Here is a 57,671-nt window from a genome sequence, read left to right as displayed (position 1 = left end):
TCAGGGTCGCACCACACCAGACAAACAATGTCATCCCGGGTTATCGTCCCCTCACCTTAATATTATCGTGAGACGCCGTTAAAAAATAACGGGATGGAATAATCGCGACCTTTCAAGGGAAATGACTTCCGGGGAAATCGCCAATGGCTGACAGCTTCCAGATTCTGATCGCAGACGACCACCCGCTTGTGCGTGGTGCCCTCAAACAGGCCCTGTCATCAGAATTGGAAAACGTCACACTGTACGAGGCCGGAAGCCTGTCTGAAGCCATCGAACAGATCGAAGCCCATAGCGGCGATATCGATCTTGTCCTGCTGGACCTGCACATGCCCGGCATGAACGGCTTTACCGGCCTGTTCACCTTACGCGCTTCCTATCCCGACATTCCGGTTTCCATCGTCTCGGCCAGTCAGGAACTGCCGGTTGTCAGACGCTCCATTGAATATGGCGCATCGGCCTTCGTTCCGAAATCCGCCCCTGTTGATCAGATCGGAACGGCCATCCGCACCGTTCTGAATGGCGATATGTGGATGCCCGACTGGGCACGTGACGCGATTGAAAACGGCCCCGCTGATGACGAGGCCACCGGCCTTGCCGAAAAAATCGGCCAGCTGACGCCACAGCAATTGCGCGTGCTCAACATGCTGACCGAAGGCAAACTGAACAAGCAGATCGCCTACGAGCTTGACGTGACAGAGGCCACCGTAAAGGCCCATGTCTCCGCCATCCTGCGCAAACTTTCGGTCCATAGCCGCACACAGGCCGTCATCATGGCCCGTGAACTGCAATTGCAGGAACCGGCCATCGACGCCTGACGGGTCGCTGCGGCAATCTCCTGACCAATTAATTCTATTTCGCGTTGAATCTAGCTATGCTATTGAATAATCATTCATTATTCACCTCGTCGCCCGGTCGACAGACTGCGATAGCAAACAGAGCCACAAAATCATGCGCTTTCCTCTAAAATCACGTATTTCGTGTGCCGGTATCGCAGCCGTCATCCTGTGTGCCGCTGCCTCCCACGCCTCTGCTGAAACAGACTGGTCGGGCTTTTATGGCGGCCTGGCACTTGGTGGCGCATATAGTGCGGCAAAGCCGGACACCGACGTGCTGTATACCGGTTATTTCCAGGACAGTGCCTTGGGCAGTGACAGAAACCAACTCACCCCGATCCTCAATGAAACGATCGACGGTTTTGACGTCACCGGCTCTGCCCTTTTCGGATACGACCATCAGGACCGTAATATGATTTACGGGGTGGAAGGCGATCTGACATTCATGCCGTTTTCTGAATCAGAAAGCCATGGCCGGACCCCGTATGATACATCTCCGGCCAACAGCTTCACGTCCCAAACCACCGTTGAATCGGATTTCACCTTTAGCATCCGCCCCAAAATCGGCTATGCGACCGGGGGATGGCAGGTCTATTTCGCGGCGGGTCCATCGATCAGCCGGTTCAAAACCACACATAAATTCACCGATACTTTTGGTACAGGCACAAATCATACATTTACCGATACGAAAACGGCATTCGGCGTGTCGGGCAGCATCGGGGCCGGGTACCTGATCGGCAATGGCTGGTCGCTTCGCGGGGACTATGTCCTGACCTATTTCCCGTCCATTGTAGACGGCGACAGAGACATTGGCCAAGGCGGTGCTGCCTCAGACCTTTCTTATGATGGCGACTTCCAGTCGCACAATGTCCGCTTTGCATTGATCAAACGCTTCTGATCTTCTGACATATGTCTGGCTCAAAACGGCGTCCAATTCGGGCGCCGTTTTGCTTTACCAGCCACTTACATTCATCCCGGCGGAACATCACCCTGTCACAAGACGTTAAAGGCAGGTCACCCTCCTGCCGCCTGCATCATGCCCGGCAGAATTCCGCCCGGAGCAGATTGCATGACCGATCCGATCAAGGCATCCGACACCCCCGCCATTGAAAGCGGTGCTGCGGATGCCCCTACCGAAATCGATGAAGCCGAACAAAGAATGTTAAGCGCGCGCGCACGCGCCTATCGCCGGGCGCGCACGGTATCGGTGATCGGCACCTTCGTCATTCTGGCCTTTGGCTGTTTTTACATCGCCCAAAGCCTGATTTTACCGGTCATTCTGGCCTTCCTGCTGGCGCTGGTATTCTCGCCGGTGGTGCGCACGCTGGCCCGCTATCGCATCCCGCAAAGCCTGACCGCGCTTGCTATTGTCCTGACCCTGACGACATCCGTGATCGCCGGGATTTATGGTCTGAGTGAACCGGTATCAAAATGGATTGATGACGCCCCCAGGATCGAACGTCAGTTGCGCCTGCGTCTGGCCGATCTGGGCGGACCGCTTGAAAAACTGCGCGATGTGCAAAAGCAGGTCGAAGAAGCCACCAACCAGAATGATCAGGCCGACACGCAAAAGGTCGTCGTGCAGGAACCCACCATGATCAGCCAGGCCGCCCGGGGCGCACCGGAAATTGTTGCCGGTATTGCGCTCATGCTCGTGCTGCTGCTGTTCATTCTCTCGTCGGGGGATATGGTCTATGAAAAAATGGTCCGCGCCCTGCCAACCTTTGGCGACCGGCGAAAGGGTCTGCGCATCGCGCACGATATCGAACGCGAAGTCTCGCGTTATCTCCTGACCATATCGGCAATCAATATCGGGCTTGGCATCATCATCGGAAGCCTCCTTGCCATTGTTGGCATGCCCAATCCGGTTTTATGGGGCATTGTCGCCGCGATCCTCAATTTCGTGCCGCTTCTGGGGGCGGTTGTCGGCATCGGCATTGTCGGTATGGTCGCACTGGTTTCCATGCCGACCACAACCGCGGCCCTGCTGCCACCCGCGATCTATCTCGCCTGCACCGCCCTTGAAGGCCAGTTCCTCACCCCGGCCCTTGTCGGCAACCGGCTGCGCATCAATTCGGTCGCGATCATTCTCGCCATTGCGTTCTGGGGCTGGATATGGGGCTTCATCGGTGTGCTTGTCGCCGTCCCGCTTCTGATCGTCATGAGCGTCTTTGCCAAACATGTCGAAGGATTGGGGGGCTTGCGCGAAATGCTCGGCCCCAACAACAATAACGGCAACTGATTTCGACCCGATGGCAACCCGATTGCGAAACAACGCAAAAACTGCCAGTCTTCTGGCATGTCAGACGCATCAAACGAACCGTTTCTCATCCTGTCTCATGACTGCACCGGGGTCGAGGCCATTATGGCCAGGACACGCCACAGCTTTGCCAGACACAGCCATGAACAGTTCGGCATCGGCTTCATGTTTGAGGGCGCACAAAAATCGCTTTCGGGGCGCGGCATGGTCGAAGCCGGGGCGGGCAACATCATCACGGTCAATCCGCGCGAAGTCCATGACGGCACGCCGATTGGCCAAAGCCCGCGTGGCTGGAACATGCTCTATTTCGACCCGGACCTGATCAGTTACGCCGCCCACGACATGACAGACGGCAAATCAGGCGAATACGAATTCACCAACCCGGTCATGACATCCCCCGATGTCGCAAATTGCTTTGCCGCCCTTTTTAACGCCATCACCCACGGTAACAGCCAGACCGCAGCCCTCCGGCGCGAAGAAATGCTGTTTCTTCTGCTCCATCACGCGATCATTGTGCCCGGAATCAAACCGGGCCAATCCGACCCTGCCCGCAATCAGGGCCCCAACCGTGCCGATCAAAACATCGCGCGCGCCAAGGCCATGATTGACGATGCCCCGGACGAAAATCTCTCGCTTGCCGATCTCGCCAATGCAGCCGGGCTCAGCCGCTTTCAGACCGTGCGCCATTTCACCCGCGCCACCGGGCTTACCCCGCATGCCTATATCATCCAGCGCCGCCTTGACCTCTCCCGCCGCCTGATCGCAACCGGCACCCCGCTGGCCGAGGTCGCCGCAACCGCGGGCTTTGCCGATCAAAGCCACCTGAACCGGCATTTCATCCGCGCCTATGGCCTGTCACCGGGGCGCTATGCCAAAGCAGTACGGGCAAACTGATCCATTTCCGGGCCTGCAATTCCGTTCAAGAATACCGGATCAAAAGGCGCTTAACTGGGCTGATCAGGTCAAACCACAAAACGGAACCGCGCCATCATGATCAGCCCCGACTATCTCCTGACCTCACTTATTGTCGTCCTGCTGCCCGGCACGGGGGTGATCTATACCCTTGCCATCGGGCTTGGGCGCGGCATGCGCGCCAGCATCTGGGCCGCATTCGGCTGCACGCTCGGCATCCTGCCCGCCATGGGGGCAAGCATCCTTGGCCTCGCGGCCCTGCTGCACACCAGCGCCCTTGCCTTTGAAATCCTGCGCTACCTTGGCGTGGCGTGGCTGCTTTACATGGCGTGGGGCATGTGGCGCGGCACGGGTGCGATGAAAGTCACCGCCAAATCCGATCCCGTCAATGCCGCCAAAATCATCCGCGACGGCATCCTGCTCAACGCGCTCAACCCGAAACTGTCCCTGTTCTTCCTGGCCTTCCTGCCGCAATTCGTGACACCAGATGCCAGCGGAACCACCGCCCAGATGATCCTGCTCGGCCTGATCTTCATGGCGATCACCTTCTCAGTGTTCATACTCTACGGCTTCTTCGCCAGCACACTCCGCCGCCACGTCATCGAACGGCCACGGATCATGAATTGGCTTGGGAAAAGCTTTGCGGGGGTGTTTGTGTTGCTGGGGGCCAAATTAGCATTGTCGGCAAAATAGGACGCAGCGGTCAGTTTGAATATTCTATTGTTCCAATTTTTGGAACATGATATCTTGCAACTAGGTTTGGAACTTTCGGACGACAGAATGAGGCACAGGAAAGCAAGAGAATATGCGCATCATCGCCCGGAAAGTGCTCGTTGATTTCTGGAAACAGCACCCGGAAACGGAACAACCACTCAAAGCGTGGTTTGATCGAACGCAAAAGGCAAACTGGCAATCATCTCAAGAGGTCTTGGGTGCATTTGGTACTGCAAAAGTGATCAATGCCGAACGGATCAGGTTCAAAATACACGGCAATGATTATCGCCTGATTGTCGCCTACCGCTTCGACGTTCAGATTGCATGGATCAAGTTTATCGGCACCCATGCGGAATATGACAGGATTGATGCCAAAACCGTCAGCAAGTTTTAGCCGGGCACCGGCAGGAGCAACAGAATGAACGCCACCCTCAAACCGATCAGGACCAAAGCCGATTATGAAGCGGCGATGCAGTTGGTCGAAACCCTTTGGGAGTCCGACCCCGGCAGCCCCGAAGCCGATCAGCTTGAAATCCTCGGCATCCTGATTGATCAATACGAAACGGCACAGTTTCCAATCTCGTCGCCCGATCCGGTCGAAGCGGTTCTGTTCCATATGGAGCAAAATGGCCTGGAACGCAAAGAACTCGGCGAACTGCTCGGCAGTCGGTCCCGCGCATCCGAATTCCTCAATCACAAGTCCAGCCTGTCCCTGACGCAAATTCGCAAACTGCATGAAGTCTGGAAAATCCCGGCGGATATCCTGATCCAGCCCGTCAGGGAAAGTGCCTGATCAACAAAACCAAACGGTTCTTCTGCGAATTCGACCAGCCCTTTGCAACCAAGCGACACCTCCCGCCAACGGCAGCCCCCCCCGTTCGGCCTACCGATGCAACAGGCCAGTGCCACAGGATGGCCGCACCAATCATGGTCGATGAACGCACTTCTGGCGCACTGCGGGCGCACTTCCCGCCCTTGGTCACAAGCCTTCCGGCATTTGCAAATGCAGTTTCCAGCCCCGTCTCTGCGCCAAGCCATGCCGGGCCGAATGGTCCCCGGCGTCGCCTAACCATCCCGACCGGTATCGCCTCGCCCCGGATCACCTTGCGCCGAACAATCCCCTCACCCAAAGGGCACATCTCTCCCGTCATGATTCACACCAACTTTCCGCAAATTCTCCACGGGCTCATCACCCGGACGCAATACCGCCGTAATGACTTTTCCACCTGCCAGTCATGATCCGTTGGTGATGTCGCCGTCGTCCTTTCGGCCCGTCAGATCGCGGCCCTGTCATCGTCGTTACCAGCATCATCCTGCTCCTGTCTTTCCGGCTCGAATACGCAAAAACCCGCGAAAGCGAATCACGCTTTGCGGGTTTTGGGTCCGGGTGCATTTCTCCCGTTGACTTTGTCTTTATGACATAAATAAAAGAACAAATCAAGAACAATTTTCAGGGAATTTGCAAAAAATCCTAATCCCTTGAAAAGATGTTATCTTTCAAAACCATATGCCCCTATTCCGCCGCATCCGAACTTTGCCGGGTCACTGCCCGGGTCATAAGGGCGCGCAATTTGGCCGGGCGCAGCGGCTTGTTCAGCAACGCGAATCGCTGTGCCTTGATCAGTTCCGCCGTCTCGGTACTGCGGTCCGCCGTGATCACCACACCGGGAATATCAAGCCCGCGTTGGTCCCGCAGCCGGATCAGCACATCCAGCCCGGTTTCCCCGGAACTGAGGTGATAATCTGCCAGAATGATGTCGGGGACAAAACCGATGTTATCATTGTTATCATCCTCATCTCCAAGCAGCAGTTTCTCGGCCTCCGCCCCCGAGCGTGCGGTCGCCACCACGCAATTCCAGTTTTCCAGCATGGCGCGCATGCCATCAAGGATATCGGGTTCGTTATCGATGCAAAGGACGCGCAAACCGCCCAGTTCGCCTGCCATCCGGCGGCGCGGTTTGGGCATTGCGGCCTCGTCAACAATGCCAATCGGCACATCGACCGAAAAAACCGTCCCCCGCCCCGGGCGCGAACGCACCGAAACCGTATGATCAAGCGACCGGCCAAGCCGCTCGACAATTGCAAGGCCAAGACCAAGCCCCTTCACATCGGTGGTTTCCGGCCCCTCAAGGCGATGGAATTCGCGGAAGATGATTTTAAGCTTGTCCTCGGGGATGCCCGGCCCGCTATCCCAAACCTCGATCCTGATCTTGTCGCCCCGCATCCGGCAACCGACCACCGCCCCGCCATGGCGGGTATAGCGCAGCGCGTTGGAGATAAAGTTTTGCAGGATACGACGCAAAAGCCTGCTATCGCTTTTGACCCAGACATCACGCGGATGCACTGCAAAACGAAGCCCGGCCTTCTCCGCCACCGGCGTAAATTCGGTTTTTAGCGCATTGAGCACATCCGAAACCCGGAAATCGCGAATAGTGGGTTGCATGGCGCCCGCATCAAGCTTGCATATATCCAAAAGCTCGTTGAGCAGTTCCTCCACCCCCTTAAGCGACAGATCAACCTTGTTGACCAGATCATGGATGTCGTCGCGAAGTTCCTTGCCGCCCAGCGCCACGGTAAACAGGCGCGCGGCATTTAACGGCTGCAACAAATCATGGCTGGCCGCGGCAAAGAACCGGGTCTTGGTATCGTTCGCCGTTTCGGCCTGCTCCTTGGCGACGGAAAGCTCCGAGTTCAGCTCCTCAAGCGCATGCGTGCGCTCCGTCACGCGCGCTTCCAGCCCCTCGTTGGCATCCTTAAGCGCCCGTTCGGCATTCCGGCGTTCGGTAATGTCGTGATAGATACAGAAATAACCCAAAACCTCGCCGGTTTCGTCAAAGTGCGGGATATATGTCCCCTCGGCATAGCGGTCCTCGCGTTCGCTGCGCTGATCCCGTTCGCTGCCATCACTCGCCCCCCAGCCTTCCTTGGGGGCGGGAAAGTCGATCTCGAAGCTCTGGCGATAACCTTCAAGCACCGCGCGGATCATCGGTTCCAGCCGGACATAGCGCTCCTCCCCCACCGCTTCGCGCACGGCCATGCCATGCGCCTCGACCCGGCGGATGCCAAACATCCGCTCATACGGGCGGTTGGTAAAACGCAGCCGCTGATTTTTGTCGGCATAGGCGATCATGACCGGAATATTGTCGGTATAGATGCGGATATTGCGCTCGCTTTCGCGCAATGCTTCCTCGGTCCTGACACGTGCGGTAATGTCGGCAATGGTCGCGACAAACCCGCCATCGGGCATCGGGTTGGTCCGCATTTCAAGCACCATGCCATCCGTTCTCTTGCGCTCGTAAGTATGGGGCAATCGTCGCATCTGCGGGGCGGCATTGCGCCCCAGAAGGATATCGATATCGACCGCACGCGCCCCATTGTCACGACAGATATCGACCAGTTCCGCAAGCGGCATCGTGACCTGAATATCGCTTGCGGTGACGCCCAGAAGATCGATAAAGCGATGGTTCCATGTCGCCAGACGCAAATTCTGGTCAAACACCCCGACCCCTTGCGAAATGTTTTCCAGCGTATTGAGCAAAAGATCCCGGTTGAATTTGATCGCCTCGGACGCTTCATCCAGAAGCTCCATCGCATCGCGCCGCGATACCGCCTTGTCGGGCAGCAAAAGCGCCATCACCACGCGCGATGACGCCGCCCCGACAGCGCCTGAAAGCAGATGTTCGGTAAAATTCGCCGCATCAAAATCGGCAATATCGGATCGTTTGCAATCATCGCCGCGCTGGCTAAGGTAGGTGCGAAACGCCCGCTCTGCCCAATGTTTGCCAAGGAACCGCGCGGCAAGGTCTTCAAGGTCGCCAATCGTCACGCGCCCCGGCCATGTATCGTTTCTGGCCTTGGTATCCTTGCGATAGATATCGACAAAAAGCTGGGCCTGGCGGCGCTGGGTCACGCCTTGCACGCCAATCGCCGATCCGACAAACATCAGAACGAAATTAACCCCAAGCGACCAGACAACCCCGTGCGTCAGATGGTCCTCGATCCCCACACCCAGCAACGCCTGCGGCCGCAGAATCCCGATGCCAAGCGGCCCGTCCGTCAGGATCGACATCGGCAAAAGCCCGCTTTGGATAAAGCTTGGCAGCAACAGGGTATAGCTCCACAGCACAAACCCGGAAATCAGGCCAAGCCGCACGCCCGTCCGGTTGATCGATTTAAGGTAAATCGCCGCCAGAACCGCCGGGCCGAACTGCGCCACCGCGGCAAAGGACAAAAGCCCGATATCAGCCAGCGCGTATTTTTCCGACAAAAACCGGTAAAAGCCATAGGCCAGAAACAGGATGGCAATGATCGCCGCACGCCGGATTTTCAGAAGAACCTGGCTGACATCGCCTGCGAACCGCCCCTGCAATTTCTGCGACCTCAGCAAAAGCGGCATGACCAGATCGTTACACACCATCGTCGATACCGCGACGCACGATACGATCACCATGCCGGTACTGGCCGAAAGCCCCCCGACAAAGGCAAACACCGCCAGCCAGTTTTCCCCGCCCAGCAACGGCAGCGTCAGAACAAACGTATCGGGATTGACCGCCGGGTCCCCCCCAAACAGCAGAATGCCCGCAATCGCAATCGGCACGACGAAAATATTGATCGCAATCAGATAGCCCGGAAACAGCCAGCGTGCGGATTTCAAATTCCGGCTGTCATCATTTTCAACGAATGTCACATGAAACTGGCGCGGCAGACAGAAAATCGCAAACAGCGCCAACAGGGTCGAGATGAAGAAATGCGATGACAGCCACGCATCGGGCTTGAACATCTCGGTAATGTCAGGGTCGGCCGCGGCCCGGATGCGCATGTCGCCAAAGCCGTCAAACAGCCCGTAAACCACAAACAGCCCGACGAACAAAAGCGCGACCAGCTTGACCATGCTTTCGAACGCCACCGCAAGGATCAGCCCGTCATGATGTTCGGACGCGTGGATATAGCGCACCCCGAACAGGATCGCGAAAACCGCCATCAGGATCGTGACGTAAAACGCGGTATCCTTGGAAAAATCGGTCGCACTGTGGCGCACGATCTGCTCGCCGACCTCGCCGATCAGCACATCAAATGACAGCGACACGGCCTTAAGCTGAAGCGCGATATAGGCCAGAACCCCAATCACGGCAATGATCGCCACAAGGGCGGCCAGGCTTTGGCTTTTGCCATAGCGCGAGCCAAGAAAATCAGCAATCGAGGTAATATTCTGTTCGCGGCAAACGGTTGCGATTTTGGTCATGATACCAAAACCGACAATCATCATGATGATCGGGCCGATATAGATCGGCAAAAACGCCCAGCCGCGCGTCGCCGCCGTCCCGACCGAGCCGAAAAACGTCCAGCTCGTGCAATAGACCGCCATCGACAGCGCATAGATGCTGGGCTTCAGCCGCGACGCCCGCCATTTTTCGGCATATTTGTCGCCATAATGCGCAATCGCAAACAGAAGCCCGATATAGGCCATGGCAACAATGAAAATAAGTCCGCCCTGAAGCATCCGGCTTATGGCTCCGCGTATCGATCATGCCGCCAAAACAGTTGGTTGGCGTTTGGACTATACCACGACGCGCTTATGGACTAAAACGGCGCAAATCCAAACCCGACCAAAGACCAAGAACGATCAGGATTGTCATGTCTTCCGATTACGGCTTTTACGCAGGAATCCTGCGCTTTGTGGCAAAGAAAACCGAAAGCGACGACCGCGAGATAAAGGTCATGATGGGCCATCTTTCCGGCATCGCCACCGCCATCGAACAGTCCGGACGCTTTGTCGTCGAACGCGCCAATTGCGAAAGTGCCGCCCGTGCCTTCGCCGGTGTCGCCAAATTCCTGCAGGAACGCATCCTGCCCGAGGCCTTGGCAGCGGGCAATGAAGGTGCGGTAAATCAGCTCAAATGGGCGATTGAAACCTCGCTCGCACTGGGCTCGGAACTGGTCAAACGCATCGCGCTTGAAGAATATGATGGCCAGGAAAAATTCACCTTCGACCTGCCCCTGCCCCCCGGCGCGCCGACCATGCATTGAAAATGCTGCCGGACCGGACATCATTCACATAAAAAAAGCGGCACCCGAAGATGCCGCTTTTTCCTTATCCGGTCATATCACCGGGAAATTCTTATGCCTCTGCCCAGACATTGGCACGCTGCAGAAGGCCGGTTGCCTCGAACTCTTTGCCATACGGTGCGGCCTTTTTCACGAAATCCATGTAGGACGCATAGATACGGCCGTTCAGTTCGTTCTGATCGGCGATTTCCTTGACCGCTGCCTTGACCTCGGTGGCAAGGGCTGCAATCACATCGTCGCTGAAATGACGGATTTCCGCCCCCTTGGCCAAGACGGCCTGATAGGACTGAATGTTGTGGAAGGTGAAATCTGCCAGTGTCTGTTCCAGATTGGCCTGTGCGGCGACGGCAAAGATTTCCTGAAGGTCCTCGGGCAATTCCGCGAATTTGTCCTTGTTGACAAACACTTCAATCCCCGTCCCCGGCTCTGCAAATGCCGGGGTGTAATAATATTTGCCAACCTGGGTCAGACCAAACGCATAATCGTTCCATGGGCCAACCCATTCGGCGGCATCAATTGCACCCGACTGCATGGCCGGCAGGATTTCGGCTGCGGGCAACATCGTCACATTGGCACCCAGACGGCGCATCGCTTCGCCACCGATCCCGGCATAGCGCATCTTGATGCCCTTGATGTCGTCGACGGTATTGATTTCCTTGTTGAACCAGCCACCGGCCTGCAAACCGGTATTCCCGGCCGCGAACGGCTTGACGTTGAACTGGGCATAAAGCTCGTCCCAAAGTTCCTGCCCGCCGCCAAAACGCAGCCAGCCCGACAGTTCCCAGCCCATCAGACCGAACGGAATGGTCGAGAAGAAGTTTACACCCGCATCCTTGCCAGCCCAGTAATAAGGGGTGCCATGCGCCAGTTCGGCCACGCCCTGCTCGACCGCATCCATGCATTCGAATGCCGGAACAAGTTCGCCTGCGCCGTAAACGGTGATTTTAAGACGACCGCCCGACATTTTGGTCACGCGCTCGGCGAATTTTTCACCATTGGCACCAAGGCCCGGCGTGCCCTTCGGCCATGGCATGACCATGCGCCAGTGGATCTGTTCATCGGCTTTGGCAATTGAAGGTGCGGCACTGCTGGCGACAAAGGCACCGGCGGCCATGCTGGCACCCGTCAGGAACTGACGACGTTTCATTGTGGGGCTCCCAAATTCATATTGGCAATTTTTTGCGCAAATCTGCTTCTAAAATAGCATTCGTAACTTTGCAAGGGATTGAAGTTGCGGCTTTTGCTGTCTTTGACACGTCATATTCAAAGTTCCCAACATCCCGTAACGTCGATGACATCGCGCAAAGTTTGCTTGAACTTTGCCAGAAAACAAAAAAACGGGGCCGCCCGAAAGCAGCCCCGAATTTCCAGCATGTCGCTTTCCGGATTTCGCGGGACTTAGTATCCCCACACTTTCGCACGATGCAAAAGTCCGGTTGCCTCGAATTCCTTGCCATAGCGCGCCGCCTTCTTGACCAGAGCAAGATAGCTCTCCGCGATCCTGCCGCTCAGGGCGTTCTTCGCAGCAATTTCCTGGACCGCGGCATTCGACTGTTCGGCCAGCGCCAGAATAACATCATCCGAGAACTGGCGCACTTCAACACCCTTGTCGATCAGCGGCTGGTAGGATTGCAGGTTGTTGAAGGTAAAATCAGCCAGTGTATTTTCGGCAATCGCCTGCGCGGCATAACGAATGATCGCCTGCATATCCTTGCCAAGCGCGTCGAATTTTTCCTTGGAAATAAAGATTTCAAGGCCCGGTCCGGGCTCATGGAATGCCGGGGTATAATAGAATTTGGCAACCTGATAGAGACCAAATGCAAGGTCATTCCAAGGACCGACCCATTCGGCGGCATCAATCGCACCGGACTGCATCGCAGGCAGAATTTCGCCCGGCGGCAACATGGTGATGTTGGCACCAAGGCGACGCATGGCTTCGCCACCAAGACCGGCATAACGGGCTTTCAGGCCCTTAAGGTCCTCAACCGAATTGATTTCCTTGTTGAACCAGCCACCAGCCTGCATGCCCGAGTTACCGGCATAAAACGGCACAACGTTAAATTCGGCATAGGCTTCTTCCCAAAGCTCCTGCCCGCCGCCAAAGCGAAGCCAGGCGGAAAGCTCCCACGCGGTCAAACCAAACGGAATGGTCGAAAAGAAGTTCAGCGCCGGGTTCTTGCCCTGCCAGTAATAAGGGGTACCGTGCGCCATTTCGACCACGCCCTGTTCGACCGCATCCATGCATTCGAACGGCGGAACGATTTCACCAGCGCCAAAAACCGAAATATTCAGGCGGCCATTGGACATTTCCTTGACCATGGCAGCGAACTTTTCGGCATTGGTGCCAAGGCCCGGCGTTCCTTTGGGCCACGGCATGACCATCCGCCAATTCAGGCTTTCCTGCGCGGATACGATGGCCGGTGCGGCAACCGTAGCCGCAACCGCAGCACCGGCACCAATACCGGCCCCTTTAAGGAACTGACGACGTTTCATTGTAACCCCCTAAACTCTTTTACTTTGGTGATTTTTTGCGCAATCACCAGCATGCGTTGGGGGATTTTGGCGAAAAGATCGCGCATATGCCACAATTTTTGCGCATGGCGATGCGGATTTTTTCGCCGACGCTACGGCAGCTTAGCTATTGCCAACATATCGATTGTAATTGGCAACGAATTCATCCGTTTCGCCCTTGCCCCCGGCGGTATTGTAATATTGCTTCCAGTAAGCCGCGAGGCCCGCGATATCGTTGGCATCGGGCAACGGGGCACTGACCCGCATATATCGCACACGGCACATGGCAGCCGCATAGGCATTATTGGTTGCAAGCTGGGTGGCCTTGTCAGGCTGCGGCGCAAGATAGGCATCAATCTTGGCTTTCAGATCCGCGCGGTAATCCAGAAAATTGACATAGCAATCATTCAGAGTTGCCGGTTCCATCTGAAAAATACCGCGGGCCGGGCCGCCGCCAAGTTGTTCCACATAGGTCCCCAACCCGCTTTCCTGGGCGGCGGTCCCCATAAGCAGGTTTTCAGCGGCCTGCGACCACAGACCAAGGTTTTGCAAAACCGGTCGAATGATGGACAGGCGCAATTGGCTGGCATTGATGGGCATGATGTTTCCTTTGTGTGCATCGAAACTGAGTTGATCAGCCTGACGACGCACGAGGACCACATTCGTGATCACAGTCACATCCAACACCTCCTATACGTGTACAACACCCATCTATCCGTTTGATAAAAGGAACAAGTATCTGGCAGAAAACGGTATATCTTGATATCTGTCCAACGGACGGCAGTCATTCCTACCCTTAAGGATAGTTAACATCATAATATCTTTAACCAACCTAAGGTAATGCCCCGCCAAACAACCTTTAATGACAGACATCGACGAGGGACCCGCATGCATCAGGAAATTAAACGCCGTCTTGAATTCATTGATTTTAATGAAAAGAAGGCAGCCAACCTCAAAAAGGCGTGGCCGATAATCGAAAAAAACCTCGCCCCGATACTGGATGAATTTTATCGAAAGGTGATGGCGCGTGACGATTTGGCCAAAATCATTGGCGATCCGTCCGGTATCGAGCGTTTGAAAAATGCCCAGCGCAAACACTGGGCAAAGCTGTTCGACGGTACATTTGACCAAGCATATTACGACGATGTCCGCCGGATCGGTAAAGCGCACGAAATCATCGGCCTAACACCAGAGGCCTATGTTTCGGCCTACAATTTCCTCATGGCCAAGCTTTGCGATATTCTTTTTGCCCATTTCCGCAAGGACTCATCAGTTTCGCAAATTGTAACCGCCGCGACCAATGCCATTCTGATCGATATGGAAATGGCGATAACGGTCTATTACGAAGAAACCCAGAAAACATACAGCAACCGACTGGCGAAAATGTCGGGTGAGTTCGAAGCAACCGTTTCAAAAGTTGTCGACGCACTGGCAAGTTCCGCAGAAGACATGTCGAGCGCCTCGGAAACACTGATCAGCAGCATGAGCCAAACCACCGAACAGGTGGAAAGTGCGAAATCCGCTGCCGAGATTTCGGCGGAAAACGCGTCAACCGTGGCAGGGTCTGCCGAGGAGCTCGATAGCTCGATCCGCGAAATTTCAAGCCAGATTTCACGCGCGTCAAGCGTCTCAAACGAAGTTGAAAGTTCCGTACAATCGACATCGGATGTTATTGCATCGCTGAATGTTTCCGCCGAAGAAATCGGCACAGTCGTTGACCTGATCGACAAGATCGCCAACCAAACCAACCTTCTGGCACTGAACGCAACCATCGAGGCAGCACGTGCAGGTGACGCGGGCAAGGGCTTTGCGGTTGTCGCAAGCGAGGTCAAAAACCTTGCCAATCAAACGGCCAAGGCCACCGGCGACATCACAGCCCAGATCAACAATGTCCAGCAAAACACCTCCGCCGCCGTGACGGCCATCCGCGAGGTTGCTGGTCAGATCAGTTCGATTGTTGATTCCATCACCGCCATTTCAGCCGCCGTTGAACAACAGGCCGCGGCAACCACGGAAATCAGCTCCAACATCACGGCGGTTTCATCGGCCAACAGCAACGTGAACAGCAATCTGGAATCAGTTAGCGGCACCGCGCATCGCACCGGTTCGGTCGCAGAAGAGGTTTATAAGGTTTCAAAGGTCTTAAAAGAGCATTCCCGTCAGCTTAAGACGGATGTGAATGCCTTTGTATCACGCCTGACCGAACCCAATTGATCCTGAGCCCCTAACGCCCCCGTGCTTCAGAGGGCGAAATGCCAAAGACCCGCTTGAACGCGGTTGCAAAGTTGGCAGGACTTGAATAACCGGCCACCCAGGCGGCCTGACCAATCGTCAGGCCGTCTTTTTCCATAGCATCACGCGCTGCAATCAGGCGACTTTCGCGGATGAAATCCTTGACCGTCGTGCCATAGGCATTTTTGAAAATACGTTGCAGGCTGGCAATGCTCATCCCGCACTTTTCCGCCAGGCCAGACAATGTCAGGTCATCAAAAATATGTTCCAGAACATAGTTGCGAATTTCCTGCGCCTTCTGATGCTGGTCAAGCGCATCCGGCTCGACACTTGCCTCCCCGACCTTAGGACCAAGTGCCCCAAGCGCCTCGGCGAAAATTTCCAACCCGCGGCTTTCGGCATAAAGATCACGAAATAGCGGATCATCGGTCGGTGGATAGAGCAACTGGTCCGCCAGTGCTATGGCACGACGTGACGGTTGCCACCTCCGAACAGAGATCCCGGCATGAATAAAATCATCAATTGCGACATGACGGCTATCAGTGTGATTGACCCGACTGGCAACCCAATCGAATTTCGCAGAAATCATCACTTTTCTGACATCGTCACCCTGTTTAAGTTGCCGATGCAACATGACCGGTTGCGATAGGGCCCAAATAAACCCCACAGGTTGATCCCGTGCATCCAGATCAAACGGAACATCATCGAATGCCCCGCAAACGCGCCCTCGCAACACAATCGCAACCGTGACGGCGGCTTTGACGGGAAACTTCACGTCCGCATCTTGCATGCTGACAGTATCGGTCGTGTGGATATTCAAAAATGACTGAAGGTTGTCGTTTGACAGTCGCCCGCTCATCACCGGACGACGTCGAATACCCTCGGCTAAATTGCGCGGTAGCGCTGTTCCGAAATCTTCAAGCTGCTGACCGGTGATGGTTTCCCGCCGCGTCACATTGCGCCGTAAACGTTGCGGCGCATGCTGCCGATCAAACGCCATATGGGTGCCCTTCCAAGCCTGAATATCCCGTCAAAAGCAAAATTTGCGTTTTCGCAAACATCATTGGCGATCTCGCAAACGGTATTCCGATTGCTCGAACCATTGCGATAATAATATTCAAAATCATTCGCATTTGGCAATTTATTTGATAAGGAAATCAGCATGTCGCAGCCATCAAGACCGGTCTTGCTCGAAAAATACCGCCAACCGTTTTATGGCCTGTGCCGCGCAACCCTGCTCGCCGGTGTCGCCCTAACGGTACTTCCAGTAGCAGCCGTCGCACAAGAAACCAAAGCCAAAGACGAAACCGTTCTGGCACCAATCGAAGTCACAGCAAGCCAGGATAGCGGCCCAACTGCGGCGGGGAGTGTCACGGTTACGCAGGACGAACTTGATCGCATCAATCCGCAAACCATCAAGGATGTGTTTGCGAACGAACCATCGGTTCAGGTTGGCGGCCCGACCGCCATCGCGCAAAAGGTTTATGTGCAGGGCATCGAAAACACCAAGCTGAACGTTCAGGTAGACGGCACCCGGCAGGTTGATTCCACCTATCATCATATAGGCACCGCGATCATTGATCCGGGAATGCTGAAATCGGTAAAGGTTGAGTCCGGCATCGCCCCCGCCGATGCCGGACCAAATGCATTGGGCGGTTCAATGGCTTACGAAACCAAGGATGCCCGCGACATTCTCGACCCGAATGATCCGTTCGGCGGCTTTGCCAGAATCCAGTATAACAGCAATACCAAAGGCCTTACCGAATGGCTGACCTTGGCCGGTCAGCATGACGGCTTCGAAGCTCTTGCCTATATCCAGAACAGCAATCAGGGCAATTACAAGGACGGCGATGACAACGAAGTTGCTGGCACGGCAGATGGCAGCGAAAACGGACTTGGCAAAATAGCCTTCACCGGCACCGAAGGTTCACGGATTGAAGCATTTGCCAGCCATTTTGAAGACGAAGGTGTGCGCCCTGCCCGGCCAAACTTTGGAACCCTTACCAGCGGTGCCTCGCCGCAGTGGATTTCATACAAAGATACCTCGCTTGGCATCAGTTATGTCGATGAACAGCCAACCGATCTTCTGGCACCGGAACTGAGCCTTAATTACAGCAAAACCCATCTTGATGTTCCCAAACTGAACGGCAACACACACCTTGAGGCAGAAATTGAAACCCTGAACGGTAAGGCTGCCAATACTTTTGACGTCGGAATGGGCGGGATAACAACTGGCGTCGATTTCTATCATGATCAAGCAACCGGCGGCGGCGACACGGCACGCCCGGCTGGACGTGCCGGGCGATTTACCGAAGAAACAACCAATATCGGCGTCTTTTCACAGGCACGCCTTTCACTAACTGATCGCTGGCGCGTCTCGTTCGGCGGGCGCGGCGATCAACAATGGTTCGAAGGCATTGACGGAACCGATTTCAGCGAATTCGGACTTAGCGGTAACGCCAATACCGAATATGACCTGACCGATGACCTGATGATCTATGGCGGATTAGGTACAAGCTTTGGTGGACTGCCGCTGGGTGAGTCTGCGATTTACAACTACACCGGAATCTGGACCTATGACGGTTTCAAACCGTCCCGGTCGCATAACTACAAGGCGGGCGCACGCTATCAATTGGCGCAATGGGATTTCGATGGAAACCTGTTCTACAACAAGATCAACGGTTCCCATTCACTTGAATATACAACACGAAATACGACCAGCGATCTTGCAACACGTGGTGTCAATCTGTCCGCCACCTGGACATACGGCCTCGGCTTTGTCCGCGCTGCCTATACCCATACCGATGTAGAAAGAAATGGCGAAGTCCCGCTGAGCAACGATGCGTCCTATCAAGGCGTCATCGTCGGTGACATTGCAAACTTTGAAGTCGCCCACCGGTTTGATGACCTTGGCATTCAGGTCGGCTCGACATCTGAACTGGCCCTGTCGGACGACGATCCCGAAAAGAACGGCAATGCCAAGCTCGACACTTACTTTGTTGCCAACCTGTATGGTGAATGGACGCCAGAGGCATTGTCGAATGCGGTAACCCTACGCGTCGATGCGCTGAATATTTTTGATCGTGACTATGTCGCCCGGACCACGCCGGGCTACGACAGCAGTGCAATTGAACCCTATCACGAGCCGGGTCGCACCTTCCTTGTTTCAGCAAAGGTGGCGTTCTGATCAGACCATCTTCCAACAGATCCTCTATCCGCGATGGGTGGCATGCCGTGCCACCCATTTCGGCGTTTCTGACTTTCCTGCAATTCTTGCCTATTTTAACAGGACTTCCGCAATGACATTCAAACGCGTTTTAACGCTGGCCGCAGTCGCTTCAATGATCACCTTTCAGGCTCAGGCCGGCGAAACCATTACCCTGACCGATGTTTCCGGTCGCGAAGTCACGGTCGAAGTACCGGTCAAGCATATGATCCTTGGCGAAGGGCGTTTTTTGCCAAGTCTTGGCATCCTTGATCCTGAAAATCCGGTCCGCTGGGTAGCCGGTATGATGGGGGAATTCAAAAAACTTGATCCGGCAACCTTTGCACAATACCAGGCAAAATTCCCCGAGATTGACGACATCCCGCTGGTCGGCCGCAGTGGCGAGGCAACATTCAGCGTCGAAAAGGCGATTACAGTTGAACCCGATGTCGCAATTTTCGGCATTGATGGCGGTCATGGTCCGGGATCAGACAGCCATGAAGTCCTGAGGCAATTTGGCGCAGCTCACATTCCGGTTGTCATGATCGATTTTCGCAGTGACCCATTTGGAAACACCCCAAAAAGCATTCGTATCCTTGGCAAGTTGATGGGCAAGGAAGATCAGGCAGAGGCTTTCGTCAAATTCTATGAAGACAATCTGGCGAAGGTCAGAACAGGTCTGGAGGGTTTAACGCATAAACCCAAAGTCTTCCTCGAAAGCCGGGTTGGTCTGCATGGCACCTGCTGCGAGGCGATGGGCAACCAAATGATCGGAAGGTTTGTGGAGCTTGCCGGTGGCGAAAATATCCTTGCCGACCGGATTCCGGGCGTCATCAGCCAGATTTCAGTTGAACAGCTGCTCGTCGATCAGCCCGATATTTATGTCGCAACCGCAATTGGCGGGGCAACAATGACGGCCGAACAGAATGTCGGCCGCATCATACTTGGAACCTACGCCGATGCCGAAACATCACGCGCGTCTTTGGCCAAAAGCATGGAACGCACCGGCTTGCCCGAGCTCGACGCCATTAAAAACGGCAAAGTCTATTCCGCGTGGCACCACTTCTATAACACGCCAATGAATGTGACGCTGTTACAGGCCATGGCGAAATGGTTCCATCCCGATCATTTTGCCGATCTTGATCCAGACGCAACCCTTGCCGAATTCTTTGACCGGTTCCAGCCGGTAGCACTGAATGGTGTTTACTGGATCGGCCTTGATCGGCCATGACTGGCCCGAACATCCCCCAAGAAACCATCAGAGATCGATAAATCAATGTTCAAAACCACAGGATCGGTTCAGACCGGGCAGGCCAGTAAATACCTGCAACAACTCTGCAAGCACTTTGCCCACAAGGTAGAAGTCGATTTCACGCCCCATGAGGCCCATGTGAACTTTCCGATGGGCCCATGCATCATTCTGGCCGATGACGTTACCCTGCGCTTTCAGGGACAGTCTGAGAAAGCCGAGGGGATTGAAGCCATGAAGGGTGTTATTGTCTCGCATCTCGATAAATTCGCATGGCGCGAGCAGATCGAATATCTCTGGGAAGACAGTTCAGATTAAACCTGCCCGCCCCGTAAAACAAAGAATCCAGCCTTTCGGAGCTGGCTTCTTTGTTTAGCGCAAGTCGTAGATCACAGGTATCGTCAGGGTCATCTCTGTGCGCGCCATATCTTCGGGGAATGGCGGGAAACGTTTAACCCGCTCGATCATATCCTGCGTCGCACGATCAAGAATAGACGAACCACTCGGGCTGGTCATTTCAAAGAAGGAAACAGTACCGTCACGCTGGATGACCAGCCGGACCATGTTCTGCCCCTCTATACCGCGACGTTTGGCACGATCCGGATATTCGCGATAACGCATCAACATCTGAACCACAGCTGCTTGATAGTCGGTAAAGGCCGCACTGCTCATTGCCGCACCTCCGCCACTTCCCGACGCGGAACTTGCGGCCTGGCTTTGGGTTGCTTCGCCGACCGTGCCTTCTGATTTTACTGAATCGACGGGGCCGCCGGATGGTTGCACGACCGGTTTGGCTTCAGCCTTTTCAACAGGTTTGGGGGCCTTTGCCGGTTCCGGTGTCGCTTTGGGGGGCTCCGGCTTTCTGCGGACCGGCATGACATCGGCCAAAAGCGGACTGATTTCCGGTTCCGGCTCTGGTTCCGGTTCAACTACTTCCTCGACCACCGGCTCAGGAACAGGTTCCGGCTCAACGATCGGTTCGGGATCGGGTTCAGGCACGGTTTCAACAACCGGTTCAGGGTCTGGTTCGGGTTCCGGCTCAACAACCGGCTCAACAACCGGCTCGGGGACCGGTTCTGGTTGGGGTTCGACTTCCTCGACGGGTTTTTCACCCTGCTTACTGTCTTCGGAATCAGCACTTTCTTCGGGTGTTTCGGCCTCGCCCTGGGTCGCCTGACCACTGCCCAGCGAGATGCTGATACTTTGAACGGCCCCTGCCCCGCCCCAACCGGCAGGTTGCGGTTCAGGCATGGCAAGAACGATCCCACCGGCAAGAACAATACCGGTCAACCCGGTCGCAATCAGGAAATCAATGCGTTTCGACATATTCTATCCGTCTTGGTCCTGATCTGCTTGCATCGCGGTCATCAGTTGCACCTTTTCGACTCCCAGTTCCTGCAACCGCTTCAAAAGGGCAACAACGCTGGCACCTTCTGTGGTGCTGTCAGCACGAATTTCGACTGGACGACCGGCATAATCAGCCGGTAGCAACCCCGCAATATCCGCAAGGTCTCCCTGCCGGTCTTCAATCCCGATTTCGGCATTTTTGCCAAACCAAAGGACAATCGTATCTTCTGGCTGGCCTTCGGCCGTGCTGCTTGCGGGCGGATCCACGTCAAATGGCCCCAGCTTTTGCAGACTTCCGGCTATCATGAAGAAAATCAGCAGAAGAAAGACGATGTTGATCAATGGCAACATCGGTTCCTGGGCCGGGCTGTCATCAGTGATCTGGATGCGGCGCTTCATTCGATCAGATCCACATCAGTCACACCGCCACGTCCCAGCGCATCCATCACAACAATAAGATGCTGCAAATCGGCACCATTGACGGGCCGCAGATGAACACTGGCCCCGGCATGGTTACGCAAAATGGTCACGGCAAGATTGGAAACAGCCACGGCTTCACCATTCAGCGACAAACCACCATTGGCATCGACATTGACCGTTACCGGGCGAATATCGCTGCTGGCCCGTGCCTGACCGTCCGTAACAGTCACCGACATTTCAAACCCCTTCCAGTCAAGAAAACTGGAAGCCAGCATGAAAAAGATCAGCAGGATGAAGACAACATCAATCAGCGGCGTCAGGCCGATCATCGGCGAAGCACCACGACTTCGATCACGCAATTGCATAAGGCGTATTCCGACCTTGTTCGGGCTTATTCCGCAGCCTGGCGCAGTTCAGCGACGTTTGACGCGCGAAGCGCACCCTTCCGAGCCAACTCACCACGATTGATCACCATGGTGCAGACATCTTCCATCACGGCCGCAGCACGCGCGATAACGCCCTGCATCCACATATGGAACGCGGTTGCCGGGATCGCGACGACAAGGCCGATTGCCGTCGTCAGAAGTGCTAGCCAGATACCGCCCGAAAGGACAGAAGGATCAATACGGCTTCCGGCACCTTCCATCTTCTGGAAAGCTTCAATCATGCCCATAACGGTTCCAAGCAACCCCAAAAGAGGGCTTAAGACCGCAATTGCCGACATAATCCGCAAACCGCTGTTCAGGCCATCGATTTCCTTGCGTGCATGGGAAGCAATGATATCGGACGCCGCTTCACGGTTTTCCGGGTTGGCAACGGACAAGGTCATGCCAAACAGACCGATGCGAGCAGCCGGATGACGGCGGCGCGACAGAATCTGCGCGACCTGCTTATCGTCACCATTGGAAAGATGACGTTCGACATCCTTGGCAAAACCATCCGCGAAAATTCCGCGCCGGATAAAGCCGACCAGCTTGTAGAAGAATATCAGCATCCCAACCAATGCAAGCGCGGCCAGAACCCAACCGACAACACCGGCACGATCCACAAGATCAAAAACCGGCAAGCCACTGATGGCATCCGGAACGATTGTGCTTTCGGTGATGGCAGCTGCGTCATCCGCCATCGGCAAGCCGGTTTGCGGATCAAGGGTTACCGCCCCACCTTCTGTTGACGTGATCGCACCGTTGGCGGCATCCGTGGTTACACCGTCAAGGCCAAGCGGAGTCTGCGCATCTGGCGATGCGGACATCGGATTTACGGGTTCAGGCATGTAACTCTTCCGATCCAAAATTCGATCAGCACCGGACGTCCTGCTCCGGTGCATTTGAAACTGATTTGCATTACTTACAAGAAATCACATTGCGATGCAATCGCAACAGCGAAAAGACGAGCATTTTTCGTGCATGGCCGCATTGCATCGCACGTAAAACAGCGCCCGTCGCAGGCGCTCAAACCGGATGGAATCGGTTTTTGAAAACAGAAAAGACCACGGAAAAGCAACCCCCCCGGAACATCTGGGTTCCGGGGGGGGTGAAATGGTGAGCCCGACAGGATTCGAACCTGTGGCCAACTGATTAAAAGTCAGTTGCTCTACCAACTGAGCTACGGGCCCTCAACGTTGGTGAGCGGCCTTTTAATGTGCTGATCGCAAAGGGTCAACCCCCCTTTTTCGATCAAACTGCATGACAGCCATTCAAATGGTAAAAAATATCAAAAACCGGCCCGTTTCCAATCCACCCCAAATTGACATTCGCATTGGCTGGAAAGCGGTATGACAGTGATCGCAATAAAAATCATGAAAAAGAAAAAGCCCCCGAAACCGATTGGGTTTCAGGGGCTTATTGGTGAGCCCGACAGGATTCGAACCTGTGGCCAACTGATTAAAAGTCAGTTGCTCTACCAACTGAGCTACGGGCCCTCAACGTTGGTGAAGCGCGTTTTAATGGGACTGGCGGCTGCGGTCAACACCTGTTTTCCATATTTTCCGGGTTTTTGCACTTTCAGCCCCCAAAACGCGAAAGCCGCCCTGATCAAGGACGGCTTTCGGTTGCATTATAGGGGTCAAAGCGCTTATTGCGCGTCAGCCGCGACCTGCATTTTTACAATATGGTCCGGGTCTGCAACCCGACCATTGGCCCAAGGTGCACCCTTTTTCAGGCCATCGACATATTCCATACCCGATACGACCTGCCCCCATATGGTATATTGTCCATCAAGATGCGGCGCATCGGCAAAGACGATGAAGAACTGCGAATCAGCGCTGTTCGGGTTGGACGAACGTGCCATCGAAACCGTACCGCGCACATGATTCTCGTTCGAAAATTCCGCCGGAAGTTTCTGGCCCGAACCACCGGTACCGTCCCCTTTGGGGTCACCGCCCTGCGCCATGAAGCCTTCGATCACACGATGGAAAGTCAGACCATCATAGAAACCTTCACGAGTCAGTTCCTTGATACGCTCGACATGCTTGGGCGCCAGATCCGGACGCAGCTTGATCACAACGCGACCTGCTTCAAGATCCAGATACAGGGTGTTTTCCAGATCCTGCGATGCATCGGCCGACTGGGCCTGAGCACCGCCGCCGATACCACCGTTCGACATGGTCACTATTCCTAATACGAGTACAAAAAGAGATGCGAGACGAATAAGACGCATGGGTGCGCTATTCCTTTTCTTCGGCCAGCTTTTCGTGCAGTCGCTTCAGCACGTTTGCCGGCACAAATTCGGTAACATTACCGCCCAGACGGGCGATTTCCTTCACAAAGCGCGAAGACACGAATTGCTGTTTGTCGGATGCCATCAGAAAGACCGTCTCTACCTTTGGGGCAAGACGGGCATTCATTCCGGCCATCTGGAATTCATATTCAAAGTCAGACACAGCCCTCAGACCACGAATAATGATGCTCGACCCGTTTTCCTGGGCAAACTGCATCAGAAGTGACCCGAACGGCTTTACGATGGTGCGGGCAGCAACTTCGCCGCCCGCAGCCTTAAGAGCCTCTTCGACCAGAGCGCAACGTTCTTCGACCCCAAACATCGGGCCCTTTCCCGCATTGACCGCAACGCCGACAATAAGCTTGTCGACGATGCGGGTCGCGCGACGAATAATGTCCATATGCCCCTGAGTTACCGGGTCAAAAGTGCCCGGATAAATCCCGATACGCGAGGCGTTTGAAGACTGTTCGTTCATTGATCTTCCGTTTTATTCGTCGGTGTCGTCTGAACCGGTTTCCACTGCCTCGCTGCTATCCTCGGCAACGGTCGGTGCATCTTCGCCTGATGCGATTTCGGTGCCTTCTGCACCTTCTTCGCCTTCAAGCTCTTCGTCACCATTGTCACCCAGATTGGACAGACGTTCGACAGCAACAACCTGTTCGTCTTCGGCCGTACGGAACAGGGTAACACCCTGTGTCTTGCGCCCGGCAATGCGGATATCGTGTGTCGGCATACGAATGACCTTGCCACCATTGGTGACCATCATCAGTTCGTCGCCTTCCTCAATCACGAAGGATGCCGCGACATTGCCATTGCGTTCCGACATCTCGATATTGGCAAAGCCCTGCCCGCCACGACCGGTTACGCGGTATTCATAGGCAGACGTACGTTTGCCATAACCATTTTCGGTAACCGAAAGGATCAGCTGATCGCCTGCCAACAGTTCGTCGTAACGTTCCTGAGAAAGGATTTCCAACGGCAGACTATCATCAGCCGAGATTTCCTCGCGACGCAGCTTGCTTGCGATAGACAGATACTCGTCACGTTCTTCCATAGAGGCATGATTGCCAAACAGGACGGACATCGCAATGACCGCATCGTCGTCAGCCAGACGAATACCGCGTACACCGACCGAGTTACGGCCAGTAAAGACACGAACATCTGCAACACGGAAACGAATGCATTTACCCAGACGGGTCGTCAGCAGAATATCGTCATCGTCCGAGCAGGTCTGAACCGCAATCAGCTTGTCACCACGATCTTCTTCAAGTTTCATGGCGATCTTGCCGTTTGATTTCACATTCACGAAATCGGCAAGACTGTTACGGCGGACGTTACCCGTCGAAGTCGCAAACATCACGTGCAGGTTCGGCCATTCTTCCTCGTCGGGAAGCGGCAGAACCGTTGTGATATATTCGCCTTCTGAGAGCGGCAGCAGGTTCACAAGCGCCTTGCCACGCGATTGCGGCGTGCCCAGCGGCAGGCGCCAGACTTTCATCTTGTAGACCATCCCCTCGGAACTGAAGAACAGAACAGGGGTGTGGGTGTTGGCGACGAACAGTTTGGATACGAAATCCTCTTCGCGCGTTGCCATGCCCGAACGGCCTTTGCCGCCACGACGCTGTGCGCGATAGGTCGACAGCGGAACACGCTGGATATAGCCGGTGTGCGATACGGTCACGACCATATCTTCACGGGCAATCAGGTCTTCGATGTCATGTTCGAATTCGGCTTCAAGGATTTCACTGCGACGTTCATTGGCGAACTCGTTCCGCATTTCCGTCAGCTCATCCTTCAGGATGATCATCTTGCGTTCGCGTGAACCAAGGATATCAAGGAAATCTTTGATCTTCTCACCCAATTCGGTCAATTCGGACGCGATTTTATCACGTTCCAGACCGGTCAGGCGATGCAGACGCAGTTCAAGGATTGCGCGCGCCTGCGCTTCGGACAGGCGATAATTGCCATCGTCCGAACCAACCTGGTTCGGGTCGGCGATCAGCTCGATCAACGGAACAATATCGCCCGCCGGCCAGCTACGCTCCATCAGTTGTTCACGTGCAATCTGCGGGTCAGCCGCAGCACGGATCAAGCGGATGACTTCGTCGATATTGGCCACCGCAATGCCAAGGCCGACTACCAGATGGGCGCGCTCACGTGCCTTTTTCAGCAGGTGAATGGTCCGGCGCGTAATGACTTCTTCGCGGAATTCGACAAAGGCCTGAATGATTTCTTTCAGGTTCATCAATTCCGGCTTGCCACGATTAAGCGCCAGCATATTGACGCCAAACGAAGTCTGAAGCGCGGTAAAGCGGAACAACTGGTTCAGAACGACATCGGCAACCGCATCACGTTTGATTTCGATCACCATGCGAACGCCCGAACGGTCGGACTCGTCACGCAGATCGGAAATACCTTCGATCTTCTTGTCACGGACCAGTTCGGCGATCTTTTCCATCAGGGTTGCCTTGTTCACCTGGAAGGGAACTTCGGTAACAATGATGGCTTCACGGTTGGCACGGATTTCCTCGACATGGGTACGTGCTCGCATGACGACAGAACCGCGACCGGTTTTAAAGGCCGAATGAATGCCCGAACGGCCCAGAATCAATGCACCGGTCGGAAAATCCGGACCATGCACGAATTCCATCAGGCCTTCGACGGTAATGGCCGGATTATCGACATAGGCCATGCAGCCATCGATAACTTCGCCAAGGTTATGCGGCGGAATATTGGTGGCCATACCAACAGCAATACCACCTGCACCATTGACCAGCATGTTCGGAAAACGTGCTGGCAGAACCGACGGTTCCTTGGTGGTTTCGTCGTAGTTATCGCGGAAATCGATGGTTTCCTTATCGATATCATCGAGCAGATAATGGGCTGACTTGGCCATGCGGGCTTCGGTGTAACGCATGGCGGCGGCCTTGTCGCCGTCCATCGAGCCGAAGTTGCCCTGCCCGTCAATCAGTGGCAGGCGCATGGAGAATCCCTGCGCCATACGAACCATCGCGTCGTAAATCGCGCTGTCGCCATGCGGGTGGTATTTACCCATCACATCCCCGACCACACGGGCCGATTTACGGAATGGTTTGTTCCATTCAAAGCCGTTTTCATGCATCGCATAAAGGATGCGTCGATGCACGGGCTTCAAACCGTCGCGGACGTCGGGAAGCGCACGGCTGACGATCACGCTCATCGCGTAATCGAGGTAGCTGCGGCGCATTTCTTGTTCGATGGATACCGGGATAATATCGCGGCTATCTGGATTGGTCTCTTTGGTGGACAAAAGCCGTGACCTCTTAAACGCTTGATCAGAAATGCTTCAATCGGCGTGACATATGGACATATGCCTGACCAGTGAGCCGGAAAGTATCAGGTTTGTCCGGCACAAACAATATTGACAAATCTGCCTGTCCCGGCATTCGGCACAAACGGTGGAAATAATCGTAATTTACGCAAAAATGCCCACCCCGAAGAGTTATTTTTTGGTCCCGGGTGCGGTCATGATCGGGGTTACCGGGTCACATTCCATTTCGGCAACATCACCAGCCCTGACAGGCTTTCGTCCGAAACGCAGCTGGGAAACCGCAATCCCGGCCAAAATAACGCCGAGTGCAATCACGCTGGTCGGTTTGGGAACTTCGTGCAGAACAAGAAAACCGATCATTACGCCGACGGCAGGTACAAGGTAATTGTTAAACACCACAAAGCTCGCTCCAGCGCGCGCAATCAGATACAGGATCAGGAACATGGCAATGCCAGTCGGGAAAATCCCCAGATACAGGATCGAAAGCGCCCCGTCGGCGTCCCACCCCATATTCCAGGGCTGATCAACAAACAGCGCAAAGGGTGCAAGCATCACTGCAGCGAAAGTCAGGATCACCGCGGCTGATCCAACACGCGGCTGATCACGCAGATTGCGCGCCACCAGTGATGAAATCGCGTAGCACACGGCCGCGATCAAAACTGCCAGCTGAAAAACAAGCTGCCCGCCAAGCCCGGTTAGGGTTTCCGGCCCCACCAGAACAATCACGCCAATGGTGCCAAGCACCACACCAAGCGCCTTCCCCGTCGAAAGTTTTTCATCATTCGTAACGAAATGTGCCAGCGCCACCGTTGTCAGCGGCACGACAGACATCAGAATTGCCGCCAGCCCGGCATCGATTTCCGTTTCGCCATAGCTGATCAGGAAAAAGGGCACAGAATTCCCCAACAACGCAACAAAGAAGGTCGACCACCACGCGCGCCGTCCCTTGGGAAGGTCACTTTTGCGAATAGAGGCAAAGGCCCATAGCACCAGTGCGGCGACAGCCAATCGCCCGGCTGCGACCACCAGCGGCGAATAGGCATGCACACCAATCTTGATGAAGGTGAACGAGCTGCCCCACATCAGCGCCAGCAAAAACAGCAACGCAAATTCACGAATTCCCGGACGTGTCATCTTCCCAGCCTATTCTTGCCACAGTTTTTGGGCTTTATCGAACATCGAAAGCCAACTGACAGCGTTAGAGCCAGAAAACACGAGAATCAAGCGAATAGCTGAAAATCAGCCGCCCCATAATGCGGCCTGCAATCGGCACCACCTAAGAATAAAGCCCCATCTTGTCTAGCGTGAAATCGCCTGTCGGACTTTGACGCAGCACAACGCTTTTGCAGCGAAAAGATGAAAAAAGACAGTGGATACAACTTAATTGTTGCGAATGATTTTCAATCGCTTTATCTTGGGCGCAACAATATGAATGGGATGCGAGCAATGAAATATGTGGATCAGGAACTGACCATCGACGAAATGCTGGCCGATCCGATCGTCCAGACATTAATGCGCTATGATGGCATCTCGGCCAGTGACGTCCGTCACACGATTGATCAGGTTTTGCAAAATCGCCTGCCATCACCCCCTGTTCGCGCCCGAAGCAGCAGCGCCCCCCACCATAACTGGCGCATGACAGCGGCGTAAACAACACGACCTCAGGGATGGCTATCGTTCAATGACCAGTCATAATGATAGAAGCTGATGGGCAGGTCCTCGCCGTGAACGCTCAGCCATGTTGCAAGCTCCAATCCGGCATAACGCGCCAGATGACCGGAAAATGCCGCATCGCTTTTGCCAAAATCGGACCGATACCAGTCAAAAATCGAAGACAGTTCGATCTCTGATCCGTCTTCGGCCAATCTCACCGCCCGTTCATCCTGGATGAAAGCAAGAGCCGCCTTATCAAGCTGCTCTTCGATCCGGGTTCCGTCATAGGCCGTCGCTGCCAACGCCGGACAACCAATTGACGCACAATTAATGGCATAGTGAATACGCGCATCCTGCCAGATGGGCCGCAGGATACGATGTTCGATATCGTTCAGGCTCAAAGACCTGCCTTCGACGGTCAAAAGTTTTTTGTCCCAAGGGCCTGACGAAAATAATCCAAGCGAAAAAAGCCCCGGTGAAATGTCGATATCCCGAATGCTGTCAACCGGGTAATGATCCATGACCACCGCAACAGTCTGCGCATTGTAAAGATTGATCCAGAAGGCCATTTGCTGATCGCGGTTATATGTGTCAATTTTAACCGCCTGCATGGCATTAAGATAATCCGAGAGATGCGTAAGGCTTGAAGATTTGGCACCTGCATAATCAAATGCCGTGACGCCAGACGAAACCACCACCAGATGATGGTCAAGGATCGTCTGCCAGACAGAATGATCAATGATGGCGTCGTTCGAATCATCATGCGCCTGCCAATCGGGCCATAGATCAGCATCAGGTGCGGCAATTGCAGGTACCGACACTATCACCCAAAGCATGATCAAAACAGGCATAAGCAGATGTTTCAAACGGCTACTTCCCCTACACCATATCGATTGCGTTCCTGAATTCTATGATCGATCAGCAATTCAAGATCACATCAAACTGCCGTGATTGCAGTGATGCCAATCATATACACTTAACCATAAGTTGATATATAATGCCCCCATGACACAGGATGGTGCAATTCAGCTTATTCCTGGCAGTGGTGGGCAACTTGGGCAAGTCATTGCCACTCGTGCTCTTCCCGGTGCCGGGCAACAATCGGCAGGATCAGGTTCTGCTGAGGGGGGCTCTGTTACAACACCTTTAAGGCCCGCTGCCGTGTCAATCCGACCGATTGGCAATGCGAGCACCACAACACAGCTATCCGATCCGGTGCCAAACGCCCCCTCCACACCGGTTAACAGTGCAGCATCAATTGTTACGATTATTCAACAACTTGATCCTCGCGCCCTGCCCGGTGCGTCCGTACCCGACATCCGGGGCAGCACCGCGCAACAACGCGAAGTACGCGAAACAACACCGGAAAGTGCACGTCTGCCAACAAGCAATCCCGCCCTTTTGACGGACCGGGAACGCGACATTGTTCGGGAATTGCAGACGCGTGACGCCAACGTCAGGACCGAGGAAGAAAGCCATCAGACCCTTGCTGGTGCGAATGCCGGTATGATCAGTTACAGCTATACCGCCGGTCCCGACGGGCGGCTTTATGCCACGGGCGGCAAGGTCAGCATCCATCCGCTTCAGGGCCTTGACGGGATTGCAGCGATTGCCAATCAGGCCGCCATATCGCGGGCCGCCTCTATGCCCGGCACATCATCGGCCGATTTCAATGTTGCAAAGGGTGCGTCACGCAACATCAGTGCGATGATCGCAACACAGGCTATTGCGGCAGCCGAAAGCTATCGCATGACATTAGGGCTGAGCGCGGCACCAGCCAATATTGATATCACGGGCTGACCATCACCGTAGAAGCCACAAAAAAGGGGCCTGCATAACAAGCCCCTTTTGAACATGATCGACGCAAACCTAACCGGCATAGTGCCAGTAAATCGGGAAGCCCGGATCAAACACCGTGACTGGGCCCTCACCGGTTTCAATTCTGGCCGGGAAAGTTGCCGCCTCGCTGCGCTTTTCCAGCGTGATCTTGTCGGCATTCAGCGGCAAACCATAGAATTGCGGGCCATTGACGGATGCAAAGCCTTCAAGCTTGTCCAACGCCCCTTCTTCCTCGAACACATGTGCCAGAAGTTGGACAGTATTATTGGCGGTAAAGATACCGGCACAGCCGCATGCACTTTCCTTGCGGTCATCGGTATGCGGGGCCGAGTCAGTACCCAGGAAGAAACGGACATCACCGCTGGTTGCTGCCTTGCGGAGTGCGAGGCGATGTTTTTCACGCTTCGCCACCGGCAGGCAATAGAAATGCGGATGAATGCCGCCGACCAGAATGGCATTGCGGTTGATGATCAGGTGATGGGTCGTGATGGTCGCGCCAAGGTTCCTGTCATTGGCTTTGACATATTCGACACCGTCTTCGGTGGTGATATGCTCCATGATCACACGCAATTCCGGCAAACGCTTACGCAGCGGATCAAGAACGCGGTCGATGAACACGGCCTCGCGGTCGAAAATATCAATCTCAGGATCGGTGACTTCACCGTGCACGCAAAGCGGAATACCAAGACTTGCCATGCGCTCCAGCACCGGCATCGCCTTGTCGAAATCGCGCACACCACTTGCCGAATTGGTCGTTGCCCCGGCCGGATACAGCTTCAGTGCGGTAATCACACCAGACTTGTAGCCTTCCTCGACATCATCGGGATTGGTCCCTTCGGTCAGGTAAAGCGTCATCAATGGCGTAAAATCGTGCCCCTGCGGGATGACCGCGTTAATCCGGTCACGATAGGCAATCGCATCCTCGGTCTTGACCACCGGCGGCACAAGGTTCGGCATAATGATCGCGCGCGCAAAATGTTCGCTGGTTTCGCCAATAACCCCTTCAAGCATCGCGCCATCTCGCAGATGCAAATGCCAGTCATCGGGACGGCGAAGGGTAATGCGATTTGCTGAATTTGCGGACATGGGGGCGACCTCCTCGGAACCGGTACAAACGAATGGGCGCGAGCGCACAGGCTAACTAGCAGATCAGTCCCGGTTTTGGAATTGGAAAGCGGCCCGAAAGACAAAAGGCCAGGCATTTTTGCCTGACCTTTTCACATGGGGCGAGTGATGGGACTTGAACCCACGGCCCCCAGAGCCACAATCTGGTGCTCTAACCACCTGAGCTACACCCGCCGTCGTGTGGCGCGGTTTTTATCGCCGGGAGCCCCGGACGTCAAGCGCATATTTTTACTTTTTTGCCCCGTTTTCCACCGAACTTCGCAAAGTCCCGCAAACCGGGCGACTGCGGGTTCTGTATCTGGTACTTATCATCACAACCAATCCGCCCGAACAGGCCCCCACCCGTTTGAACATCTTGCGCGATGGGGCAAGTGGGCTAATTAAATCAATTCAATATATTGAACACGCCCGCCATTCCGGGCGAAATTAACACGGCGCGCAGACGCAAAACGGCCATGCGCGCCACAAAAGAGAAAACAATACGGAGTATCGGAATGAAGTGGGGCGTCATCAGCACGGCAAAGATCGGCACGGAAAAGGTCATTCCGGCCATGCAGGAAAGCGACAAGCTTGAAATCCTTGCCATTGCCGGACGTGATCTGGAAAAAACGCGTGAAACCGCACAAAGTCTGCGCATTCCGCGCGCCTATGGCTCCTATGAGGAACTGCTGGCCGATCCGTCAATCGAAGCAATCTACAATCCCCTGCCCAACCACTTGCATGTCGAATGGACAATCAAGGCGCTGGAAGCCGGAAAACACGTGCTGTGCGAAAAACCCATCGGGCTTGACACCGAAGACGCCAAACGCCTGATCGCGGCCCGCGATAAAAGCGGCAAACACGTGCTTGAGGCCTTTATGGTTCGTCATCATCCGCAATGGCAGGAAGCGCGTCGGCTCGTCGAAAGCGGTCAGATCGGCACGATCAGCACGGTGCAAAGCATCTTTACCTATTTCAATGCCGATCCGAACAATGTGCGCAACAAAAAGGATATCGGCGGTGGCGGTTTACTTGATATCGGCTGCTACTGCATTGTCGGCCCACGCTATATCACGGGCAAGGAACCGGTGCGTGTGGTTTCCCTGATGGACAAGGATCCGAAATTCGGTACTGACCGTCTGGTTTCAGGCATACTCGATTTCGGAAGCGGCGTTCAGGCAAGCTTTGTTTGTGGCACACAGTCGGCCGCAGTGCAGCGTGTTCATATCCTTGGCACTGAAGGCCGGATTGAAATCATCATGCCATTCAACCCGGTGCCGGAAAATCCGGCAGTGATCAGGGTCGGCACGCAAAAACAACCGGGTTTTGACGAAGCACGCGAAATCAAATTCCCGATTGGCAACCACTATACCCTGCAAGGCGAGAACGCGACGGCGATCTTTAACGATGAAAGCCCGGTCGATTACCCGATTGAAGACGGGATTGCCAATATGCAGATCTTGGATGCGCTGGCCCGCTCGGCCCGCACAGGGAGTTGGGAAATGGTCAATTCCTGATCACGGTTGACAGCGTCCCCAAAAAAACAGGCCGAAGGCTAAAGTTCTCGGCCTGTTTCCCTTAAATGCCTTGCTTTTCTACCTTGCAAACGCCTTCTTCATCCGCTCAATCGCCTCGGACATTTTGGCTTCTTCCTTGCAGAAGCAGAACCGCACAAAATTGCGAACGCCGCCATCCTTGCCCTGATAGAACGCCGAAACAGGGATCGCCACAACACCGGCTTCCTTGATCATGATCTGACAAAACTCGACATCGTCGCAGTCATAGCCCAGCGGACGGAAATCGCAGGTGATGAAATAAGTACCCTGGGAGTCCAGAACACCAAAGCCGATTTCCCTCAAACCCTTCATCAGGAAATCGCGTTTGGCCTGCATTTCAGCAGTAAAACCTTCGAAGTAATCATCACCTTTGTTAAGGCCGTAGGCCACACCATGCTGCAACCCTGGCGGCACGGTGAAAACAAGGAACTGGTGCGCCTTTTTGATCGGCTCCATCAATTTGGCACATGCTGTGATGTATCCGATCTTCCACCCCGTCAGTGAGAATGTCTTGCCTGCTGATCCGATGCGTACGGTGCGATCATGCATACCGGGAAAAGTCATCAGCGGTTTGTGTTTGCGCCCGTCAAAGACAAGATGTTCATAAACCTCGTCACACAGTGCGATCACATCATGCTTGATGCACAGATCAGCAATGAATTGCAGTTCATCATCGCCATAGACCTTTGAACAAGGGTTCTGCGGCGAGTTTATCAGGATCAGCTTGGTTTTTTCCGAGAAGGCCGCTGCAAGTTCTTCGCGTGGCAGATCCCAGCTTGGCGGTGTGACACGTACCAGTTTGGGGATACCGCCCGCAAGCTTCACCATCGGAAGGTAGCTGTCATAAAGGGGTTCGATCAGGATCACTTCATCGCCGGGCGCAACAAGACCAAGGATCACATCAGCCAGCGCCTCGGTCGCACCGACCGCGACAAGGACTTCTTTCTTCGGATCGACCTCGATATCATAGAAACGCTTGTTATGGTCGGCGACCGCCTGAAGCAACTCCGGAACACCTGCCAACGGCGGATATTGATTGGACAGTTCCATCGTCGCCTTGGCCGCAGCTTCGCGAATATCAGCCGGACCGTCAGTATCGGGCGCTCCCTGCCCCAGATTGATGGCATTATGTTTCTGGGCCAGTTCGTTCATCACTTCAAAAATCGTGATGCCGCCTGAAGCGAAAAGAGGATTGCCGATAAATTCGGTCATGAGGCGTCCTTCTCTGGGTTTCAGTACCGGTCGGTGGAAACCGGTTTTTATCTGTCTGGTGGCGCAAATTATAAATCAGACAGGCAGATTATATGATCCATGCCCTGCCGTCATGATACGTGTTTTATGTATTTTCTGTCGCACGACGCAGGCAGATCAGGCAAGCACGGATCGCGGAGAACCTCGTTGACCTCTGCCATCTCACAATGTTTGCATAAATTTTAAACATTCTGCCTAAAAGACAATCAGATGCGATCAAGAAAATCTTAAAAACTTCATGGGTTTTGCTGGGTTTTCACGCAGAGACTCCTTAGAATGACCGCGCGGGCCAAAACTGGCACGGCCCGTGCAATTAACGCGGCAAAGCAATGGAGCTTTCCGAGTTCTACGCAACTCTCGCAAAAAGCAGAGGGCGCTTAATGAAAAAGATTGAAGCCATCATCAAGCCATTCAAGCTTGACGAGGTTAAAGAGGCCCTTCAAGAGATTGGCCTCAAAGGGATTACCGTTACCGAAGCCAAAGGCTTCGGCCGACAGAAAGGCCATACGGAGCTGTATCGCGGCGCCGAATATGTTGTGGACTTTCTGCCGAAGGTAAAGTTGGAAATCGTCGTTGAGGACACGCTTGTCGAGCGTGCGATTGAGGCAATCCAGCAAGCCGCTCACACCGGTCGTATCGGTGACGGTAAAATCTTCGTTTCCTCGCTCGAGGACGCGATCCGCATTCGTACCGGTGAACGGGGCAACGACGCGATCTAATCGGTCCGTTACCTGACATTGAACATCGTACGATCACTAATTTTGAGTTTTAAAGGGTTGCATCATGTCTGACGCTGCTTCTGTACTTAAGCTTATCAAAGAAAAAGGCATCCAGTTTGTCGATCTGCGCTTTACCGATTCCAAAGGTAAATGGCAGCACACCGCGCAGGACATCTGCACAATCGACGAAGACGTTTTTGTTGACGGCATCATGTTCGACGGTTCGTCGATCGCTGGCTGGAAAGAAATCAACGAATCCGACATGATCCTTATGCCGGATCCGTCGACCGCTGTTGTTGACCCGTTCACCGCGCAGCCGACCCTGATCATCGTTTGCGACGTTATCGAACCGGCCACTGGCCAGGGTTACGAGCGTTGCCCGCGTTCGACCGCGAAACGCGCACTCGCATACATGAAATCGGCCGGTATCGGCGACACCGCATATTTCGGTGCAGAGCCGGAATTCTTCATGTTTGATGACGTTCGCTGGACCACCGCTGGCGAAGGCATGGGTTATCAGCTGGACTCCGAAGAAGGTCCGTACAACACCGGCACCGAATTCGAAGGCGGCAACCGCGGCCACCGTCCGGGCCCGAAGGGCGGCTATTTCCCGGTACAGCCGGTTGACTCGGCCAACGACATCCGCGCCGAAATGGTCAACTACATCAACGAAATGGGCGTGCGTTGCGAAAAGCACCACCACGAAGTTGCACCGTCGCAGCACGAACTGGGTATCGCTTTCGGCACCCTGATCGAACATGCCGACGCCGTTCAGGTTTACAAATACTGCATCCACATGGTTGCACATCAATATGGCAAAACCGCAACCTTCATGCCGAAGCCGGTCTTTGGCGACAACGGCTCGGGCATGCACGTTCACCAGTCGATCTGGCACGAAGGCAAACCGCTGTTCGCAGGTAACGGCTATGCTGACCTGTCTGACACCGCTCTGTACTATATCGGCGGTATCATCAAACACGCCAAAGCACTGAACGCTTTCACCAACCCGACGACCAACTCTTACAAGCGTCTGGTCCCGGGCTTCGAAGCACCGGTTCTGCTGGCATACTCGGCTCGCAACCGTTCGGCTTCCTGCCGTATCCCCTACACCGCATCCCCGAAGGGCAAGCGCGTCGAGATTCGCTTCCCTGATCCGCTTGCCAACCCGTATCTCGCTTTCACCGCAATGCTGATGGCTGGCCTTGACGGTATCGAGAACAAGATCCACCCGGGCGATGCAATGGACAAAAACCTCTATGACCTTCCGCCGGAAGAGCTCAAAGAAGTTCCGACCGTTTGCCGCTCGCTGCACGAAGCACTTGACAGCCTCGACGCAGACCGCGACTTCCTGAAAAAAGGCGATGTGATGAGCGACGACCTGATCGACGCTTACATCGCCCTGAAAATGGAAGAAGTTATCCGCTTCGAACAGTCGCCGCACCCGGTCGAATTCGACATGTACTACAGCGGCTGATCCTTTCACCAGAAAGGACACATCGAACACGAAACGCCCGGCCATGTGCCGGGCGTTTTTGTTTGACCGACCGCCAGTTTTTCCATTGGTAACCGTGTTTACACACAGGACCTGCTCACAAGACCGGAAAAACTGATGTCAGATCAGACAGCAACGGCACAAGACCGAGCTAAGCATAAGGCCATCGCCGCAATCCGAAATCAATGGCGCAACGGGCATCGCCGGACCGCGCGAAAGCTTTGTAATCAGCTTCTGAAAAATAATCCTGACCTGCCAGATGCCTTGCATATCCGTGCGCTGATGCATCATCAGGATGGTAACGCGCTTGATGCCATTCGCGATCTTGAAAAGGCGTGCAACAGCCATGCCCCGCAAACTGTCTATTATACCGATTTATCCGCCATTCTGGCAGCGTCCGGCTACCTGGTACAGGCAAAAACCGTTCTTATACAGGCGCTCAAACGCAAGCCACTTGATCCAAAGCTGCTGCTGCAAATGGGCATTTTGCTGACCGGCAACAACGAAGCAAGACAAGCTGTACCCTTTTTGAAACGCGCGATTGCACTTGCACCGTCTGAATGGCTTGCATGGAATGCAATGGGTGCTGCCAGTCTCACCCATGATGATCTTGAAACAGCGATCCGGCATTTCCGAACCGCTGGAAGGCATGCACACGAAGCCGGTCATATAGACGGCTATTTGGATACACGGATCAGCGAAGGCGAATGCCTTAAAGAATTGGGACAAATCGACGCGGCTCGCACGATCTTCGAAGACGTCCTTTCCAAACACTCTGGCCACATACGCGCATGGCATTGCCTGACACTGATTGGCAGGGTTGCGATGGATCACCCATCGCGAAAGGTTATGATCAACAAAGCCAGATCACAGTCATTCAAGGGTCTGCCCGCCGGGCAAAAGGAATTGTTGCTGTTCAGTCTTGCCAAAACCCATATGGAAAATGGCGAAGTAGAAGCCGGGATGGAAACACTGAACGAGGCCAACCGTATCAAGCGCCAGAACATTCAGTATTGCACGCAAACCATTGAAAACGTTTTTGACATCACAAAGAGAGCCTTTCCGGCTGAACGATTTTCCAACGTGCGAAAACCGGCTGAAAAAAGCGACCAACCGCAGCATGTTTTCATTGTCGGCATGCCTCGATCGGGCACGACACTGGTCGAACAAATTCTGGCATCGCATCCGGAAATATTTGGCGCAGGCGAACTCGACACGCTCGGCCATCATCAGGATGCCATGATCGAACATCAGGTCAAACACGGTCAATTGCTGGACGAGGTCCTTAAATTCAGCGACGCATTCATTCAGACAATCGGCACCGTCTATCGCAACGAGGCACTAGAAAGGACAAAGGCCGCATCCGGAACGACGGATATTAGCAATTTCAAACGTATCATCGACAAAATGCCAGCCAACTTTACCCGGGCCGGGTTGATCGTCCTGATGCATACAGACAGCCGCATCATTCATTGCCGCCGCGATGCAATGGACACCTGCTTTTCCTGTTATAGCCGCCGTTTCGGCAGTGCGCAGAATTTCAGCTACGATCAGGAAGAACTGGGGGCCTTTTACAACAGCTATCTGAAATTCATGGATCACTGGCGAAGTATCCTGCCGGCACATCGTTTTATCGAAGTGAACTACGAAGACATCATCAATGATCTTGAAGGTCAGGCCCGTCGCCTTGTCGCATTCACCGGGTTGCCCTGGAATGAAGCCTGTTTGACCTTTCATAAAACCAAACGCCAGATCCGAACCCACAGCACATTACAGGTCCGAAAACCGATATATCGTGACAGCATGGGCGCATGGCAGCCCTATGCGAAATATCTGGGCCCGCTTATGAACAAGCTGGGCATTTGCGAAAATGCAGATGTCGGCCAACAAAGGAAAAAGGCGGGATGATCACATCACCCCACCCAAATTCCACTTGAGCAAACCAATCAGACCTAGACAGTATCATCCCTGTGCAAATCGGGTTCAAGCTCTGGCCGATAGAGACAGGCCCGCCCCTTGCCGGCTTCTTTGGCCTCATACATGGCCTTGTCAGCACGGCGCAATTGCTCGGTCATGTCGCAATAGCCTGCGTCGAAAACGGTAAAGCCAATCGATGCACCAATATCACAACGATTCCCTTCCCACATATAGGGTTTGGAAATCTCGGCAATAATGTCATCGGCCAGTGCTGCCATTTCCTTTTCATCACCTTTATTAATGAAAAACAGGGTAAATTCATCACCGCCCAGACGCGCAACTTCCTCCGCCCGACGGGCAACACGCTTGAGCCGCTTTGCCGTTTCAACCAGAACCCAATCGCCAGCACCATGCCCCAATGTATCGTTCACGGTCTTGAAGCCATCAAGATCAAGCAGGAAGATTGACGCTGGCGTATCCGTACCGCGCAAGACAGTTTCACATTGTGAAAGCTTCTGCATGTAACGCGCACGGTTTGCCAGGCCGGTCAGTTCGTCGTTATTTGCCTTGTTCTGCAGTTCGCGTGCGGCAAGCTTCTGCTTGGTGATATCACTTATCCACCAGAGCACAGATTCCTGCCCCTCAAATGTCAGCGGCTCCATGGATGCCTTCAACCAGCGTGCATCTGAATCTGCCGGACGGCGAATGCGTAATTCCACATCCTGCAATTCGCCAAGCATATCCATATCCTGAAGACTTTTTTCTCGGTATCGCTCCGAAAGAAGCACGGTGTCCGTTGGCACCGTTCCATCACTATCAAGAGACAGAAGAGTCTCGAACATCTTGTTATAAAACTGGAATTCCCCGCCATCCCGGTTGGAAATACCAACGCCGATTGGTGCCTTTTCCAAAAGCCCTGTCAGACGTTGTGCTGCCGCGGCGACTTCGGCCTGTGCCTGTTTTAGCGATGTCACATCAATCAACGAGCCAATCGTACCGGCAATTGCGCCACTTGGCCCCTTCAGGCTGGCGGCGGCAAACAATGCGGATTTTTCGACACCGTCCATTTCGAAATCAATTTCATGACGCACATTGCCTTCTGATTTCAGCAACGGCGCCTCGTAATCGAAAATGCGGCTAACAAGCGGTGCCGGGGCCACATCGGCGAATTTGCCGCCAATCACCTTTTTGGGATCCTGCCCCAGCAACTCGGCAAAAGCATCATTACAACGGTTGATCACACCATCCAGATTCTTGAGGTAAACCGGGATAGGCAACACATCGATCAGATGCTGGATGAAAATCTTGTGATCGGCCAATGCCTTGGCAAGTTCTTCTGCCTTGCCAGCCTCGCGAAAGACCAGTGCGGTCACACCTTCGGGACCTTCGGCCTTACGCCACGTAACCTTTCTACCATTCATTTGAAAGGCTGGCAAATCGGCCTTGGCATCCTTTCCAGAAATGAGGCTAAGCGCTTCGCGTGCCGCACCGACACTGTCGCCAGACGAAAATTCTGCATTTTTGGCAAGAAAAGCAAGGAACTGCTTGATTTCGGTTCCTTCTCGCAAGGCCGACTTCGATGCGTTAAAAAGGTTAACCGCAACCAAATTGGCATGGGCGATTTTCAAATCGGACGAACCGATGAATATAATGCCGTCACGCGATAGTGCTGCTGTGGCGACAATGTCTGGAGCAATTGACAATACACGCACGCGCCGCTTTGCGACGCACTCCCTTTCCCGTGTTATCTATAATGCCCCAAAAAACCATCGGATTTTATTACCAAGGCCGCTTAGCAGGCCTTTTTCAAAGCTCTTATTCCATACGTAAGTATATGACAAGCTTAGTCTTGCGACCATAGCCAATGCGTCACGATTTTTTATCGCCGACCGGCAGGTCAATATATCCCCGATCAATGCAATGTTCGAGTTCACGCGCAGCCGCAAGCATTTCCTGATAGCTCTCACGAAGAAGTTTAAGCTTCGCCAGTTCTTCGGCCGTCGGATGATTGTCGTTGCGATCTGCACTGAGTTTGAAGGCATATTTCAGATAGTCGGCACGCAACTTGGCAACATTGATAATAAGCGGCAAAGCCGTATCGACGCTCATATCAGGGATCGCAGGACTGATGACTTCATGGTTCACTTCACGCAAAACATGCTCCATAGCCATCATGAAACGGCTTTTGCTGCGTCCGGCATCCTGCGTCATGATTTACCCTCCTTGGCGATAACGGTCTGGAATGACATACATTATCTCCTGTTAAGGTAAAAACTCCTATAACAGTTTTACACCCCTGCACTTGATGTTTTTCAACCTTTAACTGCCTTATGTGATCACGGCTTGCGCGAACCGGTCAGGCAGGCTAGACGATGAAGCATGCAATTCTCGAGACAAGGAACCCGATCATGGAAGCACGCGTAAAGTGGCTTGAAAATCTGACCTTCACCGGCACCAGCGGCTCTGGCCACGGCGTTGTCATGGATGGCAACCGTGACACCGGCTTTGGTCCGAGCCCGATGGAGATGCTGCTTCTCGGTCTGGCAGGATGCTCGTCGATTGATGTCGTGCATATCCTTCAGAAAGGCCGCGAGAAAATCATTGATGTCCAAGCCGATGTCAAAGCCGAGCGTGCGGAAACCGACCCCAAGGTCTTCACGAAAATCCACCTGCATTTCAAGGCCAAGGGTGAAAACCTGAACGAAGCCAAACTGGCCCGTGCGGTTGAACTTTCAGCCGAGAAATATTGCTCGGCCTCAATCATGCTGTCGAAGGCGGCCGAAATCACGCATAGCTGGGAAATCATGGAATAAGCCAGCTTTCGGGCGTGTTCTGCCACCGATTTCAAAGCGGTCCGTTACGGGCCGCTTTTTTGTTGGTCGCGTCATAATGCAGCCTGAGTTAGAGTTTATCGGACAAGCCACCACACCGAAACGAAACGGGGAAGCATTCCATGTCCGCAAACGGCCTTTTGCGTTCGACACTTGTCGCTATGACCATTCCGGCGACGATTGCACTGTCGGGATGCATTTTCGAAGACCCGCAACATGATCCGTCCGGCCTTGCCATTGGTGCCCCCGCCGAGAACCAATCATTTGACGATTATGTCCAGAAAACCCGCGAACAGCTTCGCACGGCACTTAAAGCAAAGCGCTTTGACAAGGAAGCTGCGCCATTTGGCCAATACGATCTTGACCAGGTGGTCGCGATGCGTGCCCCTTTCGCATCCGGTCCGAACAAAGCGGCTTGCGATGCGGCGGGCAATGACACGGCACATGGCAAAGATGTCGGTTTCCTGATGGTACATGGCCTGACAGACAGTCCGTTTCTGATGACCGATGTGCGCGATACGTTGCAATCCAAATTCCCATGCGCGACCTTCCATGGCCTGCTTCTTCCGGGGCATGGCACCGTCCCAGGTGATTTGGTTGACGTCAGTTACGAGGACTGGATCAAAACAGTGCGTTATGGCATGGACGGGTTCGCAAACGGCACCGACCATGTCATCACCATTGGCTATTCGATGGGGGCGGCCCTGATCGGGCGCGAATTTGATGCCCGTCGCCGCGATCCACGGATGACGGCAATGGTTTTACTATCGCCGGGCTTTGCTGCCAAAAGCGATCAGGCATGGCTGACACCCTATGCCCGTTATGTCCAAAGCTGGGTTGGCAAAGGTGAAAACAGCGATGCTGCCAAATATGGTTCGATGGCAATGAATGCCGCGGCGGAATTTCATCTGCTGACTGAACCCTATCGCGATGGCACCATGGATACGTTCGATATCCCCGTCTTCATGGTGGCCAGTTCCGATGACCACACGGTTGATCCCTTACTGGCGGCCGACTTCTTCTGCAACAAGGTCACAAATGATAACAAGCGCCTGATCTGGTATCAGGGAGAAGAACACCTGATTGACGAACATCCTTTGTGCGAGGGTGTCGACATTGTCAAATCTGCGGCTCCGGACTGGCGGACGCTTAATCATGCCCATACTGCCATTACCATGCATCCCGATAACAAGCATTACGGTATGGATGGCATTATCCGTCGATGCGACCATTACGACGAGCAAAGTGCCAACAGTAAATGCCAGACCAGCAGTGATGCGGTTTATGGTGAATTGAATCTGTCGGATTCCGCGTCCCCGGGGAGTCTGCGGCGCGGAACCTTCAATCCCGATTTTGTCAGCATGCTCGACAAAATGACCCATTTCATCGAAGTGTCACTGGAAGTCCCGGGAAAGACCGCAAATTGATGAACAGTTTGCACAACTGATCATCGCCTGCCGCCATAAGAAGCAAGCACAGACATGACCTTTGCCATTGATCGATTTACCGGACGAAGCGGCCTGACATTTCGTTATGCCTTGCATTCGCCTGAAAATGCCGTTGGTCATGTCCTGATCCTTCAGGGGCGCGGCGAGTTCATCGAACGCTACGGCGAAACAGCACATGAACTTGCCGAACGCGGGCTTGGCTGTGTCACTTTCGATTTCCGCGGACAGGGCGGATCAACCCGCGAAGTCACCGAAAGCCATATGGGTTATGTCCGCGATATCGCCCATTACATCGGAGATACGCATGATGTGCTTTCGTACCTGACCGATCACCACAATATCCACTGTGATCTGCTTCTGACCCACTCGACTGGCGGGCTGGTGGGCATGTACATGCTGCTTGAAAAACCGTCCCTGTTTGAAAGCAGCGTCATGATCGCCCCGTTTTTCGGGCTTGGAGGGCCGGACTGGGTCGCACTTGCCGCGCAGTTTTTGTCAGCCGGACTGTGCCGATATGGTTTCGACAAGCAATTCCTGCCAGGACAAAAGCTGCTGTCACCATTGCAACCCTTTGCCGATGATAATCTGCTGACGTCGGATCGGGCGCGCTACGAACGCAACGTCACCTGCCTGCAAGATAACCCTGATCTGGTGGTTGGTGGCGTTTCGGCGGGATGGCTTGATGCCTGTTTCAGGGCACAGGCGGAATTATCCCAGCGTATTGTACCGGATAATAATTTTGTGACCTCGCCGCTGCCCCCGATTACGATGATTCTGTCAGGAAACGATCAGGTGGTCAGCAACCGCGCCACACAGGAACTGTTTGGCGATCATCCATCGGTTGCAATGGTCGAAATCCCCGAAGCCCGCCATGAAATCCTTCAGGAACGCGATGTTTTCCGAAACCTTTTCTGGCAGGCATTTGACCAGCATCTGGCAACCAATCATACCGACTGGCCCCTGCCTCGTTTCTAATAGGCGCGTTTTCCTTCTCAAACCGACTGCAACATTCCCTTTTCAAACCGTTCACGCCGGAACCGGCTGGGCGACATGCCGCGATGACGGGCAAATTGCCGATTGAAATGCGACAGGTTCTGAAACCCGGATTCCTCCGCCACCCGATAAATCGGCAAATCGGACGACAGCAGCAACGACACCGCCCGCCCCAACCGCAATCCCATTAGATAATCCTGAATGCTTGACCCTGTATGACGTTTGAAAAAACGGCGCAGGGTCCGCTCGCTCATGCCGTTCTGCTCGGCAATTTCAGCACTCCCGATTTGTTCGACATAGTGCGAATGCAAAATATCCAGAACCCGACCAAGCCGGGTTGCCTCATGATAATCGGGCACCGTCGCGTCAAACCTTTCGGACGCAAGCGGTATCCGTTCCTGCGCATCCAGCAAAATCCGCAATACTTCTATCAGCAACAATAACCGGTCGGCCGGATCGCCTATATCAAACCGGTGTGTGAAGGCCGCAACCTTTCGTGCTGATAGGGTATCGAACTTCACACCCCGCCGTGCATCTGTCAGGACAGGTCGCAGCCGCGCAAATTCCGGCATGGTTTCACAAACATTATTGATCCAATCGGCCGTAAACCAGAACACAAAGGCCTGATGTGGCCGTTCACCCGGCTTTGCCTGCAAATCAATATCATAGGCTCCCATATCGATTTTCCCGGATGCGGGCGGGGCGGCATTGTGCGAATGCCATGTATGGGGCAGGTTCGGGCCCAGCAAGACCAGATCATCGTCACCGTAAGAACCGATATGATCCCCGACATAACGCTGTCCCTTGCTTCCAAGCGTCAGGGTCAGTTCGTATTCCGGATGAAAATGCCACTCGAACGGGATCGCACGCAGGTTCCGGTGCAAGCCGCGCCATGACCGGTCAGGTGCAATTTTCACATGTTCGAACAGCAGTTTCATTCAAATACCCGCTTATACGGCTATCAAAATCGACTAATTTGACCGAATAGTATCATATTATGTCCGCCCTGTCAGTGGGCGCGACCATCGCGGCCCTCTAGAATGGTTCCAACATCATGAACCATGCGGGAGGAAAAATCATGAGCATGCTGGCAAACGCAACTACGGCGACAATGGCCCCGACCGGCCCGAATGCGAACCGGCCGGGCAATGCCTCGGTCAAGGAAGTCACCGGCACGCAATTGCGTGATCTTGAAAAAACGCTGCCGCTCCGCGTGCTATCGGATGCAGACTTCAAACACTGGCAGACCTATGGCTATGTTGTTGTAAAAAATGCCATCCCGCAGGAACAGATCAAGGCCACTGTCGATTTCCTTTGGGAATTTCAGGAAATGGATCCGAATGATCCGGCAAGCTGGGCCCGGCCGCAAATGCGCGACCATGCCATGACCGAACTGAACAATTCCGGCATGGTCGAAGCCTATCATCATCAATCAATGTGGGATAACCGCCAGACACCGCGGATTTATGACGCATTTGTCGATATCTGGGATCGGACCGATCTTTGGGTATCGATTGATCGCGCCAACCTTAATACGCCCAATGTCGGCACGCGTGCCTTTGACGGTTTCATTCATTGGGACGCCGATACCAGTCAGGTCCCGCTGCCGATCAATGTGCAGGGCGTTTTATCGTTGGTCGATACCAATGATGATATGGGTGGGTTCCAGTGTGTACCGGATCTGTTTGCCAATTTCGCCGAATGGCTTGCCACCGCGCCAAAGGACCGTGACCCGTTCCGGCCGGACATCGCCAATATTCCGTATGAACCCAAACGCATCCCGATGCAGGCGGGCGATCTTCTGATTTTCAATAGCCTGCTTGCACATGGCATTCGCGCCAACCGGTCCAACCAGACCCGCGTTGCGCAATATATATCCATGGCCCCGGCAACGCCCGAGGAACAGGAACTTGTTGATTGGCGGACCAAAAGCTGGTCGGAACGCCTGCCGGCACGCGGTCACGCCTTCCCGGGTGACCCGCGCAATTGGGAACAGACGCGCTATGAACGCGCAAAGCTGACACCGCTCGGTGAAAAGCTTCTGGGTAAAGTTGCCTGGTAACAGAACAAAAAACGCCCCGGATTTCTGGGGCGTTTTGTATTAGTTCGCATCAAGCTTTGCGATCAGTATGGCTTTCGTGTCCGCATCCACAAAGGCCGCCTCAAGGGCGGTACGCGTTATACCGCGAAGCTCATTCTCGCTAAAACCAAACACATCTTTGGCGCGCTGATATTCCTCGGCCAATGTTGTGTGGAAGAACGGCGGATCATCTGATCCCAACGTAACCTTGACCCCGGAATCATAAAGCCTGCGCAGTGGGTGGGATGCGTAATCCGGATATACAGACAGGGCAATATTCGATCCGGGGCACACTTCCAGAACAATGCCGCGTTTCACCAGTTCTTCGACCAGTTTCGGGTCTTCGATGGATCGCACACCATGCCCTATTCGGGTCACCGGCAATTTGTCGATTGCATCCCAGACACTTTGTGGACCCTCAACTTCACCGGCATGCGTTGTACATCCAAGCCCGGCATCGGCGGCAATTTTATAGGCCGGGTAAAACGCTTCCTGCGAAAACATGCTTTCATTCCCGCCCATGCCAAACCCGACAATATAGGGATGGCCACACGCAACCGTATCAGTCGCCACACCAATCGCCTTTTCCGGGCCGATATGGCGAACGCAGGTCATGATGATCCGTCCGATAATTCCGGTTTCCTTCCCGGCACGGTCAATCCCCTCGGCAACACCATTCAGATGATCATCAAAGGAAATGCCACATTCGAGTGCATGTGACGGCGAACAGAAAATCTCGACATAAAGCGCCCCCGCTTTGGCCTGCTCGCAAAGATACCAATGCGTCAGATCGGCATAATCCTTACCGGTACGGATTGCCGCACTCGCCCTGTCAAAACTGCCCAGAAATTCGGGGAAGTTTGACCAGATATACCGATCCTGATCATCATAAATCCCGTCCGGAAGGCTAATACCGTTGCGGGCGGCGAATTTCCGCACCAATGCAGGGGTCAACGCACCTTCCATATGCAGATGCAATTCGGCCTTGGGAATATGCTGTGTCATTTCTGGCGCTCCGGATTTTCTTATTTTCTTTCCAGATCCAGTTCTAGCGCCAACAATGCCCTAGGTCACGCAACAACCGTTTTCCGCCGCAGCATTTTTATCGAAGCCAAAAGCGCGCCACCAACAATCAAAAGGCACCCCGCGATCACGGTCGGGCTTGCTTCGGCTTTGCCAAAACCGATCAGCAGGATCGTGCTGAGTAACGGTGCACCATAGGACGCGACACCCAGAACCTGAATATCGCCATGCTTGGTGCCATAATCCCAGACAAAGAAAGCAACCCCGACCGGGCCAAGACCAAGCCCGATAATCGCAAGCCATTGTCCGGCATCCGGCATGACCCAGATTTCAGTCACGCCGTGTGTTATGAAACCCAATAACGCCGCACCGGCACAAAATCCACAAACGGCTTCAACCGGAACATTGCGATAGCGCCGGTTCAAAACCGAATATCCCGACCACAGGATAGAGCAAACCATTGCCGCACCATAGCCAAGGCCATAGGCCGGATCAAAATCAAACCCATGCCCTTTGGTCACCAGAACCGCAGCCCCGCAAAGTCCCAGAACCGCACCGGCAATGTGATACCAGCGCAATCGTTCGCCGGGCAGAAGTGCTGAAAACAGGACAATAAAAAGTGGCCACAGATAGGCAATCAGACTGGCATCAACCGCGGGCGCATTGGCCAAGGCTACGAAATAGAAAAAGTGATACCCAAACAACCCGCCAACCCCAAGCACCCAGGCACCAACCGGTTGCCTCAAGGCCTGAAATGCCGCCAACCCGCCGCGTGCGATCCAGATAAAGCTGAAAATGGCCGCAACGGAGAAACAAAGACTGACCAGTTGAAAAGGCGGGATGGCACTGACTTCTGTCGTAAATAACGCCAGCAAGGCCCAAAGCACAATGGCAATACCACCAATCATGGTGGCCTTTGTACGGTGATCAAGCAAAGTCATGAAACCATCCCGAAGTTCAACTAATCGCATCGGTGATCAAAGCAGGTCGGGATGAAGACGTCTTTGCCGAAACTCCGGATTTCATTAGAATGAGATAAACTCGGAGGCCTTTAAGTTCGACGGCGAAGCGCAATCGGTGCATGTCCGAACCGCCGGGAAAAGGCACGTGAAAACGCGCTTTGATCGGTGAAGCCGACCTCTCGTGCGATATTGCCAAGTGTCATGGTATTTTTCGGATCGCCAAGCATCGCATGGGCGCGCTGCAATCTTTGTTCCCCAAGCCATCGCATCGGCGTTGTCCCCAGATGGCGCTGGAACGTGGCAAATAGCGCGCTTTCCGATTGCGCTGTAATCATTGCCATTTCAGAAATCCCAATCGGTTCGGACAGGCGCAGCTCAATCCAGGCAAGCAACCGTCGCAACCGCATCGAAATACCCTGATCGGCATCAGCATCGCAGCCCTGCGCGGCTGCCGAATGGCCAAGCACCTCACGCAAGGTTTGGCAAATGAAGGCATCATCGGCAAAGGCACTTTCGCAGGTCGCATTCCCCGCCATATGCAGCAATGACAGATTTTCAGATTGCAGGCTCCCCTGCCCATCCGGCGAAAATCGCCGTATGCGCGATATCGCCCGCTTTTGTTCAAGCCCCTGCAAAAGACCGGTCAAATGTCCCGCATATCCCGCCACGACTTCAAGATAGGGCGATGCCCCCGCCTGATGCCAAAGCCTTTCAAGACCAGTCTGCGCCGCGACTTCGATATCGACATCAAGCACAAGGAACCGGTTCATCCCCACCGCCCGATAGGCATGGGTATCGCCCGCCGGAACAAACGCCAGCCTGCGGCCCGAAACACAGCCACCGCGCCCCTCGACCTCAAGCTCGAGCATGCCAAGATCAGCAATGATGATCTGGTGGAAATCGTCGTGACTGTGGCTGGCGGCTTCAGACCGATACTGGCGAAAACTTGTTTGCATTTCTGTTCCTGTTCAAGAGCCACAGGATATGCGATTGCCGCAGTTCCGCAAAGCCCCTCGACAGCCGATACCGGCACAAACAAAATCAGCAAGACGTTTATTAAAAACGCCTTGCTGATTGGTCGCCCGGGAGGAAGGCCAAAACCTTATGAAAACAGTTCCCTGTTTTCTTCAACGATCTGTGGCAAACGTTCCATGGTTCCCGAAAGATGCTGCCGCATTTCCGAACTGGCCAAATTACCATCACCGGACTGGATCGCGGCAATTACCGCCTTGTGACCTTCAAGCACCGAAAGCATTTTACCCGCACGCGGCAGATCAAGCATCCGAACGCGCGCCAGATGACCACTGCGTGCCGTCACCTGCACATGCAGGTTGGATTGATTGACCCCATTGAAAAGAGCCGCATGGAACGTCTCATCCAACTGCTTGAACAGATCAATCTGTTCGATATCACCCGCAAGGGCTTCCTGCATTTTGATGATGCCCTTGGCTTTGACAATGGCAGCAGTTTCCCCCATTTCCGCCAATTGCCGTACCACCTCGCATTCCGCAGCAACACGCAGAAAATGCTCCTCGCGGATACGGGCAACATCAATCTTGGTCACCACGGTTCGCGACTGGGGATAGGATGCAACCAACCCATCCTGTTCCAGACGCATGATGGCTTCACGCACCGGTGACTGGCTGACTTTGAAACTGTCCGCCAGTTCTGCCCGAACCAGTGTTGTTTCAGGCGGAAGGACAAGCGAAATGATCCGGCTTCTCAGTTCCTCATAAACAAGTGCCGAAGCAGGAACATGCGCATTGGCTTTCATCGCGCTATCATAAACAGGCATGAGACCGCCCATGAATGTATTCATTTTCACTCAACTCCCGGCAATTGCGCATGTGCCTGCATCCCTTGGTCCCTTCATTACATCAATGCGTTGGGCAATAACAACGTCAAGCTTGGCACTGCCGCCATCAGAACGAAAAATACCACCATCGCAATGAAGAACGGGATCGATGCCCGGGTATAAGCCCCGGTTTTGACATCCAGAATGCCACAAACCGTAAACATGATGACCCCGACCGGTGGTGTTAAACCGCCAAAATTGATCAGGGTCACGATCAAAATCCCCATATGGACCGGGTCATATCCGGCATTGACCAGAACCGGCATGACAATCGGCGTGACAAGAAGGATGTTGGCCGCTCCTTCAAGGAACATGCCGCTGATCACAAGAACCGCGACAACAAGCGTCAGGATCAGAACCGGGTTTTCGGTAAGCGTTGTGACAAACTCGGTAATCTGCTGGGGTGCGCGCTCAATGGTCATGGCATAGCCCAGAACCGCCGCCATAATGATCAGCAACATCACCATGCCAAGATCGGAAACAGAGCCGGTCACCGCTTCGTAAAGCTTTTTGCGGTCCAGTTCCCGATAAACAAAAAATCCGACACAAAGCGCATAGAAAACAAGGAACGCGCCCGCCTCGGTCGCGGTAAACAGACCAAAGCGGAAGCCGACAATCAGAATGACCGGAAATGCCAACGCCCAGATGCTTTCCGAAAAGCTCGACCAAAGCTCTTTTCCACTCGGCACCTTTGGCAGGTCGGGTTTATAGCCGTTCTTATGCGCGACAAACCAGGATGTGATCATCAGGACAATCGTCAGGAAAATACCGGGCAGAACACCGGCCAAAAACAGGCGACCGATCGAAACTTCATTCACAAACCCAAACAGGATCAGTCCGATGCTTGGCGGAATGGTTGCGGTGATAACCGACCCGAAGGCCAGAACCGCAGCCGTTGATGCCTTGGAATAGCCCTGCTTGATCATGCTGGGCCCCAGAAGGCGCGCTTCCATCGAGGCATCAGCAACGGCCGACCCCGAAATCCCGCCCATCATGAAGCTTAGAACGATGGATACCTGTGCCAGCCCCCCGGCCATCCAGCCGGTCAGCAAACGGGCAAACTTGACCAGACGGAACGTAATCCCCGTCACATTCATCAGGTTTCCGGCAAGAATGAAGAACGGCACAGCCAAAAGCGGAAAGCTTTGTGTTGCCGTTACCATTTTCTGGATCACCACGGTTGGCGGCATGGCCCCGGTCAGAATGAAGACCGGCACCGAAGCAAGCGCCAGGGCAAAGGCGACAGGCATTCCAATGACCAGAAAAACCGTAAATAGTACCGCAATCAGTATGAGCATCAGAACTGCCCCCTGCTTCGAATTCGTTCGATAAGCTTAAACACCATGGTCCGCATCAAAAGGATCAGACCGACAACCATCGAAGCATGGATGTAAGAGGCATGGATTTGCGTTGCGCCGACAAGACGGGGATGCATCAAAATCATGTTGCCCCACGCGTAATACAGCAGAAACGCAAGGAACCCGATGATCACGACGATATTGAACAATTCGACGAGATCGCGTGCTTTGGGGGATATGTTGTCCTGCAGGATCTGAAGACCGAAATGCCGGTTTTCCTGCATGCCAATGTCAGCTGCCAGCATGCAAAGCCAGACGAAAATAAGCTGGGCCATTTCAATTGACCAGATAATCGGGGATCCCACCGCCCTGGCAATTGACGCAACGCCCACCAGAACGACAATTGCAACAAGCAGAATCCCGGCACAGGCAAACTCAATTTGCTTGAGCATGTATTCCATTCCATCTTGAAGATTGATGTGCGTTGCCCCGCATGCGGAACAACGCACATTCGCAAGGCACGTTTACCGTTACCGGAAAATCAGCGACCGAGAACTTTATTGACGATAGCGGCCTCGGCTTCGAGATCAAGCTGCTTGTAAACCGGCTTTACAGCTTCCTTGAATGGTGCAAGGTCAACTTCGCTGACCTCAACCCCGCTTGCGGCAACATCTTCAAGGGCCTTTTCGCCAAGCTCGATGGTTAGCTGCGACGCATAACGACCGTCCTCGACCGCAAGATCGCGTACAATCTTCTGATTTTCAGGAGAGATTTCATCCCATGCCTCGGCACCAACAACCAGCGCGGTCACGAGCTGGATATGGCCGGTTTTGGTCACATTCTTGATCACTTCGTAAAGTTTGGCATTCCAGATTGCGGTCGGCTGGGCTTCGGCACCGTCAATCGTGCCAAGCTGAAGGGCGGTGTATACTTCGCCCCATGCAATCGGGGTCGGTTCGGCACCCATTGCGCGGATGGTTTCAATCCACACAGGCGCACCGATTGTCCGCATGCGAACACCGGCAAGATCGGCCGGACTTTTCACCGGTTTCTGTGTCAGGGCGTGGCGCGCCCCCTGATACCAGTTCGATGCAATCATCACGAGACCGGATTTCTCGCGAAGTTCATCACCCCAGGCGATATATTCATCCGAAAGGGCAAATTTATCGGCCTGCTCATAGGTATCAAACAGGAATGGTGCCGACATGATCGCCAGCGACGGAACGAAACTTGAAAGACGGGCGACATCGGTAACCGTTCCAATCGCGGCACCCGCACGCGCCTGATCGATCATTTCGGTGGTGTCACCCAGCTGGGAATTGTGGAAAACCTCGATAATAACGTCGCCATTGGTGGCTTTTTCGACATCAAGCTTGAACTTCTCAAGCCCCAGCCCCATCGGGTCATTTGGCGCCAGAACCGTTCCGATACGAAGCGTCGTTGCAGCCGTCGCAGGCATGCCCACAGCAAGCGCCCCGGCAAGTACAGCACAGATTCCGAGTGTTTTCGCAGTAAATTTCATTATGGAAGTCCTCCCGTTGGATTGGCATTTTGCCATTAATTGATATTTTAGTTTGTTTGAAATTTTAGATACCTCTGATCAATCTTGTCAATCTATTTTTCAACTTGTAAAAATTATTAAAAATCAAAAGCTTAATTGAAAATTTTAATTCCAAACGCTGAAACTTGTAATCAACCGGGAAATGATCTTTGACCTATCGGGGACGCAAAATCAGAAATTGGCCGCCGTCGAATGTGCGTAAAATCCGATCATATTTGGCAGGCAGGTACGACCTCGACCGACATTCAGGCTTTTTTTGCCACACCCAAATCCCATATGCTTTAATGAAGGAAGCCATTATCTTACAAGATGATGAACCTTCGGGTGATCTGGAAAACCAAAAAGCGGAGACGATTTTGACCTTCTGCGAGAAGTGCGACCAAATACCGGAAATGGCCCCAAGCGAAGGCCGCCTTTATCTTTGGCCTCCTGTCGCACATACAACCGGGAAAATTCTTGCCAATATCAAGAAGTCCGGGCACTCCGCAGAAAAAAGCACATCCGTTGCAACGCTTTGTCTTGATTATGTACGTCCGGGTCTGCGCCCGATGATTGATGCGATTTCCGAAAATCTGCTGCCCGAAGAAATCGCCGATACCAAGGCGCTGGTCATGCCCGGCAATAGGGAACCCCAACTTGACGACATTGCGCGCGTCACGTCGCTTGGCGCCATACGCGCACAGATCGGCGCGGAATGGCTTGGCGATATGCTGCGGGAAAATCGCCTGAATTCCGTTTTCCAACCGATTTTTGCCGTTGGAAACATCACAAAACCCTATGCCCATGAATGCCTGATCCGCGGGACCGATAAAACCGGCAATGTCATCACACCAGATAAACTATTCGGCGCGGCCCAATCAGCCGATCTGCTGTTCCAGCTTGACCGGGCAGCCCGGGCTGCAAATGTCCGTAACGCGCACAAGGCGGGGATTTCGGGAAATCTGTTTATCAACTTCACGCCAAGTTCGATCTACGATCCGGATTCCTGCCTGCGCACAACGATTGATGTGGTGTCGGAATGCGGGTTGGATCGCAACAATGTTGTCTTTGAAGTTATCGAAACCGAAAAAGTCCGCAGTATTGAACATCTTGGCGCGATCCTGAAATCCTATCGCGATTCAGGTTTTCGGGTTGCACTGGACGATGTCGGATCGGGCTATTCTACCCTGAACATGTTGCCGCAACTGCAACCCGACATCATTAAAATCGACCGTGAACTGATCGACCATGTTGATCAGGATAAATACAAACAGGCCATCGTCAGCAAGCTGATCGATCTGGCCAAGCAACTCGACATTGACGTCGTCGCAGAAGGGATAGAACGCCAGGGCGAACTTGATTTCCTGACCAATCACGGCGTGGATTATGTGCAAGGATATCTGCTTGGCAGACCAAATGCCTTGCCCTTTGCCGGCAACGCATAAAGCCCAATCCCATTATTCCGCAGTTTCGCAACGCCATCGCTTGTCTGCGGGCAGAAGCACATCGCCGCCCCCGCCGCTACCGGGCGACGCTTCGGAACTTTGCCGGGGTCAACCCGGTAAAGCTGCTGAACCGCGTGGTCAGATGGGCCTGGCTTGAAAATCCGGTGGCGAGCGCGATATCGGCAACCGACAATGCCGGATCGCGCAGCATCCGTTTGGCGGCCTCGATCCGGCGGCGCAGAACATATTTATGCGGTGCCTCGCCCACCGACTGGCGGAACATGCGCGCAAAGTGATAGGGCGAAAGCCCTGCCTCGGCTGAAATCTGTTCGAGTGACAACGGCTGATCCAAATTGGCCTCGATAAAATCAAACACCCGGCGTCTGATTTGCGGCGACAGGCCGCCGCGCATCCGGAATTCCAGATCGCGTTTCGACGAATAGCTGCGCAACATATGCCCCATCAGCATCTGCCCGGCACTCGACATTGCCATGCGGTCCGCCGGTGCACTCCAGTCCAGCGGCAACATCGCATGGCGGATTGTCTGCTCGATCAGGGGATCAAGGAAGAATGTCTTTTCAGGGACCTCAACGGCGTTGGGTTCGATATCAAACGCCTCGACCACCGCGCGTTCCCACGCGGAATGCGGGATATAGAGGTGGAACAGCTCGACCTCGCCATTGACCACCCAGTCCGATGTCAGATGGGCCGGCATCAGGCAACAACGCCCCGGCCCGCCACCGGTTAGCGGATCGGGTCCGATCTGGCGTTTAATGCCTGTACCACCATTGACATAAAGGCTGATGGTGTGATGGTCGGGATCGGTATAGCGGGTCATGACATCGGCATTACGCCGCCAGTGTGCCGCCGAAATGCTGTCGCCAAAATCGCCCGCATTCAGCAGTTCGGCATCACCGATCAGCTGATTGTAGACTTCAAAATTCTGGTATCGACCATTGGGCACAAACATCGGCACGTCCTGTTTCCGAGGCCTGATCATCGCATTGCGGCACCATATTGCAAAGCCCGTCGTGCGAATGGCTGCATTGATTTGCGCAAGATTGTGAAAAACACCGCAAGTTCGTGAAAGCCGCACATCCCCAAACAGGCTATAAGCAGGCCTCGGATATGCCCCACATATCATTTTCTCCCTCTCGCCACCGGAGTTACCGCTTTATCATGACCGCATTGCTTTTTCTGATCGTTACGGCCTGCTGGGGATTTACCTGGTATGCGATCAAACTTCAGATCGGGCCGATCCCGATTGAAATGTCGATCTTCTATCGCTTTGCGCTGGCCGCTGTCGTGCTGTGCGGTTTCCTGATCCTGTCGCGCAAATGGCGGCCGGTTCCGTGGCGGGCCCATCCATGGATCGTGCTGCTGGGCTGTGGCCTGTTTGGCATCAACTTTATCCTAATGTATTCCGCAACCGGCTATATCGCATCGGGGATTGTTGCGGTGATCTTTACCACCTCGACCATTTTCAACGCGCTTGGCAACTGGGCCTTTTATGGGCAGCGACCGGGGCTGCGCTTTGTTTTCGGAGCCGCATTCGGCCTTGGCGGCATTGCGTGCCTGTTTGCCAATCAGATTTATGCCCTGTCGCATAATCCGCATGCCATCACCGGCCTTTTGTTCGCGCTTGGCGGGACGGCGGTGTTTAGCATGGGCAACATGGTTTCGGTCAAACTGAACGCGATGGGTATTCCCAACCGCGATGCGGTGGCGCGCGGCATGGGCTATGGTGCGGTATTGCTGTTCATCTTTGCCCTGCTGCGCGGTCAGACGCCGGTCATTCCGACCGATCCGGTCTATATCGGCGGTCTTCTGTATCTGGCCATTCCGGGCTCGGTGGTTGCCTTCATTGCCTATCTGGCGCTGGTGCATCGGGTCGGTGCGGGACGTGCGGCCTATGTCACCGTCCTGTTCCCGGTGGTGGCCCTTACGGTTTCGACCTTCCTTGAAGGCTATGTCTGGACCCCGATTGGTGCCACCGGCCTTGTGATGATCTTCCTTGGCAATATCACGATATTTGCCCGCCTGCCCGGCGCAAAAGCCCGAGCCGCCAAAGCCGCCGCCAAGGCATGAACAAAAAACGGTCGCCTGACGATATCGCAGGCGACCGTTTGCCAATCTATGCCGGTTTGGCTTTGCGACCATGCCAGACTTCGGGGTTGATCATGTGGATCGGGTCGCCGTTGGCGTAAGCCACCACCTGATCGAAGATATCGCCAAACTGCATGTCCAGTTCATCCTCGGTCACGAATCCGACATGCGGGGTTGCTAGTACGTTGGGGTGGTTGGCAAACCGGTCATCGGCGTCGATCAGGGGTTCGGTATCGAGCACATCCACCGCCGCCTTCCCCGGACGTCCGGCATCAAGAGCCGCCAGAAGCGCGCCCGGAGCCACCAACCCCGCCCGCGATGTGTTGACAAACAGGCTTCCGGGGCGCATCCGGGCCAGATCATCGACCGTAATCGTGCCACGGGTTTCCGGGGTCAGGCGCATATGCACCGTGATGATATCGGGCGCAGCAAAGAACGCCTCGCGTGACGCGGCAACATCCAGCCCGCCCTCAGTAGCAGCCTTGCGCGATGCCTCGGACGCCCAGACCAGCACATTCATCCCGAATGCCTTGGCATAGCCCGCGACCACGCGCGAAATCTTGCCATATCCCAGAATACCGATTGTTCGCCCGCGCAATGTCTTGCCGATCCCCATCTGCCATTGGCCTGATTTGAGCGACGCGTTCTGTTCGACGATCTGGCGGGCGGATGCCATGATCAGCGCCCATGTCATTTCCGCTGCCGCATAAGACGGGGCCTTGCCCGCGCCCTGTTTCGAGCACAGCAACACACCGCGTTTCGTGCAGGCATCGACATCAATA

At 54.2% G+C, this 57,671-nt stretch carries 52 protein-coding genes and 3 tRNA genes (1 of these 55 cut by a window edge); 24 read left to right on the top strand and 31 right to left on the bottom strand.

Annotated elements, in window-relative coordinates:
* The first annotated feature begins 143 nt into the window (after positions 1-143).
* The 7 genes from BC440_RS21030 (at position 144) to BC440_RS21000 (ending at position 5,512) form a co-directional block, all read left to right on the top strand.
* Positions 144-815, top strand: coding sequence for a response regulator transcription factor (locus tag BC440_RS21030; RefSeq protein ID WP_007092201.1), 672 nt, complete (start codon positions 144-146; stop codon positions 813-815).
* A 133-nt stretch (positions 816-948) separates the two neighbouring features.
* Positions 949-1,731 (top strand): outer membrane beta-barrel protein, encoded by a 783-nt coding sequence (locus tag BC440_RS21025; protein ID WP_071241265.1) that lies wholly within the window; start codon positions 949-951, stop codon positions 1,729-1,731.
* Positions 1,732-1,902: 171 nt separating this feature from the next.
* Positions 1,903-3,075, top strand: a complete 1,173-nt coding sequence (locus tag BC440_RS21020) for an AI-2E family transporter (RefSeq protein WP_071241264.1) — start codon at positions 1,903-1,905, stop codon at positions 3,073-3,075.
* 57 nt (positions 3,076-3,132) lie between these two features.
* A complete protein-coding gene (locus BC440_RS21015) occupies positions 3,133-3,987 on the top strand; it encodes an AraC family transcriptional regulator (protein ID WP_071241263.1) in 855 nt (284 codons plus the stop codon).
* A 96-nt stretch (positions 3,988-4,083) separates the two neighbouring features.
* A complete protein-coding gene (locus BC440_RS21010) occupies positions 4,084-4,698 on the top strand; it encodes a LysE family translocator (protein ID WP_139192164.1) in 615 nt (204 codons plus the stop codon).
* A 112-nt stretch (positions 4,699-4,810) separates the two neighbouring features.
* Positions 4,811-5,113: a type II toxin-antitoxin system HigB family toxin gene (locus BC440_RS21005; protein ID WP_071241262.1), complete on the top strand. Its 303-nt coding sequence runs from the start codon at positions 4,811-4,813 to the stop codon at positions 5,111-5,113.
* A 24-nt stretch (positions 5,114-5,137) separates the two neighbouring features.
* Positions 5,138-5,512 carry a transcriptional regulator gene (locus BC440_RS21000; RefSeq protein WP_071241261.1) on the top strand — a complete coding sequence of 125 codons (375 nt, stop codon included), beginning with the start codon at positions 5,138-5,140 and terminating at the stop codon, positions 5,510-5,512.
* 720 nt (positions 5,513-6,232) lie between these two features.
* Here the strand turns inward: BC440_RS21000 and BC440_RS20990 are convergent.
* On the bottom strand, positions 6,233-10,219 hold the full coding sequence (locus tag BC440_RS20990; protein ID WP_071241259.1) for a NahK/ErcS family hybrid sensor histidine kinase/response regulator: 3,987 nt from the start codon (positions 10,217-10,219) through the stop codon (positions 6,233-6,235).
* Between the two features lie 134 nt (positions 10,220-10,353).
* On the opposite strand from BC440_RS20990, the gene BC440_RS20985 reads away from it, so the two are divergent.
* The gene (locus BC440_RS20985; RefSeq protein WP_071241258.1) at positions 10,354-10,746 is read left to right on the top strand and encodes a hypothetical protein; all 393 of its coding nucleotides are present in this window, start codon (positions 10,354-10,356) and stop codon (positions 10,744-10,746) included.
* 91 nt (positions 10,747-10,837) lie between these two features.
* On the opposite strand, the gene BC440_RS20980 is transcribed toward BC440_RS20985, so the two are convergent.
* The 3 genes from BC440_RS20980 to BC440_RS20970 form a co-directional block, all read right to left on the bottom strand.
* Complete coding sequence (locus tag BC440_RS20980) at positions 10,838-11,932, bottom strand: TRAP transporter substrate-binding protein (RefSeq protein ID WP_007092192.1); 1,095 nt, start codon at positions 11,930-11,932, stop codon at positions 10,838-10,840.
* A 251-nt stretch (positions 11,933-12,183) separates the two neighbouring features.
* Positions 12,184-13,278, bottom strand: a complete 1,095-nt coding sequence (locus tag BC440_RS20975) for a TRAP transporter substrate-binding protein (protein ID WP_071241257.1) — start codon at positions 13,276-13,278, stop codon at positions 12,184-12,186.
* Positions 13,279-13,419: 141 nt separating this feature from the next.
* Positions 13,420-13,974 (bottom strand): hypothetical protein, encoded by a 555-nt coding sequence (locus BC440_RS20970; RefSeq protein WP_233421756.1) that lies wholly within the window; start codon positions 13,972-13,974, stop codon positions 13,420-13,422.
* A 210-nt stretch (positions 13,975-14,184) separates the two neighbouring features.
* Here BC440_RS20970 and BC440_RS20965 point away from each other — a divergent pair, with 210 nt between their 5' ends.
* Positions 14,185-15,510, top strand: a complete 1,326-nt coding sequence (locus tag BC440_RS20965) for a globin-coupled sensor protein (RefSeq protein WP_071241256.1) — start codon at positions 14,185-14,187, stop codon at positions 15,508-15,510.
* Between the two features lie 10 nt (positions 15,511-15,520).
* On the opposite strand, the gene BC440_RS20960 is transcribed toward BC440_RS20965, so the two are convergent.
* The gene (locus BC440_RS20960) at positions 15,521-16,528 is read right to left on the bottom strand and encodes a helix-turn-helix transcriptional regulator (protein WP_247643629.1); all 1,008 of its coding nucleotides are present in this window, start codon (positions 16,526-16,528) and stop codon (positions 15,521-15,523) included.
* A 162-nt stretch (positions 16,529-16,690) separates the two neighbouring features.
* On the opposite strand from BC440_RS20960, the gene BC440_RS20950 reads away from it, so the two are divergent.
* From BC440_RS20950 to BC440_RS20940, 3 genes are all read left to right on the top strand, one after another.
* Complete coding sequence (locus tag BC440_RS20950; protein ID WP_071241254.1) at positions 16,691-18,715, top strand: TonB-dependent receptor; 2,025 nt, start codon at positions 16,691-16,693, stop codon at positions 18,713-18,715.
* A gap of 112 nt (positions 18,716-18,827) precedes the next feature.
* On the top strand, positions 18,828-19,964 hold the full coding sequence (locus tag BC440_RS20945; protein ID WP_071241253.1) for an ABC transporter substrate-binding protein: 1,137 nt from the start codon (positions 18,828-18,830) through the stop codon (positions 19,962-19,964).
* Positions 19,965-20,009: 45 nt separating this feature from the next.
* Positions 20,010-20,300, top strand: coding sequence for a DUF2218 domain-containing protein (locus tag BC440_RS20940; protein ID WP_071241252.1), 291 nt, complete (start codon positions 20,010-20,012; stop codon positions 20,298-20,300).
* 54 nt (positions 20,301-20,354) lie between these two features.
* On the opposite strand, the gene BC440_RS20935 is transcribed toward BC440_RS20940, so the two are convergent.
* The 10 genes from BC440_RS20935 to BC440_RS20890 form a co-directional block, all read right to left on the bottom strand.
* The gene (locus tag BC440_RS20935; RefSeq protein WP_071241251.1) at positions 20,355-21,308 is read right to left on the bottom strand and encodes an energy transducer TonB; all 954 of its coding nucleotides are present in this window, start codon (positions 21,306-21,308) and stop codon (positions 20,355-20,357) included.
* A 3-nt stretch (positions 21,309-21,311) separates the two neighbouring features.
* Complete coding sequence (locus BC440_RS20930; protein ID WP_071241250.1) at positions 21,312-21,728, bottom strand: biopolymer transporter ExbD; 417 nt, start codon at positions 21,726-21,728, stop codon at positions 21,312-21,314.
* Positions 21,725-22,114 carry a biopolymer transporter ExbD gene (locus BC440_RS20925; RefSeq protein WP_063095394.1) on the bottom strand — a complete coding sequence of 130 codons (390 nt, stop codon included), beginning with the start codon at positions 22,112-22,114 and terminating at the stop codon, positions 21,725-21,727. Before BC440_RS20925 ends, BC440_RS20930 begins: the two co-directional genes overlap by 4 nt.
* Before the next feature lie 26 nt (positions 22,115-22,140).
* Complete coding sequence (locus BC440_RS20920; RefSeq protein ID WP_071241249.1) at positions 22,141-23,022, bottom strand: MotA/TolQ/ExbB proton channel family protein; 882 nt, start codon at positions 23,020-23,022, stop codon at positions 22,141-22,143.
* A 266-nt stretch (positions 23,023-23,288) separates the two neighbouring features.
* Positions 23,289-23,364: transfer RNA gene (locus tag BC440_RS20915), tRNA-Lys, on the bottom strand.
* A gap of 230 nt (positions 23,365-23,594) precedes the next feature.
* Positions 23,595-23,670: transfer RNA gene (locus BC440_RS20910), tRNA-Lys, on the bottom strand.
* 152 nt (positions 23,671-23,822) lie between these two features.
* Positions 23,823-24,353 (bottom strand): peptidylprolyl isomerase, encoded by a 531-nt coding sequence (locus tag BC440_RS20905; protein ID WP_007091877.1) that lies wholly within the window; start codon positions 24,351-24,353, stop codon positions 23,823-23,825.
* Between the two features lie 61 nt (positions 24,354-24,414).
* Complete coding sequence (gene coaD / locus BC440_RS20900; protein ID WP_007091878.1) at positions 24,415-24,942, bottom strand: pantetheine-phosphate adenylyltransferase; 528 nt, start codon at positions 24,940-24,942, stop codon at positions 24,415-24,417.
* Positions 24,943-24,954: 12 nt separating this feature from the next.
* A complete protein-coding gene (gene gyrA / locus BC440_RS20895) occupies positions 24,955-27,756 on the bottom strand; it encodes a DNA gyrase subunit A (RefSeq protein WP_071241248.1) in 2,802 nt (933 codons plus the stop codon).
* A 192-nt stretch (positions 27,757-27,948) separates the two neighbouring features.
* On the bottom strand, positions 27,949-28,911 hold the full coding sequence (locus BC440_RS20890; protein WP_071241247.1) for a DMT family transporter: 963 nt from the start codon (positions 28,909-28,911) through the stop codon (positions 27,949-27,951).
* Between the two features lie 312 nt (positions 28,912-29,223).
* Here BC440_RS20890 and BC440_RS20885 point away from each other — a divergent pair, with 312 nt between their 5' ends.
* On the top strand, positions 29,224-29,427 hold the full coding sequence (locus BC440_RS20885) for a hypothetical protein (RefSeq protein ID WP_175484514.1): 204 nt from the start codon (positions 29,224-29,226) through the stop codon (positions 29,425-29,427).
* A gap of 11 nt (positions 29,428-29,438) precedes the next feature.
* Here the strand turns inward: BC440_RS20885 and BC440_RS20880 are convergent, their stop codons facing one another.
* Positions 29,439-30,296 carry a DUF547 domain-containing protein gene (locus tag BC440_RS20880; protein ID WP_083379462.1) on the bottom strand — a complete coding sequence of 286 codons (858 nt, stop codon included), beginning with the start codon at positions 30,294-30,296 and terminating at the stop codon, positions 29,439-29,441.
* 295 nt (positions 30,297-30,591) lie between these two features.
* Here BC440_RS20880 and BC440_RS20875 point away from each other — a divergent pair, with 295 nt between their 5' ends.
* On the top strand, positions 30,592-31,230 hold the full coding sequence (locus BC440_RS20875) for a putative metalloprotease CJM1_0395 family protein (RefSeq protein WP_071241245.1): 639 nt from the start codon (positions 30,592-30,594) through the stop codon (positions 31,228-31,230).
* A 69-nt stretch (positions 31,231-31,299) separates the two neighbouring features.
* On the opposite strand, the gene pyrC is transcribed toward BC440_RS20875, so the two are convergent.
* Together pyrC and BC440_RS20865 are read right to left on the bottom strand one after the other, a co-directional pair.
* The gene (pyrC, locus tag BC440_RS20870; protein WP_071241244.1) at positions 31,300-32,355 is read right to left on the bottom strand and encodes a dihydroorotase; all 1,056 of its coding nucleotides are present in this window, start codon (positions 32,353-32,355) and stop codon (positions 31,300-31,302) included.
* Positions 32,356-32,491: 136 nt separating this feature from the next.
* Positions 32,492-32,568: transfer RNA gene (locus BC440_RS20865), tRNA-His, on the bottom strand.
* A 320-nt stretch (positions 32,569-32,888) separates the two neighbouring features.
* Here BC440_RS20865 and BC440_RS20855 point away from each other — a divergent pair.
* A complete protein-coding gene (locus tag BC440_RS20855; RefSeq protein ID WP_071241242.1) occupies positions 32,889-33,890 on the top strand; it encodes a Gfo/Idh/MocA family oxidoreductase in 1,002 nt (333 codons plus the stop codon).
* A 78-nt stretch (positions 33,891-33,968) separates the two neighbouring features.
* On the opposite strand, the gene BC440_RS20850 is transcribed toward BC440_RS20855, so the two are convergent.
* A complete protein-coding gene (locus tag BC440_RS20850; protein ID WP_071241241.1) occupies positions 33,969-35,141 on the bottom strand; it encodes an aminotransferase in 1,173 nt (390 codons plus the stop codon).
* Positions 35,142-35,560: 419 nt separating this feature from the next.
* Between BC440_RS20850 and BC440_RS20845 the strand changes: the two genes are divergently transcribed.
* From BC440_RS20845 to BC440_RS20835, 3 genes are all read left to right on the top strand, one after another.
* Positions 35,561-35,899 (top strand): P-II family nitrogen regulator, encoded by a 339-nt coding sequence (locus BC440_RS20845; protein WP_007091888.1) that lies wholly within the window; start codon positions 35,561-35,563, stop codon positions 35,897-35,899.
* Positions 35,900-35,963: 64 nt separating this feature from the next.
* Positions 35,964-37,373 (top strand): type I glutamate--ammonia ligase, encoded by a 1,410-nt coding sequence (glnA, locus tag BC440_RS20840; protein ID WP_007091889.1) that lies wholly within the window; start codon positions 35,964-35,966, stop codon positions 37,371-37,373.
* A 135-nt stretch (positions 37,374-37,508) separates the two neighbouring features.
* Positions 37,509-39,299: a sulfotransferase gene (locus tag BC440_RS20835; RefSeq protein WP_071241240.1), complete on the top strand. Its 1,791-nt coding sequence runs from the start codon at positions 37,509-37,511 to the stop codon at positions 39,297-39,299.
* A 44-nt stretch (positions 39,300-39,343) separates the two neighbouring features.
* On the opposite strand, the gene BC440_RS20830 is transcribed toward BC440_RS20835, so the two are convergent.
* Both BC440_RS20830 and BC440_RS20825 read right to left on the bottom strand, forming a co-directional pair.
* Positions 39,344-41,020: a sensor domain-containing diguanylate cyclase gene (locus BC440_RS20830; protein ID WP_071241239.1), complete on the bottom strand. Its 1,677-nt coding sequence runs from the start codon at positions 41,018-41,020 to the stop codon at positions 39,344-39,346.
* 157 nt (positions 41,021-41,177) lie between these two features.
* Entirely contained in the window at positions 41,178-41,519 is a 342-nt protein-coding gene (locus BC440_RS20825) for a hypothetical protein (protein WP_007091891.1), read from the bottom strand.
* A 197-nt stretch (positions 41,520-41,716) separates the two neighbouring features.
* On the opposite strand from BC440_RS20825, the gene BC440_RS20820 reads away from it, so the two are divergent.
* The 3 genes from BC440_RS20820 (at position 41,717) to BC440_RS20810 (ending at position 44,562) form a co-directional block, all read left to right on the top strand.
* Complete coding sequence (locus BC440_RS20820; RefSeq protein ID WP_007091892.1) at positions 41,717-42,121, top strand: OsmC family protein; 405 nt, start codon at positions 41,717-41,719, stop codon at positions 42,119-42,121.
* A 140-nt stretch (positions 42,122-42,261) separates the two neighbouring features.
* Positions 42,262-43,566, top strand: a complete 1,305-nt coding sequence (locus BC440_RS20815; protein ID WP_071241238.1) for an alpha/beta fold hydrolase — start codon at positions 42,262-42,264, stop codon at positions 43,564-43,566.
* A gap of 54 nt (positions 43,567-43,620) precedes the next feature.
* Positions 43,621-44,562 (top strand): alpha/beta hydrolase, encoded by a 942-nt coding sequence (locus BC440_RS20810; RefSeq protein ID WP_071241237.1) that lies wholly within the window; start codon positions 43,621-43,623, stop codon positions 44,560-44,562.
* A gap of 17 nt (positions 44,563-44,579) precedes the next feature.
* On the opposite strand, the gene BC440_RS20805 is transcribed toward BC440_RS20810, so the two are convergent.
* Positions 44,580-45,518: an AraC family transcriptional regulator gene (locus tag BC440_RS20805; protein WP_071241236.1), complete on the bottom strand. Its 939-nt coding sequence runs from the start codon at positions 45,516-45,518 to the stop codon at positions 44,580-44,582.
* 140 nt (positions 45,519-45,658) lie between these two features.
* On the opposite strand from BC440_RS20805, the gene BC440_RS20800 reads away from it, so the two are divergent.
* Positions 45,659-46,642: a phytanoyl-CoA dioxygenase family protein gene (locus tag BC440_RS20800; RefSeq protein ID WP_083379461.1), complete on the top strand. Its 984-nt coding sequence runs from the start codon at positions 45,659-45,661 to the stop codon at positions 46,640-46,642.
* Positions 46,643-46,681: 39 nt separating this feature from the next.
* Here BC440_RS20800 and BC440_RS20795 read toward each other — a convergent pair whose 3' ends face one another.
* The 7 genes from BC440_RS20795 to BC440_RS20765 form a co-directional block, all read right to left on the bottom strand.
* Positions 46,682-47,665, bottom strand: a complete 984-nt coding sequence (locus BC440_RS20795) for an adenosine deaminase (RefSeq protein WP_063095842.1) — start codon at positions 47,663-47,665, stop codon at positions 46,682-46,684.
* Between the two features lie 65 nt (positions 47,666-47,730).
* A complete protein-coding gene (locus tag BC440_RS20790; RefSeq protein WP_007091898.1) occupies positions 47,731-48,624 on the bottom strand; it encodes an EamA family transporter in 894 nt (297 codons plus the stop codon).
* A 110-nt stretch (positions 48,625-48,734) separates the two neighbouring features.
* The gene (locus BC440_RS20785) at positions 48,735-49,601 is read right to left on the bottom strand and encodes an AraC family transcriptional regulator (RefSeq protein ID WP_071241235.1); all 867 of its coding nucleotides are present in this window, start codon (positions 49,599-49,601) and stop codon (positions 48,735-48,737) included.
* Between the two features lie 146 nt (positions 49,602-49,747).
* Entirely contained in the window at positions 49,748-50,464 is a 717-nt protein-coding gene (locus BC440_RS20780) for a GntR family transcriptional regulator (RefSeq protein WP_071241234.1), read from the bottom strand.
* Positions 50,465-50,517: 53 nt separating this feature from the next.
* Entirely contained in the window at positions 50,518-51,798 is a 1,281-nt protein-coding gene (locus tag BC440_RS20775) for a TRAP transporter large permease (protein WP_063095836.1), read from the bottom strand.
* Positions 51,798-52,250 carry a TRAP transporter small permease subunit gene (locus BC440_RS20770; RefSeq protein ID WP_071241233.1) on the bottom strand — a complete coding sequence of 151 codons (453 nt, stop codon included), beginning with the start codon at positions 52,248-52,250 and terminating at the stop codon, positions 51,798-51,800. The genes BC440_RS20775 and BC440_RS20770 overlap by 1 nt, the downstream gene beginning before the upstream one ends.
* An 89-nt stretch (positions 52,251-52,339) precedes the next feature.
* Positions 52,340-53,320: a C4-dicarboxylate TRAP transporter substrate-binding protein gene (locus BC440_RS20765; RefSeq protein ID WP_071241232.1), complete on the bottom strand. Its 981-nt coding sequence runs from the start codon at positions 53,318-53,320 to the stop codon at positions 52,340-52,342.
* 431 nt (positions 53,321-53,751) lie between these two features.
* On the opposite strand from BC440_RS20765, the gene BC440_RS20760 reads away from it, so the two are divergent.
* Complete coding sequence (locus tag BC440_RS20760; RefSeq protein ID WP_071241284.1) at positions 53,752-54,783, top strand: EAL domain-containing protein; 1,032 nt, start codon at positions 53,752-53,754, stop codon at positions 54,781-54,783.
* Between the two features lie 76 nt (positions 54,784-54,859).
* On the opposite strand, the gene BC440_RS20755 is transcribed toward BC440_RS20760, so the two are convergent.
* Complete coding sequence (locus BC440_RS20755) at positions 54,860-55,753, bottom strand: AraC family transcriptional regulator (protein WP_071241231.1); 894 nt, start codon at positions 55,751-55,753, stop codon at positions 54,860-54,862.
* A 209-nt stretch (positions 55,754-55,962) separates the two neighbouring features.
* Between BC440_RS20755 and BC440_RS20750 the strand changes: the two genes are divergently transcribed.
* Positions 55,963-56,871 (top strand): EamA family transporter, encoded by a 909-nt coding sequence (locus BC440_RS20750; RefSeq protein ID WP_071241230.1) that lies wholly within the window; start codon positions 55,963-55,965, stop codon positions 56,869-56,871.
* Between the two features lie 46 nt (positions 56,872-56,917).
* Here BC440_RS20750 and BC440_RS20745 read toward each other — a convergent pair whose 3' ends face one another.
* On the bottom strand, positions 56,918-57,671 hold the 3' portion of the coding sequence (locus BC440_RS20745; RefSeq protein ID WP_071241229.1) for a D-2-hydroxyacid dehydrogenase family protein. Its footprint extends 242 nt past the window's final position; the window shows 754 of its 996 coding nt (coding positions 243-996); the start codon falls outside the window, past its right edge — the gene reads right to left on this strand; it ends in the stop codon at positions 56,918-56,920.

Source organism: Thalassospira sp. MIT1004, from assembly GCF_001858545.1.
Taxonomy (GTDB): domain Bacteria; phylum Pseudomonadota; class Alphaproteobacteria; order Rhodospirillales; family Thalassospiraceae; genus Thalassospira; species Thalassospira xiamenensis.
The sequence above is the reverse complement of the archived record's forward strand: the minus strand, read 5'-3'. Positions and strand labels throughout refer to the sequence as shown.

What these genes read in the sequence shown, in the direction of transcription:
- BC440_RS21030 (WP_007092201.1), top strand. Translation starts at nt 144, where the DNA reads ATGGCTGACAGCTTCCAGATTCTGATCGCAGACGACCACCCGCTTGTG.
- BC440_RS21025 (WP_071241265.1), top strand. Translation starts at nt 949, where the DNA reads ATGCGCTTTCCTCTAAAATCACGTATTTCGTGTGCCGGTATCGCAGCC.
- BC440_RS21020 (WP_071241264.1), top strand. Translation starts at nt 1,903, where the DNA reads ATGACCGATCCGATCAAGGCATCCGACACCCCCGCCATTGAAAGCGGT.
- BC440_RS21015 (WP_071241263.1), top strand. Translation starts at nt 3,133, where the DNA reads ATGTCAGACGCATCAAACGAACCGTTTCTCATCCTGTCTCATGACTGC.
- BC440_RS21010 (WP_139192164.1), top strand. Translation starts at nt 4,084, where the DNA reads ATGATCAGCCCCGACTATCTCCTGACCTCACTTATTGTCGTCCTGCTG.
- BC440_RS21005 (WP_071241262.1), top strand. Translation starts at nt 4,811, where the DNA reads ATGCGCATCATCGCCCGGAAAGTGCTCGTTGATTTCTGGAAACAGCAC.
- BC440_RS21000 (WP_071241261.1), top strand. Translation starts at nt 5,138, where the DNA reads ATGAACGCCACCCTCAAACCGATCAGGACCAAAGCCGATTATGAAGCG.
- BC440_RS20990 (WP_071241259.1), bottom strand. Translation starts at nt 10,219, where the DNA reads ATGCTTCAGGGCGGACTTATTTTCATTGTTGCCATGGCCTATATCGGG.
- BC440_RS20985 (WP_071241258.1), top strand. Translation starts at nt 10,354, where the DNA reads ATGTCTTCCGATTACGGCTTTTACGCAGGAATCCTGCGCTTTGTGGCA.
- BC440_RS20980 (WP_007092192.1), bottom strand. Translation starts at nt 11,932, where the DNA reads ATGAAACGTCGTCAGTTCCTGACGGGTGCCAGCATGGCCGCCGGTGCC.
- BC440_RS20975 (WP_071241257.1), bottom strand. Translation starts at nt 13,278, where the DNA reads ATGAAACGTCGTCAGTTCCTTAAAGGGGCCGGTATTGGTGCCGGTGCT.
- BC440_RS20965 (WP_071241256.1), top strand. Translation starts at nt 14,185, where the DNA reads ATGCATCAGGAAATTAAACGCCGTCTTGAATTCATTGATTTTAATGAA.
- BC440_RS20960 (WP_247643629.1), bottom strand. Translation starts at nt 16,528, where the DNA reads ATGGCGTTTGATCGGCAGCATGCGCCGCAACGTTTACGGCGCAATGTG.
- BC440_RS20950 (WP_071241254.1), top strand. Translation starts at nt 16,691, where the DNA reads ATGTCGCAGCCATCAAGACCGGTCTTGCTCGAAAAATACCGCCAACCG.
- BC440_RS20945 (WP_071241253.1), top strand. Translation starts at nt 18,828, where the DNA reads ATGACATTCAAACGCGTTTTAACGCTGGCCGCAGTCGCTTCAATGATC.
- BC440_RS20940 (WP_071241252.1), top strand. Translation starts at nt 20,010, where the DNA reads ATGTTCAAAACCACAGGATCGGTTCAGACCGGGCAGGCCAGTAAATAC.
- BC440_RS20935 (WP_071241251.1), bottom strand. Translation starts at nt 21,308, where the DNA reads ATGTCGAAACGCATTGATTTCCTGATTGCGACCGGGTTGACCGGTATT.
- BC440_RS20930 (WP_071241250.1), bottom strand. Translation starts at nt 21,728, where the DNA reads ATGAAGCGCCGCATCCAGATCACTGATGACAGCCCGGCCCAGGAACCG.
- BC440_RS20925 (WP_063095394.1), bottom strand. Translation starts at nt 22,114, where the DNA reads ATGCAATTGCGTGATCGAAGTCGTGGTGCTTCGCCGATGATCGGCCTG.
- BC440_RS20920 (WP_071241249.1), bottom strand. Translation starts at nt 23,022, where the DNA reads ATGCCTGAACCCGTAAATCCGATGTCCGCATCGCCAGATGCGCAGACT.
- BC440_RS20905 (WP_007091877.1), bottom strand. Translation starts at nt 24,353, where the DNA reads ATGTCGAACGGTGGTATCGGCGGCGGTGCTCAGGCCCAGTCGGCCGAT.
- coaD (WP_007091878.1), bottom strand. Translation starts at nt 24,942, where the DNA reads ATGAACGAACAGTCTTCAAACGCCTCGCGTATCGGGATTTATCCGGGC.
- BC440_RS20890 (WP_071241247.1), bottom strand. Translation starts at nt 28,911, where the DNA reads ATGACACGTCCGGGAATTCGTGAATTTGCGTTGCTGTTTTTGCTGGCG.
- BC440_RS20885 (WP_175484514.1), top strand. Translation starts at nt 29,224, where the DNA reads ATGAAATATGTGGATCAGGAACTGACCATCGACGAAATGCTGGCCGAT.
- pyrC (WP_071241244.1), bottom strand. Translation starts at nt 32,355, where the DNA reads ATGTCCGCAAATTCAGCAAATCGCATTACCCTTCGCCGTCCCGATGAC.
- BC440_RS20855 (WP_071241242.1), top strand. Translation starts at nt 32,889, where the DNA reads ATGAAGTGGGGCGTCATCAGCACGGCAAAGATCGGCACGGAAAAGGTC.
- BC440_RS20850 (WP_071241241.1), bottom strand. Translation starts at nt 35,141, where the DNA reads ATGACCGAATTTATCGGCAATCCTCTTTTCGCTTCAGGCGGCATCACG.
- BC440_RS20845 (WP_007091888.1), top strand. Translation starts at nt 35,561, where the DNA reads ATGAAAAAGATTGAAGCCATCATCAAGCCATTCAAGCTTGACGAGGTT.
- glnA (WP_007091889.1), top strand. Translation starts at nt 35,964, where the DNA reads ATGTCTGACGCTGCTTCTGTACTTAAGCTTATCAAAGAAAAAGGCATC.
- BC440_RS20835 (WP_071241240.1), top strand. Translation starts at nt 37,509, where the DNA reads ATGTCAGATCAGACAGCAACGGCACAAGACCGAGCTAAGCATAAGGCC.
- BC440_RS20825 (WP_007091891.1), bottom strand. Translation starts at nt 41,519, where the DNA reads ATGACGCAGGATGCCGGACGCAGCAAAAGCCGTTTCATGATGGCTATG.
- BC440_RS20820 (WP_007091892.1), top strand. Translation starts at nt 41,717, where the DNA reads ATGGAAGCACGCGTAAAGTGGCTTGAAAATCTGACCTTCACCGGCACC.
- BC440_RS20815 (WP_071241238.1), top strand. Translation starts at nt 42,262, where the DNA reads ATGTCCGCAAACGGCCTTTTGCGTTCGACACTTGTCGCTATGACCATT.
- BC440_RS20810 (WP_071241237.1), top strand. Translation starts at nt 43,621, where the DNA reads ATGACCTTTGCCATTGATCGATTTACCGGACGAAGCGGCCTGACATTT.
- BC440_RS20805 (WP_071241236.1), bottom strand. Translation starts at nt 45,518, where the DNA reads ATGAAACTGCTGTTCGAACATGTGAAAATTGCACCTGACCGGTCATGG.
- BC440_RS20800 (WP_083379461.1), top strand. Translation starts at nt 45,659, where the DNA reads ATGAGCATGCTGGCAAACGCAACTACGGCGACAATGGCCCCGACCGGC.
- BC440_RS20795 (WP_063095842.1), bottom strand. Translation starts at nt 47,665, where the DNA reads ATGACACAGCATATTCCCAAGGCCGAATTGCATCTGCATATGGAAGGT.
- BC440_RS20790 (WP_007091898.1), bottom strand. Translation starts at nt 48,624, where the DNA reads ATGACTTTGCTTGATCACCGTACAAAGGCCACCATGATTGGTGGTATT.
- BC440_RS20785 (WP_071241235.1), bottom strand. Translation starts at nt 49,601, where the DNA reads ATGCAAACAAGTTTTCGCCAGTATCGGTCTGAAGCCGCCAGCCACAGT.
- BC440_RS20780 (WP_071241234.1), bottom strand. Translation starts at nt 50,464, where the DNA reads ATGAATACATTCATGGGCGGTCTCATGCCTGTTTATGATAGCGCGATG.
- BC440_RS20775 (WP_063095836.1), bottom strand. Translation starts at nt 51,798, where the DNA reads ATGCTCATACTGATTGCGGTACTATTTACGGTTTTTCTGGTCATTGGA.
- BC440_RS20770 (WP_071241233.1), bottom strand. Translation starts at nt 52,250, where the DNA reads ATGCTCAAGCAAATTGAGTTTGCCTGTGCCGGGATTCTGCTTGTTGCA.
- BC440_RS20765 (WP_071241232.1), bottom strand. Translation starts at nt 53,320, where the DNA reads ATGAAATTTACTGCGAAAACACTCGGAATCTGTGCTGTACTTGCCGGG.
- BC440_RS20760 (WP_071241284.1), top strand. Translation starts at nt 53,752, where the DNA reads ATGGCCCCAAGCGAAGGCCGCCTTTATCTTTGGCCTCCTGTCGCACAT.
- BC440_RS20755 (WP_071241231.1), bottom strand. Translation starts at nt 55,753, where the DNA reads ATGTTTGTGCCCAATGGTCGATACCAGAATTTTGAAGTCTACAATCAG.
- BC440_RS20750 (WP_071241230.1), top strand. Translation starts at nt 55,963, where the DNA reads ATGACCGCATTGCTTTTTCTGATCGTTACGGCCTGCTGGGGATTTACC.